Below are 57,671 nucleotides of genomic sequence, written 5' to 3'. Positions count from 1 at the left end.
ACACTCTCTTTATTCCCTCTAGCCATAGAGAAATACTGCGTTTCGTTCGCTAGATCGCTGAACCTTTTTGGCATGGCACTCAGCATAATCGCCGTATCCAACATTGTGTCATAGTAACTGAAATCATTCGAACTGATATACTTTATACCCGCCTCTTTTTGATAATTCCAGTGTCTTTTTTTTAGTTCCTTTGCGACATTTTCAACTTCATTGAATGAACATTTCTGTGCCCAAAAACTCTCAAGTATTCTTTTTAATTCTCTTTGTTCTCCAATTCTTGGAAAACCTGTAATATAGCTTTTTTTTGACATTACTCTATCCTTTGGTTATGTGTTATTGTGTATTGATATTAGATGTATTGGAAATTAAAAAGTAATGTAAGGAGGATGTACTCCGGTCCTTCTAAATGCGAACCAGGTCGTATAGTAGGGACATCGCGGAATATAATGATTGATCTTTAAAATGATTCTGGTTCTTAACTTATAAAAGCAGTTACAATGGCAAGACTTTGCATTTGTAATAAGGAATAAGTTTAAGAGCTCGGTTGGAGGATCATTTTCATCCGCTTCCGTTGCTTCTTTTGGAGTCATATTGACTAAAAGATGGTCGATCTTGATGGTTTGACTTTCAATTTTACGCTGAACAGTATGTGCCAAGATGGATGCTAGTGTAAAATAGCGTTTCCCAAACCCTTTAGGTGACTTCACTTTTGCCCTCAATTTTTTAAATATTTATGAAATCATATCGTAAATACTATATACAAATGATAAAGTAATGCCTCTACACAAATCAAGTAAAAAATATCAATAAAGATCATTATCAAACTTACTCTCAAAGAAAATAGTCAATAACCTTATAATCTAACATATTTTATAACGTTTTTCGCTATAGCGGCGTTTGCGAGCCATGAAATCATACCCTTCGATAGAAAACCTTATAAAATGTTCTATATAGGAGGTTTTATAATGAAAACTATAAAAGAAAGCATAAGCTCAAAAGAGTTTAAAAAACTAATGATTTACACTAGAGGTAGAGAGGATCTAAGACGAAATACAAAAAAGAATTTGCTTAGAACATTTGTCTTTTTGTATTACACAGGTGCCAGATTAAATGAGCTTCAAACACTTAAAATTAAAGATGTAAAAAAATTACTCGAAAAAGGTGAATTGTTTCTGTTTACACAAAAGACAAATTCCCAAAGGAAACTATACTTATCTCCTCGCTTCAAACATGATTTGATAAATCTTGAATTTGAAGACGATGGAGAATGCAACTTAATACAACGTGCAGGTCATCCAAAAAGTTCAATGCATCCTTTAAGCTATATTACTATAGTTAATAAGTTCATAAAAGACACTTTGGGACCAAACTATACATCTCATAGCTTTAGGCAAGGATTATTGACTGAAATGGCATCTAAGGGCATTAATGTTCAGATCATGGCAAAGTTTGTTGGACACAGCTCTTTTAAGACAACACTAAACTATGTCAAACCAACAGATGAGATGGTTATGTCTTCACTTGTTAGATAGTAAGATTATAATTTTTAGATACTCTAATCCTCATCATAAGGTTTAAACTCTCCATATTCTATTGGATATGGAGATGGGTATTTGTCAACGATTTTTTTAACGTCATCGACATATTCATCATCTTTTAGCCAACCACCTACGATGAATACTTTTCTTTTTAAATGTCTCATAATCATTACATCAGCAAATCTTCCATTGTCATGTAGCTCAGGATAAACCAACTTTAAATACTCTTGGTGTTCTCTCTGATATTGTCCAGCTTTAGTTTTAAACCAGCGTTTTTCACTTATAGCATCTTGAATATCTTCAATCTCCATTTGAAACTCATATTTAAGTGATCGAGGTGCTTGCTTTTTTAAGTCTTTTAGCAATTGCTTCTTATTTGTAAGAATTTCAATAGAATCCTCTTCTGAATATCCTTTGAATTTTATGAGATCTTTAAAAAGAACAATTAATTTATCAACCTCTTTAGTAATTAGTGAAGGTTTAGTCTCTCCAGTATCATGCTGTACTTCATAAATAAAGTCATTGTTTATGATTATTGCATCACCTAAATCATTTGAAGCAATCGGTATCCATTTTTGTTCATCCCAACCAGTCCAAGTTTTAGCATTATATAGCTCTTTCCCTTCTTTTAATGTTGAAAAAAAAGTCCAATTAACAACGGGGATGGTTTTTCTTTTAAAGCTGCTAAAGATGTTTAACAATTTTATTCTCCATTAATCTATTACTTTTAATTTAACTTGAGCACCATCGGGAAGATCTTTAATCTGTTTTCCAACATCTCCAGAATATCTAATAATCTCCACAAGAGGAGCAGTTTTTATATTATCAATTCCATATTCACCACCGAGTGCCCCAGGAATAACCAAATAATATTTTTTACCTTCTTCTAACGGTCCCAACTTGTCTTGTGCTACATCTACCAATGCCCTCATATACCAATCTTCTAAAAACTCTTGATCTTTAGATAAAGTATCAAGTTCTTCTTGGTTCTGTGCCACAATCTCACAATAAACATCTTCTGGGCATAAGCGCCAAAATTTACCATCAGTATCTTTAATCATCAGGTTGCCAAAGTCATTCTCTCCAATGACCTCTACAGGGTTGATGCCTATCCAGCCCCAAGATTCTTTAATTTCTTCTACAATGTTCATGTTTTGATTGCGTCCAACTATTTATTTTCTCTTACGATATTTAGAGAGAGTATAGCAAAAATATACTCTCTCCAAAACCTTATAAAATATGTTAGATTATAAGGTTTTCCATTTTTCAGCAACCCACATTCTAATTGTTCGTTTATTTGAAAAATACAAGCTATTGTTTATATAATGTTTGTTAAATAAATAGTTATCTATCTAATTGGGGGAAGTATTGGATATATTTGTAGTATCTTTTTTTGTAGTTATTTCGTTTTTTATCGCTAAATTTTTTTCAAAAGAAAAAAACTCTTTGTCAATCAAAGATCAGAGAAATACTAAAGTCATAACAAATAAACATGGAAATGTTTTTTATCAAATTAATGAAGAAAATATTTATAGTGGCAAAGTAAAATCAATCATAATTGCTCTAGAAAGCCCCACTGAAGCTAACTTTACAATTAGAAAAAAGACTTGGATTGAATCAGTTCTTGTCAAACTACACATCTTGAATATTTTTAAAACCAAAAATAGCAAGCTTGACGAAAACATCATTTGTATGTCCGATGAAGAACTACTTCAGGAAAGGCTGTTAAACCCTGCACTCCAAAACGCTCTTCTATCTCTGTTTGAACAAAAATTTCAATATGCAGTTAAAAACATTGAAATTTCAAACGAAGAAAAAATGTTTTTTATCAAATTCAATCTAAAATTAAAATTCAAAAGAAAAGCACTTGATATGGGCTATTTTCTTGATATCTTCAATCAGAATATTTACAGAATCATTGAGCTTTTAGATCTGAAGCCTATTACCAATAAAACAGAAATCAAGTTATATGAAAAACTCATATCAATAAAATTTCTTCTATTCTTCATTGCTTTGATGAGTTTTTTTCTTACTATTACAGAAAGTCATAAAATTTACCCCTCTGTAATAGACTCATCAAAATATATATTATATTCAAGTATCGCAAGTTTAGTTTTTGCATCTTGTATTTTTTATAGGATATTTAAGATAACTAAAAATAGCTCTAAACGACTACAAATTTCTTTAAGATATTTTATTTTCTCAATAATATCTAGTATTCTTCTACTTGGATTGATAATCAAATACAGTAATACAATTTTAGATAAGAGCCAACCGAATATGGTTGTTTATAAGGTGTCAGGAAAATTTGTAAGAGCCCGGTACAGGTGTTATTTTGACGTGGCTAATGAAAATGCTAAAATCGATGTCAGAGTCCCTCGTATTTTATACAATCAAAAACAAAAAGGTGATTATGTGAAACTACATATAAAGAATGGGTTTTTGGGAATATCTTGGGTAAGTAATGTTGAGTAATATAGACAATAATCAAAAATCCGTAGACGGCTTTTTGATTCCCTATTTCAAACTTTAATTCTATATATAATTGAAAACCTTATAAAATATATAACTTTATAAGGTTTTCTATAGGAGGTTACATATCGTTGATTAATTGATTGCCATGACATGACAGATGAGATATTGTTCCTGAAACAACAACAGGTTGGAGTTCTTTGAAAAGTTCACCGTCTTTATTTTCAAATACTGAAGTAATTATTCCATCTTTTTTCATTTCAATAAATATTTCGTAATCAATAATTTGATTTTTTGGAATATTAAATATAGCTACTGCTGATCGTGGATTTGCATCTTGAAAAATTGATATAGATTTATAATATGTATCTGACTTTATATGTATTGGAATACTTGAATAAAATCTACAAATCTGTTCTTTAATGATTTTTGTTTTTATATTTGACACACCATAAAGTTCTTTAATGGCAGAGTCAACAGTAGAAGCTTTCCAAACGGCATTGTTATCCAATTTTGTTTCTATTTTAGAAGTATGTATTTTTGACATCTTTCTACTTTTATGAATTGTAAAATTTTGCTGTTCTTGTTTGCCTGTATTATGAGTAAGAACTACATCAAAAGTGTCTTTTTTTGTTAAATTTTTAAACTTAAATTTAATAGTTGGCTTTCTCCTAACAAACGGACTAGCTAAAAAGTCAAATACATTTGTGCCACCAACAGATGCAGTAATGTTGGAAATAAAATCTTCTTCTATCATTGGACTATTTAATCTCATTTTTACGCTGACCACATCATTTTTTTGCTTGCTTTTTATTGTATCAATTGTATTTTCAGCAGATAAAATAAAAGGAATTAACAATAAAACCAATACACTTAAATATCTATTCATTCATTTCCTTATTTTGTAATGTAATCAAACAAGAAAGTTAAACCCAATAGAGGTAGTCCAATCATAAAACTTATATTTCGAACTTTTGTCGCATAGTATTTAAACCAGTTATCCCTAATAAACATTTGTTCATCAGATGTACGAGTTGCCTCAGATTTCAAAGAAATAATTCGATATTTTTCTTTATTCTCTTTATTAATATGGCACCCAGTTCCAATAATTTGTGAAGCTAATAATAAAAGACCCAGTCCTATAAACAAAACCCCTATTTGTCCCAGATACATAATCTACCCCATCTTTTTTTCATTTTATAGCAAAAAGTATAACTAAGGTTATCTACCTTTAAACTTTTTTATGAAAACCTTATAAACTATATAACTTTATAAGGTTTTCTTTCTATGAGTTGATAATGTTATTCGTCTTCTTTGGCAAATTTTTCATAAAAAAATGCCACAATGGCTTCTCTGCATCTGATATACTCAGGATCATGTTGAAGTTCAACTCTGTTTCTTGGACGCTCCAGATTTACTTCGAGTATCTCTCCGATAGTCGCTGCAGGGCCATTGGTCATCATGACAACTCTATCACTGAGCAGTACGGCTTCATCTATGTCATGTGTCATGATGATCATGGTTGTATTCACAGTTTGCTGTATATGCATTAAAAGTTCTTGCAGCGTTGTTCTTGTTAACGAGTCAATCGCTGCAAAAGGTTCATCCATCAGTAAAACATCGGGTTCGATAGAAAGCGCTCTTGCGATATCTGCACGCTGGTTCATACCTTCGGAGATATCACAGGGAAGTTTATCTTTAGCCGCATCCAAGTTTACCATGGAGACAAAATTTTCTACACGTTCACGTAAGGTGAGGGCATCAAGTTTAGGCATTATTTTTCTAATGGCCATCTCTATATTTTCATATACGCTTAACCATGGAAGTAAAGAGCCATGCTGAAATACGACTGCTCTGTCCGGTCCCGGTTCACTCACTGCATTTCCATTTAGAATAATCTCACCTTGAGACTGTTTCTCAAGTCCCAAGATGATATTCAGTAATGTTGATTTACCGCATCCTTTGTGTCCAATGATAGAAATGATTTCATTTTTTTTAATGTCTAAATTGACATCGGTCAATGCAATATACGCTTCTTTCCCAGACGTAGGAAATCTTTTTTCAATATTTTTTAAACTTAGAAATTCACTCATGATGCTCTACCTTTTTTTGTGTAATCAAAGAAATCAGATACTTTTCTCATCATGAGATCTAAAATAAACCCGATGATACTAACAAGGAACATACCAATAATGACATGACTATAAGCAAGGTCATCGTATGCATTCCAGATCCATGTTCCTATACCAATCCCACCGGCCAACATTTCAGCACCAATGATCACTAACCATGAAAGTCCCAGTGAGAGTCTCATACCGGAAAAGATGTATGGTACAGCAACAGGAAGTATGATCTGTACGACTTTTTCAAGTGCATTAAATCTTAAGACCCTGGCCACATTCATATAATTTTCACTTACACTGCGTACACCCAAGACCGTATAGATCATGACCGGCCATAGTGAGGTAAGGAAAATGGTTGAGATCACTGTCATATTACTATCTTTGAAGATAAAAAGTAACAGGGGTAACCATGCCAATGGGGATACAGGCTTTAATAGATGAATAATAGGATCAAAGGCATATTGAAGATTTTTGCTCATACCTATGTGTAAGCCCAATGGGATCCCTATGATCAGTGAAAGTGCAAATCCACCAAAAACCTTTTTAAGCGATGCTAAGAGATGCCAAAAGATCCCTTTATCCTCTTCACTATCTATATAAAAAGGGTTAGCAAATATACCATCGATTTCATCTCCTTCAGCATCTTCCCCACCAAAAGCTGCTAGATAGGTATTGGCAGGAGTTGGGAATCCGTCCACCACACTTGCGATGCCACTCCATATACCCCAGATCGTGCTCAATACCAATAGTGGTAATATGATCTTTTTTATAAGCTCATATTTCATCTTTTCTCCTTTAATGTGCACGTTTAAAAAAACTATAGTTTTTTGACATAGTTATACTTTCATATGGGTCCACCCCTATGACATATGGAGATCTTTAAGAGTTAATACCTTTGTATTTACAGGTACCTGAAGTGAGATAAGGAGATTACATTGTATTCAAAAAAGGAGGATTTAATTCACTTCAGGCACTTGTAAATACAGAACATTATGCTTTGTATTTACATTTTTTTAGTGACAAATGTAGGATTTTTAAATTCAGCCGGTCCATGAGTACAAATATACTCTGGCTGTTTGGTTTTAACTATCCCTCTATTTGTTTTAGATAACTCTTTTTAAATTCCTTTTAACTATGTGTGATTCAAGTATAACAGCAATGGAGTAGTTTATATATCTACTGTTGATTAAATTTTAATCAACAGTCTAGAAATGATCCTGAGTATTTCTGTAGATAGTAAGACGTAGTATGAGTTTGCTATAATAAACAGATGAATACATCCATATACACTATCTCATTTCTCAATCTTTTGTGGGTGATGATCCCCGTTGCTATAGTGATCGTGATCTATATACGTTGGACTCAGGATAAGGTTACGCTTTTTTATGCACTTTTCAGGATGTTGATACAGTTGATACTGATAGGATATGTGTTGACCTATATCTTTAATGTGGATTCTCCGTATCTCGTACTATTGATACTTTCGGTTATGCTTATTGCTGCAAGTATCATCTCTATGCGGCCTCTTGAAAAACGGCAAAACAAATTCTATCTTTACGCTTTTCTTTCTATATGTATTGGTAGTATTTTTACACTGTTGATGGTTGTGTTTGGTGTACTGAGTCTTGATTCTTGGTATGAACCCAGATATATTATTCCGCTTGCTGGGATGATCTTTGCAAATGCGATGAATGCTGTAAGTATTGCTGCTGAAAGAGTTGAAAGCGAGATCAATAGGGGAAATGCTTATATCAATGCCCGGGTCATATCTTTTAAGGCAGCACTGATTCCTAGGATCAATATGCTTTTTGCCGTGGGTCTTGTATCTTTGCCTGGCATGATGACAGGTCAGATACTATCAGGGGTCGATCCTTTGATAGCTGTACGGTATCAGATCATGGTCATGCTGATGATCTTAGGTTCTGCGGGTATATCTGTAGTGATCTATTTGATGCTTTTGAAAAAAAGATACTCTTAAATAAAGAGGATTAAATATTTAATCCTTGATAGTCTTCCAATAGATAACAGAGGCAATCTTGTACAATAATTTTTTTATCCAGAGTGATCATCGCCGGCATGAGCGATTTTTTAAGAGAGATAGAACCGTTATTGTTGGATATCAATTCATCTGTTAGATCCGTCCCATCTTCTGCTGTAGCGATAAGGGGTCTCTCCAGGGTGGTATGTGCAAAAACCTCTGAGATGTTAAGCTGGGTGAAGTTGTGACGGTCAAAGTTGGCTACCAGCGTGAGATCAAAACTTCCCTCTTCATCTTCAAAGCCAAATTTGACACCTTCGGCTATTTTAAGCACGGCACTGTTCTGTACCAATTGTAGATCATGAGAAGGAAGGGCTTTATCGGGGAAATGGTCCATATGCATCAGATCATCAATCAGGGCCACGGCTTTGTCTATCCCAAGCTGATTGCCGGGAGTAGAACACTCGAGGGTAATAGCAGGACAGATATCATCAAAGGCCATCGTTGAGACCCCTTTGGGTGTATGGAATACCATCGCAATATGGTTAAAAAAGCTGCTTAAGTACTTGTTCTTCTCATTGACAACGGAGATACAGCCATAAGGCGGGTTTTTCCCTGTATTATTGTGCAGATCAATGGCTGCGAAGAGTTCATCCTCTGTGATCTTCTGCATCACTTGGGCAATAAGTTTTGCTGTAGGTGCATCTGGTTCAGTCGTTCCCGGCCAGCCGCGGTTAAAGTCCAGTTCATGATCAAGTCTACGAACTCCTTGTGATGCTGCTTCTATATTTCCCACAAAAAGCCAGATCGATCTTGGTAGAGTATATCCCTGTGGATCTTTGTACTTTTTGAGGATCTCCTGCATGATCATCAAGCCACTGAACTCATTTCCATGAAGCAGTATAGATATAAACAGGGCAGGGGCTTTATGACCTTTTAGATTTACTAGTGTAGGTCTGTCGAATACTTGTTTAATATCCCGGTAGGAAATATCTAAAAATGCATCGGGTAGTTTGTTCACTATGTTCAGCTTGTTCATCTATAGACCCCACTTATGTACGGGAATATTTTGCTCAGAGTTTTTCATATAATCCTCCATAAGTTTTGGTATGCTGTTATATTTTTTAAAGTGTTCAAGTTGCCATACAGCTCCATTTTGTCCACAGGAGGTTCTCTGTTTGATGATATCCAGATATCCGTCGGCTTTATCTATGCCTAAAACATCAAGCCCCATTTTAGTCATCTTCAATCCATCGTTTAAGATCCACTCTTTCAAAGAAATTTTCTGTGCATTTACAGGTTCATGAAATTTCGTTTGTAATCCTTTCTTTGCTACAGAGTAAAAATCATCTTTTACTGTTTCAAAAGGTATTTTTGTAAGGTTGATCTTTGACTTTACCAAGCCATGGATGAGACCTATAAAGAACCATAGGTTTACTTCTGTATCTATCAGTGTCGGTCCAGAGGGAAGTACACGAAGTTCAAGTCTGAGAGTATGTCTACCATCCTTGTCCTTGCCTAATATAGGACGGATCCATCTCCAGATCGTCCCATTATGGAGATTGAAATGGTGGAGGTCACTTGCAGGTTGGTTTTTTACATCGGCAAAAATAATTTTAAACATTTTGTTCTGTTCAAACAGCTCTTGCCAAGAATCTATATACCCATGTGCAAAATGTACTCTCCTCTCTTCACCATGCTCTCTTCTCTCTTTGTCTCTTGTATCGACAGATTGTTCAAAGATGGTGATACGAGATTCATGCCAGGCCCTTTTCCCCAGCACCAAAGGAGAGTTTGCCCCGAACCCTACCAGTACAACAGAGGCAAGCAGTGCAGCATGATAATATGCGACTGCTTTATCAAAAGGGATCTGTAGATGGATCTGTAGAGATGTTCCGAGTGCTTCAAACATCACATCATCTTTTTGCAAAGAGACTTCATCCTCTCCATGAAACAGGATCTTGACACTTTCATGTCTTAACTCTTTAATACGTTGGGATACCAGGGTATATCTATGCATATCAGATTGGTACAACTCTTTGTTGAAGTGTTCAAGCCTCAGACTTGGAAGCACTCCAAAAAGCCCGATCTTCGCATCAAATTTTTTGGCAGCGTTTTGAGCCTGTTCCCAAAGTGCAACAAGGTCATTGTTTAACGCTTCAGGCGCCCCGGAACCAAGCTCAAAAACATGACCATTGATCTCCATATCATATTTTGCAAGTTCATTGGTAAAAAGAGGGGAGTCTATCGTTTCAAGTATGTTTTTATTGATAGGGTTGGGCTGGTTGTCATTGGTAAGTAGACACACTTCAAGTTCATACCCTATACGGTACGCATTGGAAAAAACTTCGCAACCTTTATCAAAAAGAGTTTTTACATATGCAAACTCAGCATCCAATGCTTTTTGAAAGGCTATAAAATCTTTTTCAGTAAACTCTCTGTGGCTTATCTCACTACCCATTGGATACCTTGTTGTGGATTAACTTCTATAAGTATAACAGAAACAACCCGAATGAAGTAGGGGAGGATGAAAAATATTTTTCTTTCTCATACTTCTTACAGCACTTGAAAATGAAAACATACATAAGTAGGAAGCAGCGTTTCATACTGAATAATGACAAATAAGTGATGAGATCCATATGTTAGATATTGATTAATATTAACAATATTATTCTTGTAGTAACTTATTTTATGTTCTAGTATATTAAAAAATATATTATGACTTAAATAATGCTATACCCCCTATAAATAGGAATTTGAAAGAGTTATTTAAAAGTTACTACATTTTCTTGACATATGTAGTAACTTTTGTGTACAATAGAATTATAAGGTTTAGAGTTTTACACTTTAGAAAACTCTCTAAGAAAAAAGTTTCATGGAGATCGGAGGAAAAGATGCCAATCAGAACTATCACTGACAAGCACTATAAAGGTGTCAGTGAACTCTATCGTAAATCTGATGGGCAAGTCACAGGTTACTATGTGACCTATAGAGATGCTGATGGCAAACCGATCAAAAAAAGAGTAGATGCTCAGACCAGAGATGAAGCTCTACTTAAACTGATGGAAATTAAACATCAAGTCGACTTAGACAAAAAAGGAAAGAACATGGGTGCAACTCTTTCTCAACCAGATAAAAAAATATTGGCCGATGAAAACAAAAAGAGACAAGTTTCTGCTATATCATCAGGGAAAACGATGCAGGATCACCAAAAAATGATCTCCAGATACAATGATGTTGCTATCGTTTCACTGATCGACATCGTTGCCTTTGATGATATCAATATCCTCTATGGATATGAAACAGGTACACGCATTGTGAGTGAAATGCAAACGATGATCAAAGGTACCCTTCAAGAGATGGAGTCTAAAGAGATATTTAGAACACAGGGTGTTGGGGTATTATCCTACGATATCTATCATGTCTATGCAGATAAACTCTGTTTGTTCATCAAAAATGATCTAAATCATCGTCTGCTTGAATATGTGGTAAAACAGCTTTCCCAAAGTATTGCAAATCATAGGTTCGTTATATCTGACGATAGCCATATTCATCTCAATGCGACGTTTGGTGCAACAAAGGCAGATAGTTCTGTTAGTTTGCTCTATGCGGAAAAAGCACTGCAGGAAGCAAAAAGATCACAAAAGAACTATGTTTTTTATGACAGTTATGCGATTGATAAGAATGAACATATCGTCAATAAGGTCTATGAGACACTGCTTAACAATATTAAACAAGAGACCGTCACACCATATTTTCAGGGGATATTTGATGCGGATGACAACCATGTCCCGAACAAGTTTGAAAGCCTTATGCGACTGATGGACAGTGAAGGGCATGTATTATCCCCAGCGGCATTTATGGAAAAATCAAAAGAGTACCGTTTATATACACAGTTGATGTCTCAAATGATCGAAAAAGTATTTGATGTCATGGATAAACATGATGTTGCCATGACATTGAACCTCTCTTATCTAGATATCAATAACTCTGAACTTTGTCATACTTTGATGCAACAGATCAAACAAAAGAAAGTCGGTAGCCGTTTAACAGTTGAGATCGTAGAGAGTGAACAGATAGAGGATATTGAACAGGTCAATGAATTTATCTTTTCCCTTAAAAAAAAGGGTGTGCTTATCGCGATAGATGATTTTGGCAGTGGCTTCTCGAATTTTGACAATATCGCTAACCTTGATATCGATTTTGTAAAGCTCGATGGTTCATTGGTATCAAAAATAGATGATGAAAAATACAGGATCATTCTAGAGAATATGGTCAAGATCTGCCATGATCTCGGGATCAAAACCATTGCTGAATATATTAGTGATGAAACTATTATGAGACTGGCAAAAAGTATCGGTGTAGATTATCTGCAAGGGTATCATTTGCATAAACCGGAGCATTGGGAGAGTGTTAGCGCAACATTTGGGCCGAAAGGGGGCAACATTGCATAACAATAACGATAAATTGGTACAAATCACTGAAAAAACAAAGCTTAGGGCGTTAAAGCATGACATCATCCTACCTTCTACATATCTTGAGATATTTATGGAAGAGATGAAAAAAATAGATGATCAACAGCAAGAAAAAAGTATTCACAGTGTTGCAGCAGATGAGGATGAGATCATAAACACTATGCAGTCACTGAAACAAATGGAGCAACATTGGTTTGATTCAGGTAGAGACTATATGAAGGAGCTGAATGTTCTGCGGTCTGCTATGGACACTCTGCGTACACAACTCTTTTCAGATGACATTTCGAAGAGTAAAAACCGATTATGGATCTTTAAAGATAAGCTTAATAATAATGAAACATTTAATGATCGCGGATTTTTGATCAGTATCAAGATAACCGATTATGACAGGATCATTAGTGAGTATGATACGAATATAGGGAATAGACTCTTAAAACAGGTCAGTGACTATATGATTGGTTATCTGGACCAGAAGCATTGCCATTATGAGATCGTGCGTTATTCGGAGGATAACTTTCTGATCTTTTTACATGGGTTGAATGAAAATGAAGCAGAAGAACATCTACACAATATGCAAAATGAGATGTCAAATTACAGCTTCAAACACCGTAACAGGGTATTTAACCTGACATTTAACGCTGCACTTATGCACTATATAGAAAATGAATCTTTTGCATCGGTACTGGGTCAGTTAGATGACAAACTTTTTGAAAATAGTTTGTAACCATCTTTGATGGTTACAATATACCTAGAAACATACAAGTAAATAAAAATCACTCCTAACCATTTTCAATTTTTTATTCTTTAAATTAGTCTAATGTATTACTTGAATCACTCTTATTTATAGTTTGTATTGATTAATAATTATACAATATTTTGTATATATAGGATTCATAATAGTAATATAATAATATATATTCAAACAATAAAATAAAGGAAAAGCAATGGTACTCTCAGAAAAAACAGTTGAGATATGTAAAAAAACAGCACCGTTACTAGTAGAATATGGAGAAGATATTACTACGAGAATGTATGAGATCTTGTTTATGAATTATCCTGAGACAAGAGCTCTTTTTCCTGAAGCACTTGAAGCGCAGTACAAAAAACTTGCAGGGGCTATCGTTGCATACGCAGCCAATATAGATAAGCTTCATGTACTAAGTCATACGGTTGATGACATTGCAAAAAGGCATGTAACAAGCAATGTGAAGTCTGAACATTATCCTATGGTGGGTGCTTCTTTGCTACAAGCCATTAAAGATGTGCTGGGTGATGTAGCAAGTAAAGATGTCATTGATGCCTGGAAAGAGGCGTATTTCTTTTTGGGAGATATACTGATAGGAAGAGAAAAAGAGCTCTATGCTTCCAGATAGACTGTCTTTGTCTGTTACGTACTTCAATTGAGCTAATTTTCAATGTATAATGAGTTTTGGCATTTTTAAAGACCATACACATGCAGGTATATTTGACGATGATATCGATAGAACTAGGGATCCTCATCGTCATTGAAGAATGCATCCTCTTCAGCTTGCTCTTTTGCTGCTTGTATCGCATCAAGTTCCGCCTGACTCATCATCATCATTTTCATCTTTTGGACAAACACAGTTCTGTCGGGTAGTTTGGTAAAATAGGCATAGATACCGTATCCCATGACCAGTACCGTGGAGATAAGGATAATCTTTTGAGCTACTGAAAAGGTTTGGATAGGCTCTTTTATCTTCATTTCACATACACCGCCTGGACAGTACTTCGGATCTTTTCCTTTGACCCATTCGAAGATCTTACAGCCCAGGCAGATAGAGAAGGCCGCCTCGAAGAAGAGCAGTGCCATACAGATCAAACACACCAGTGCTTTAAGCGGGTTAGGCTGGAAATCAATGACCAGATAGTAGAACATTGGCCATGCCAGTATAAATCCCAGTACCCATGCAAAACGTTTTTGTGCAGCTCCGACATACTCAGGTCTCTGGTTTTGTACAAAAAAACGTCCGAGCATCAAACTGGGCGCATATCGTGGCTGAATGATACGCATCGTAAAGTCGATAGCAAAAAATGTTACAAAATATTTAGAAAAGACTGCCGTATGCAGCATGATCCCGTTCATTAGTCCAAGAAATGCACCGACAAACAGTATAGCTGCTGCCGCACGTGCTTCTCTTTCATTCAGCATACCTATCTCATATCCTGGTACCTTTTCGCCATAGGCAAAAAACTCTTTTAGATTTATCATATTTTTCTCTCTTTCTTTACGTTTTACATGAGTAGTCATAAAAAATTTATATTAGACCGAGTAAGGCTATCAGTAATACAGGCGGGGTGATCACAAGTCCCACTTTCATATATTCTCCCCAGCCTATTTTTACACCTTTTTGTGCAAGAACATGAAGCCAAAGGAGGGTGGCCAGTGAGCCGATAGGGGTCATTTTAGGACCGAGGTTTGAGCCAAGTATATTGGCATAGACCAACGCTTCATTTCCTGTATATCCTACCTGATTGATGGCGATGTCCATCACCATGATGGTCGGCATATTGTTCATCACAGAGCTGAGACCCGCAGCAAGAAAACCTGTACCTATGACCGCCATGGCTTCACCCTGTGTCTGGAGTGCACTGATCCATGAGGCTACGGTGTCGGTAAGTCCTGCATTTTTAAGTCCGTAGACCACAACATAGAGTCCTATGGAGAACCAAACCACCTGCCAAGGCGCAGCTTTGATGGTCATGAGGGGTTTGGTCGCTTTATAATGGTTTGCTATGGCTAAAAATATCAGTGCTCCGCCAAGTGCAAACACAGAGACGGGAAGGTCATAAAAGTCACCGATAAAGTAACCCGTCATCAACAATCCCAAAAACCACCAGCTCAATTTAAACATGGTCTGGTTTTTAATGACTGAAGAGGCCTCTGGAAGTGTAGATACATCAACTTTTAATGGAATCTCCTTACGGAAATAGATCCACAAGACGACAATGGAAGCGAAGATTGACAGAAGATTAGGCAGGAACATATTTTTTGCATATTCGATAAAACCGATGTCAAAGTATCCGACAGTTACGATGTTGGTAAGGTTTGAGATCACCAGAGGGTTGGATGCACTGTCACCGATAAATCCTCCAGCCATCAAAAATGCAAAGATAGCCAACGGATTCATTTTTAAGTACTTCATCTTGGCCAGTAGAATAGGGGTTAAGATGAGTGCTGCTCCATCATTGGCGAAGAATGCGGCAACAAGTGCACCAAGAATTAAGATATAGACAAACATCCTGTTCCCACTGCCTTTGCTTAATTGTGCCATTTTAATCGCTGCCCATTCAAAAAAGCCTATCTGGTCCAGTATCATGGAGAGAATGATGATACCTATAAATGCCAATGTGGCATCCCATACAATGTCTATCACGGTAAAAACATCCGTATAACTCACTACACCTAGAAGCAGGGCGGCTACTGCACCGATGACAGCTGTTGTACCTATTTGAAGACCACGAGGCTGCCAGATCACAAAAACCAAGGTTATTAAAAAGACTGAAATTGCCAAAAACATATAAACTTCCTATAAATTAATTTGGTAACTATATCGAAAGTTAAATAAATATATCAAGATATCTTGATTTAGTAATTAAAATCTGCTACAATTTTATGAATATACTAGGAGTGATGATGGAAGTTTTTTTAAAAAGTGTTGCTGCACTTAATGATGAAACAAGAGTGTTGATCCTGCGTTTTCTTGATAAATACGGGGAGACATGTGTATGTGACATGCAGATATCATTTGACATGATACAGTCCCGCCTTTCACGCCACCTTAAGATTCTAAAAGATGCAGGATTTTTACGAGTAGAGCGTAAAGGAACCTGGGCATATTACTCCATTCGAAAACCTTTGGACCGCTTTCGCAGTGAAGCATTGGAAGAGATCCGTTATTTGGATATGAATCTTCCTGAATTAAAGAACATATCACAAACACAAGGATGTAAAGTATGAAAAAAAATGTATTGATCTTATGTACGGGAAACAGTTGTCGTTCTATTATGGGAGAGGCACTGATCAATGCTAAACTCGGTGATTGTGTCTTTGCTCAAAGTTCTGGTGTCAAAGCAAGTGGAAAAGTCAATCCCAATGCTCAGGCACTGTTGGAGTCAAAAGGGTTCTGGAGGGATGAATATCACTCAAAAGTGATCGAAACAGTGCTGAATACACCTTTTGATCTGGTTGTGACTGTATGTGACCATGCAAATGAGACATGTCCTATGTTCCCAAAAGCAGTGAAGACGATACATGTAGGATTTGAAGATCCAAGCGGCAAGGCGGTAGAAGAATATGAAAAAACACTCAATCTTATTGAAAAAGAACTCCTTCCTATCATCAAAAATGAGCTTTGCTAAATGTGGTATGAACTCACCAAAGAGTTTATCTACGGTATTGTAGGGCTTGAAGGAAAGTTGGCGGATGCCTTACACTTTTTTATCTATGATACTGTCAAGATATGGTTTTTACTGCTTACGATCATTTTTGCCGTTTCCTTTTTGAGAACATGGGTCAATACAGAATACGTTCGTGCACATCTTCAGGGTAAATCTGCTCTTTATGGGCATGTAGGTGCTTCACTGTTCGGGATCATCACACCATTTTGCTCCTGCTCTGCGATCCCTCTTTTTTTAGGTTTTATTCAAGCAAGGATCCCGGTAGGGGTTACCTTTAGTTATCTTATCTCTGCTCCTATGAACAATGAGATTGCCATAGCAATGCTTTTTGGGCTTTTTGGATGGAAGGTTACAGCTATATATATCGGTTTTGGGCTGATGGTTGCCATCATCGGCGGTTACTTTATCGGAAAAATGGGTGCTGAAAAAGAGATACTGTTGGATGTGAAACCAATTGATTCTGAACTGGAAGCCGGGCTTGTCTCGCTGACAGTCAAAGAGAGAGCAAAGGAAGCATGGGGCTATACCTTGGATATTTTCAAGAAAATTTATCTGTATGTATTACTTGGTGTAGGTGTAGGAGCGTGGATACATGGGTATATCCCGACTGATTTTATTGCTCGTTATACAGGGGAAGGTAATCCGTTTGCCGTGATCATCGCCGTGATGATGGGTATACCTATGTATTCTAATGCGGCAGGTGTTATGCCTTTAGTAGAAGTACTCACCGGCAAAGGGATGCTTTTGGGCACGGCACTCAGCTTTATGATGGCTGTCACAGCATTGAGTTTACCCGAAGCACTGATACTAAAAAAGATCATTTCTATAAGACTTATTGGATTATTTTTCGCCATAGTCGGAAGTGGGATCATCATCATCGGGTATCTTTTTAATACTATTTTATAAAGGAGAAATAATGTTTAAAGTCAATCATACCAACCAATGTATAAAAGCTTTTCTTGGTGGCTTGAATGCTAAAGAGTTAGAACCAATAATGAAGGAGTGTTTGTTATGAAGATCGAAGTATTAGGAACCGGATGTGCCAAGTGTGTTGCCTTGGAAAAGGTTGTAAAAGAAGCTGTTGCGAAAAGCGGAAAGTTCGCCCAAATAGAAAAAGTCGATGATATCATGAAGATCATGGAGTATCAGGTAGTGAGTACACCTGGACTTGTGATAGATGGTAAAGTTGTAAGTACAGGAAAACTATTGAGTGTAGATGAAGTTGTTGCACTGATAAACGGATAATGATGCAAGAGAGTATACTTGCCTTACTAGAATCAAATTCTCTTCTGGCATTTCTCGGTGCTTTCGGTGCAGGGAGTATTACAGCTATCGCTCCCTGTTCTTTGGTGTCTGTACCACTTTTAGTAGGAAGTTCTGTAGCTCTGAATAAAGATTTGGAAGGTAGAAAAAAAGCATTCTATACCTATGCCTTTGCAACTTTGTTTGCTTTAGGTGTCATGATCAGTTTTTCAATTTTGGGATTTATTGTTGCCAAATTTGGAGGTTTTTTTTCAGTTGCACCAGTTTGGGCATATTTAGCTGCCTCATTTTTGAGTATATCAATCGGTTTGTATGCCTGGGGAGTTTTTGGTCAAATTGATAAATCTTCACTTATGATGCATCTGATCAAGTTTCGCCTCTTTGGAGGGTTCCTGATAGGAGTTATCTTTGGTCTAGTGAGTACACCATGTGCATCAGCACCTCTTGTTTCGATCATTACCATTGCGGCAAACAGTGGATATATGTATGCTTATGCCCTTATTCTGACATTTGCTTTAGGACATTCAATGCTTCTTTTGATTGCAGGCATTTCAGTTGGTTTTGCACAAAGTATATCATCAAGTGTAGTAGTTGCAAAAGTGTCGAATTCCATCAATAAAGGCTTTGCGTTGATGCTTATAGGTATAGGTTTCTATTTTGCATGGCAAGCCGTTTTACAGTTTTAGGAGATAAAATGAAATTAATCATAACAGTTTTTTTAGTGTTTTGTGTATCAATGGCTTTTGGTAAAGAGCATATGCTTAAAGAGAGTTCATACAAGAAGATACAGCAAAGTATCGGTAAGGGGAAACCTTACTTCTTAGAAGTAGGTTCAGATACTTGTCATAGCTGCAAGATCATGGGCAGTATGCTGTATAAAATAGTACAGGAAAACCCTGTGTACAATATCCATTTCATCAATGTAAAAAAAGAGCGTGAAGCCGCTTCAATCCTTAATATAATGATGATTCCAACTCAAATTATTTATGATAAAGAAGGTAAAGAGGTTTACAGACATATCGGTTTGTTAAGTGAGGATGAACTGGTTCAATTATTTATTAGGTATCAGTTTTAAATCTAAAAATTTTACACCTTTTCAAATTCGTCATGTAAGTTAAATTTTAGAGTCTTTTTGAGTCACTGACCTTGGATACAAGATATAATGATATACAAATGTTTTCAGGTTTTATTTATGGGAATAAAGTTATACATGTATAAATATTTTAAGGAAATCTATGGAATACATCACTGAATTTATCACTGCACTGATAGAGCTTAGCAATGCGATGGCTCCCTACATACTTTTTGGTCTGATATTTGCAGGTATTTTGCATGAGTTTGTGCCCGATACCCTTGTAACCAAACATTTAGGGAAAGGCAATATATTCTCTGTGATCAAAGCCACGCTTTTTGGTATTCCCCTGCCTGTATGTTCATGTGGGGTGATCCCTTTGGCGACTAGTATTAAAAAGAGTGGTGCAAGCAAAGGATCGACACTTTCATTTTTGATATCCACACCTATAACAGGAGTAGATTCTATTATGGCAACCTATGGGATATTTGGATGGATATTTACGATTTACCGTGTCATTACTTCTATGATCATAGCAATGGTGTCAGGTATTCTGGCCAATCTTTTTGATAAAGAGGTGGCAGCCGTAAAACCTGCATTTTCTGCTGTGAAAGCACCTAATACCTTCTCTCCTGTATTTTCTATGGCAAAAAAAGAAGAGGAAAGCTGTTGCTCTGAGTCAGCTTCATGTTGCGCGACAGAAACAAAAAGTTTTTGGCTCACGGGTGCCTTACGGTATGCTTTTATTACCCTTTTAGGTGACATTGCCAAGCCGCTTATGTGGGGTCTGCTTTTGGGTGCACTGATCAGCGTAGCGATCCCTCAAAGCATCAGCGATATCCTTATAGAGTATTCATGGCTCTCTTATATCATTGTGATAGCGATTGCGGTGCCGATGTATGTCTGTGCTACGGCATCCTTGCCTATCGCTGCCGGGTTGATGCTCTCAGGTGTGAGTGCAGGAGCAGCTTTTGTCTTCCTCTCTGCAGGTCCTGCAACCAATACCGTGACCATAGGGGTAGTAAAAAAAATGCTTGGAACACGCTCGCTTACGATCTATTTGGGAAGTATCATTGTGGGGAGCATTGTGTTTGGCTTAGGATTGGACTATATCTTTTCTACATCTGAGATCAATCCTGCTTCTTTAGTGCATATAGAGGAAGAATCAGGAATAGTCGCGATAGGGAGTTCTATAATACTGTGGGGGCTTGTGGGGTATCTTCTTCTCATACGAAAAGCTAGATAGATTAAAGATAAAATAGATACAATAGTAAATATTATATTTTATTATACACAATAATCCTTTCGTTTCAAAAGGTTGACAATATTGAAAAATAACTTTATAGTGTTTGCTTTTGTTATATTTTCTATAGTAATCGGTTGTACCATTTCTATTTCTCAGCCATTACGTATCTCTACAAATTTATGGATCGGCTATTCTCCATTTTTTTATATGCAACAAAAAGGGTGGCTGAAAGATCACAACATAGAAATCGTTAATGTGGTTTCACTCTCTGAAAATATGCAAATGTATGAATCAGGTTTTGTCAATGCATTTACCGGAACACAATATGAATTTGAACAAATGCAGAAAAAAACGCCAGATTTAGAGCCTATAATACTACTTGATCGTTCTATTGGCGGAGATGTTATCATGGGAAACCGTGATATAGAAACATTGCAAAAGGCTCAAAAAATAAATGTCTATTTAGAGATAGATAGTGTCAATAAAGTATTGCTTGATAATTTTACAGAGTTATATGGTATTAACCTATCAGTGTTACACTTGATCAATAAAGATTCAGATAATAGTTCCATGCTTGAAATGAAAGATGAACCTACACTTATCATTACCTATACACCTTATGACATTCTGTTGAAAAAAAATGGATATAAAGTAGTGGATACGACAAAAAATCTCTCTTTTTTTGTGATGGATGCACTCTATACCGATCTGAAAACAAGAGAAAAATATGCAGAAGAACTGGCCGTATTGAACAAATTGATCTCTAAAGCATTGAATCATTTAAAAGAAGACCCGGAAGAGTATTTTTCCACGGTTCAGATCTACTTTAATTATAAAGATAAAAATGCGTTTTTGCAGGCACTTACTTCTATACAGTGGATCTATGATGACCGTTCATTACCTCTTATGAAGCAGCTGGAATTACATCACATTCCAGCCCACAATATATTGGAACCGGTAGATGAGTTTTAAAAAATTAAATTTGACATTCATAGTATTGTTTGTTGGATTTTTTGTTATAACGATACTTTTACATTATACCCAGACCGTAAAACATATCCATACTATTATGATCGATAATTTACGAGAATCAGTGTCGGATATGAAGTTTGATATTAAAGCGATACTAAATAATCAAGATACGATTAACCTAAAAGCGTATCTTGATCGACAAAAAGCAGGATCACGTATGATCAAAGAGATTTATGTAGTTAAAGAGGACGGCACACTTTTACGTACATCAGATTATTTATATGAAAAGAATTATTTCAAAGAGGAAAATACTATCTCTTTACGTCAACTGAATACAGATAATATATCGAATATAGATCTGTTACGTTCAGATATTAAAGTGATCGATCATGATAATATAGTTCATTATAGTATGTATGTAAAGATGGACAAAAAATATATAACTAATAGTGTTCAACAGCGTATTGGAGTACAGATTATCTATCCATTACTCTTTTTTATCGGGGTAGTAATATTTTATTTACTCTATATTAAAAATCTTATCATGAAGCCGATCATGATCGTCGACGATTTTTTACGTGGAATTGTCCAGAGAATTCCAAAATTTTACATACGGGAGTTTAATCATCTCTCCCAAAATTTACAGAATAATCTAAAAGAGTTAAAAGAACTTGCCTATTTTGATACTTTAACAGGTGTATATAATCGAAAGGCAATTGAAGAGATCTTGAAAAAAAAGATCATTGAAGCAAAAAAAAATAAACATCCTTTTGCTGTAGTAATGATCGATCTTGACCACTTTAAAAAGGTCAATGACAATTATGGTCATGATATAGGTGATCTACTGTTAAAAGAGATAGCTAAAGTATTACAATCTGAGATACGCACACTAGATCATATTGGACGATTGGGTGGTGATGAGTTTCTAATCATTATTGATACAATCAATAATGTTGATATTTTTCTGAAACTTCAGAAACTAATTGCAAAATTTAAAGAACCATTCCATATAGAAGGAAATGATATTATTATCGGTATGAGCATTGGTGGTGTGATGTATCCTGAAGATGGTAATGATGTGATAACTTTGCTTAAAAATGTAGATATAGCAATGTATCAGGCGAAACACGAAGGACGTAATAGGGTCGTTTTCTTCTCAATAGAGCTTGGAAAGAAAATTCAATTAGAGATAGAACTTGAAAAAGAGATTAGATATGCTTTTGAACATAATGAATTTAGTTTAAAATATCAGCCTATTATTGACATTAGCAGTGGGAAAGTAGTAGCTGTGGAAGCATTGATACGCTGGGAACATCCAGTCAAAGGGACAATTTATCCAACTGAATTTATTCCTTTTGTTGAAAAAGGATGTTGCGTGAAAGAAATAGGGGTATGGGTATTTGATAGAGCATGTAAACAGCAAAAAGAATGGTCGAAGAATGGGATCGATGTTAATATGTCTATTAATCTTTCTGTCAAGCATATGCATGCAACCAATTTTTATGATGTGATGAATGCCATTATAAAAAAATATGATGTAGATATAAAAAAAATAAGTTTAGAGATCACAGAATATACATTAATGCAGTATAGAGAAACCACTATGGCAATGTTGAATAAAATGCAGCATGATGGTATGACTTTCCGTTTGGATGATTTTGGAACAGGGTATTCCTCATTAACGTATTTGAAAGATACACCCATTTCTTCGATAAAGATAGACAAAAGTTTTATTGATGGAATTACACCAGATAAAAAACCCGTTCATTTATTGAATGCGATCATAAATCTTTCACATGCCATAGATGTGACGACTATCGCAGAAGGAGTAGAAGAAGCATATCAGGTAGAGTATCTTAAAGAAATAGGATGTGATATGATACAAGGATATTATTATTCAAAAGCTTTGGATGGTAAAGCATTTGAATCCTATTATCAGTCTAGAGAGTCTGATAAAGAGAAAAGTATTGAATGATATATAGTCAAGGGGGGGGGATAAAACTTTAAAGCCCCAAAACTGTACCCATAGAAACACTTCCATGGACACCGCTTTCACTGTCTGCATATACTTCTGTAGTAGCGATACTGTCAGATGACGCGACGGCTCCTCCCACACCTACACCTATACGAGGTGAGCATGCAGTGAAACATAGAAGCAGTAAAAAAGCCAGAGTGATCATTTTTAGCATCTTATTTTTCTTTATGAAAAAGTAAAAAAGTACCCAGAGAAACAGCAGATACGATAATAATAGAAGCACCTGAGGTCAGATTATAGGTATAGGAGAACCATAAGCCCACAAGTGTAAAAAGTGTTGCAATGGCTCCTGAGAGGAACATCATAGAAAACAGAGAGCTTGAGAGCTTTTCTGCGATATATACGGGAATGGTAAGCATTGCTATGACCAGGATCAGTCCTACCACTTTAATGGCTATGACAACCGTAAGTGCTGAGAGTATCAATATGAGTGTGTAGAAAAATCTGACATTGACATCACGTAGACCTGCATATTCGCTGTCATAGGAGACGGCTAAAATATCTCTATACCAGAAGGTGATAACCATAAGTATAAGTACAAGTAAAGCACTCATAAAGTAGAGATCTTCAGAACTTACTGCCAGTATAGAACCAAAAAGATAACTCATAAGATCTACATTATATCCGGGGGTAAGGTCAACAAATATCACACCGATCGCCATACCCACTGCCCAGATAAGCCCGATAAAGGTATCCATACGATGACGTTTTTTGAGTGTCAGTCCTGCTATAAGCAGGGCAGCGCCTACGGCAAAGAGGGAAGCACCCAGAAAAATAGGCAATCCGAAATAGACAGCAAGACCGATACCTCCATAAGAGGTATGTGCAATGCCTCCTGCCAAAAAGACCATACGATTGACCACAATGAGCGATCCGATGATACCCGCAGCAAAACTAACCAGTAACCCTGCTAAAAGTGCATGCTGCATAAATTCAAACTGGAGCGCTTCTATCATTTTTTTGTTCTCCATTTTGGTGTAGGTTCCGGTTCACAACTGTCGCAGTTCTCACGGCCTAACATTTGCAGCAGCTCTACTTCACAGAAATGGTCCTCATAACCATGAGTATGGAAGGTCTTTGTTTTGTCTGAAATGTCGTGATAGGAGAGACTTTTATTAACATGGGCTGCTTTGTTCGCATATTCCAATATGACAGAGATATCGTGGCTGACTACCAGTATGGTAATACTTTCATTGAGTTTTTTGATCAACTCATAGATCTCTTTTTGTCCTGAGATATCTATGCTTGATGTTGGTTCATCCAGTATGAGTATTTGAGGATGTGCACAGAGAGCACGGGCTATCATCACTCTTTGACGCTGTCCGCCGGAGAGTGCTCCTATCTTGGTTTGGGCAAAGTTCTCCATACCTACTTGAGTCAAGGCACCCATAGCACAGAGTATTTCCTCTTTACCGTAACCAAAGAGAGGTTTTTTGCCTCCCACATGTCCCATCATGACCACTTCAATGACCTTGATAGGAAAGTCAGTGTTCACATTTGTGTTTTGTGGAACATAGCCAATTTGTGTAAGACTCTTTGATGGTGCTTTACCTAAGACAGAGATAGAACCTTTTTGGGGTTTAAGGAGACCTAAAATGAGTTTGAGTAGGGTAGATTTACCTCCGCCATTTGGGCCAATGATGGCTAAGAAATCTTTCTCTTCTACATTTAGGTTAATGTTTTCCAAGATCATCTGCTTGTCATAAGCAAATGAAACATTTTTGATATCAATGACTGACATCTTAGTGCTTACCTGCGATCGCTTTGGCGATATTTATGAGGTTTTCAGACCAGTTGGGTGCCAGGGGTGATACTTTCACTACAGGTATTTGTAACTCTTTGGCAATGATCTTGGCAACAGTATCTGAAAACTCCGGTTGGGTAAAAATGGCTTTGACTTTCTCTTCTTTTGCCTCTTCGAGTAGATGTATCAGTTCTTTGGGCTTGGGCTCTTTACCTTCCACTTCTACAGCTATTTGTTTTAGATTATAGGCTTTAGCAAAGTAGCCCCAGGAGGGGTGAAATACCATGAACTTCTCGCCCTCTTTTAAAGGTGAAAGTATGTCGGTGATCTCTTGATCAGTCTCATCAATAGAAGTTAAAAACCTATCAAGGTTTTTTTTGTAGTAGTCACTGTTCTCAGGATCTTCTTTCTTTAAAGCGTTATAAATGTTTTGTGCGATGATCTTGACATTGGCAGGGGCTGTCCAGATGTGAGGATCTTCACCTTCATGTTTATGTGCACTGTGATGATCATGTGTCTCTTCTTCATGTTCTGCTTCTATCTCTATTTTACTGATATTGTCTGCAAGACCAATGATCTGCATATTAGGGTTCAGGTTTTTAAATTTAGATAGCCAAACATCTTCGAATTCCACATCAATGGCAAAATAAAGATGTGCTTTTGCGATCTCTACCATCTGTGAAGGCTTTGGCTCATAGGTGTGTGGTGAATTACCAGGCTCTACCATAAGGGATACATTCACCTTATCGCCTCCTATCGCTTTGACAAATGTCTGTTCAGGTAAAATGCTTACCACAGCATTGATATTAGAAAATATATATGTAGTTGATAGTAAAAATATTAGCGTGATCTTTTTCATGCAGATATTATAGCGAAAGTGTAATGATATCTTAGTGTATTGCGTAGTGAAAAATTTATATAAATTTGTTATAATTGAAAATAATACAGTTTTATTATCGTAATGCGAAAGGTATAGTATGCTTACATTTGAAAGAAGAAACAAAAATGACCTGTCATTTCATGAAGATGAAATTAAATTAGCACAAAAAATGATGGATAGATTAAGAAGTACACTGGAATTTCTTTATTATCTTATGGATCGTAAAGAGGGGTTGTCCTTTACAATGATCCTATTTTCATCTGATGATCTGAAACTGGAGAACCTCCTTGATAAGTGGAAGCGTCAAACTGATATTTTGTATGAGATCGATAAAACCAATAATATCTATGTACTTCTTTGCCAGTCCACAGACATGGAGGGTGGAGAACAATTTGCAGAGATCCTCATGTCCAATGTACGTATGCACGGTGGAAAATCCAGCTACTGTGTCCAAACAGAGGTTAAAACAACATCCTACACGATCCAGGAAATTATTTTTACCATGGTGGAAAAATACATTGACATCAGAGAGGAGAAAGCATTCAATAAAGTATTCTTTACCAAACTTGGAGAGATCGAATACTTATAGTCTGGGTTGAGAGTATAGATTGCGGGCAAGAGAGATCATCTACCTTATCTAATACAATACGCCTAAGCCAATATCTTCAGAGAGCCTGATCTCACTTTCATTAAAAACAATGGATGTCTTTACGGGATGAGAAGCCAATAAACTCACAGCATCCAGATCAAGCATCGTAATGATATCTGCCTTGGCAGAAGCGACATGAACTCCGGCAGCTACAGAGATGGGACCTTCAAGCATACATCCGATCATACATTTGACACCGAATGTTTTAGAGAGATCTGCCAATGCCAAAGCTTGCGTGATACCTGCTGTCTTCGCCAATTTGATATTGACATAGTCTATCGCCTCTAGCTTTAGTAGTCTTTTTGCATCTTTAACAGAAAATATGGACTCATCTGCAAGTAGGGGGGTCTGGACTCTCTCTTTGATGTAACGAAGTCCCTCTATATCATCTGCTGCAACTGGCTGTTCTATGAACTCAGCGATAATGTCCTGTTTTTCCAAAGCATATAAGAGATCTACACTCTCTTCTGCTGTCCAGCCCTGGTTTGCATCAAGTCTTAGTGTGATATTCTTATCCAGTGCCTCATGTATAGCAATGACGCGTTCCACATCTTTTTTGGGATCATCTCCTATTTTTATCTTCAGTGTATCATAGCCCAGATTCACCGCATTAAGACTGTCTGACACCATTTTGTCAATGTCTCCCATGCTGATGGTAATATCCGTTTTGAAATTTCTTTTTGTACCACCAAGCATTTGATAAAGAGGCTGCTTGAGAGATTTGGCTTTCAAGTCGTAAAGTGCTATCTCAAGGGCAGATTTGGCCGTAGTGTTTTTCAGAATGGATGTGTGTATATTATTTAATATAACATCAAACTCTTCTATATCAAGACCTATGATAAATGGCTTGATATACTCGACAGCAGCGATCATAGAGCCCATGGTCTCGCCTGTAATGACAGGTGTGGGAGCACCTTCACCAACCCCCACGGTACCATCATCACATTCAATGATGACCACTATATCTTCAAGTGACTCTACACGGCGTAACGAGGTGATAAAGGGCTTCTTAAGCGGAGCTTTGAGTGTGCGTATATGTATATTTTTTATCTTCATTCTCTTCTATCCTGCAATTATCTTTAATATCTTGCCTACCATGAGTCCTCCAAATGTTCCTATGATATATCCCATCATTGCCATTAGCACACCTATGGGTATGAGTGCTTTAGAGTAGGCAGATGCTAAAATGGGAGCAGATGCCACACCGCCTATATTGGCTAAAGAAGCCACACCCAAAGAGAAAAGATCAAGTTTGAAGAGTTTGGCAAAGAGTATCATGATACTACCATGTATCACGATGATGACAAAACCTGCAATGATATAAAGAGGTGCTTCGGTGAGTTCGGAGAAATTGGCCCGTGAAGCGATGAGTGCCACGATAAGATAGAGCATCATATTTGCCATTTCTGAACCGCCTGACAGCTTCGCTAAAGGTGTGATAGCAAAAAGTATGCCTGACAATGTGGCTATGATGACCACCCACGTCGTTGCCGTAAGAAATGAAGTAGTCGGGAGGAATGATGCTCCAATCTGTGCACCTACAGATACGAACAGGGCACTACTCAATAAAATAAAAAGGGCAAAAAATGTCACGGGTTTTTTATGCGCATTATTATGGGCCAGTTTTTCTCCTACTTCATCTATCACGGAAGTATCGGCTTTACTCCATAGGTTAAACGTTTTGGCAAAGGGTACCAGTGCAAGCAGTATCATCACCCAAATGGCATAGTCAATGGAATCGATGAGCAGCGTGTATCCCATAGCAGAGTCAGGGAGATCCAAGGCACCTTGTATCGCGACCATATTTCCTGTGCCTCCCATCCACGAGCCTGAAAGTGCCGCAAATGCTTTCCATGCATCAGGTTCAAAGTAGGTATGGAACAGAGCAAAAGTACCTATGAATCCGATGGCGATACTTACAGAGGCTAAAAAGAAAGTGAATAACATCTTGTTACCCAGTTTAAAGATCTCTCTCATATCTGCAGATAGTAACATTAAAAAGATCATCGCCGGGAGCAGGTAGGACTTCAGAAACGTATAGGTTAGGGTGACTGACTCAGATTTATGCCATACTTCAAAGGTAGAAAAAAGCATGACGACAAAATAGAGTATGACGATAGAGGGGAGATAAGTAAAGAGCTTATGTCGGCTCTTCTTCTCAGTATATACGATGGCAGAGCCTATCATTACTAGTAAAGCAACATAAGTGAATCCATCTTCGATCATCTACAACCCTCAATATAAACTATCAATCATTTGATCTGTATTATAGCGAATGCCTTGGAGATAATAGCTATGGGTGGTGCTTTACTTGTGGAATGGGTATTAAAAAACGATTAACCTACCTTTTTTATACTTTTATGATCACTATATTCTATGTAAGGAGCACTACATGTTCAGTAAAAAAATTTCATTGTTTCTTCTGCCTTTTATGACCATGGTTTCGCTACAGGCAAATGATCCTTTTTTCGATGATCCATTTGGAGATGATATCTTTAAAGAGATGTATCAGATGCAAAAAGAGATGGATAAGGTTTTTGAACGTATGCAAGAACGTATGAATCAACGTACTAAACTCTGGAATTACCCTACCAAACAAACATTCATCCCCGGTAATCGTACGAGAACAGCCACTTTATTGGAAGACAAAGGTACCCATTATGAGTACCATACGCAAATACCCGAAAATCAAAACAATCAGATAGATATTTCCATTAATGACGGTATTTTACATTTAAAAGCAACGGTAGATACGGTCAAGAAGAGTAATGAGCCGAATATGAAAATGCAACAGCATTACGTGAGCATGATACAACGCAGTGAAACATTACCCCAAGATGCAGATCCCAGAAGTTTAAAAAGCGAATATAAAAATGGCTTGCTTGTTTTAACACTTCAGAAGAAAAAGAGTCTTGCACAGCCTGCAGGAAATGGAAAAGAGGTGAAAAAGCCTAATGAGAGATCAGAAACAGAAAAAATCAAAGAGAAAATTGAAAACAATGGAACAAAGATCAAAGTACCACATACAAGTTCACAGGTTTAATGGATCATAAGAGATCCAGGCCAGAGGCTTGTATCTCTCGATAATTCTGTTTGATACTTATAAAAGTTTGCTTTCAAAACTTCTCTTTATGTTATAATCAATCCATAAAAGGATTGAGATTTTCAAAACGTATTCAGAGAGGAGTCACCCATCGACGTTACACCTTTACAGTTTATCAGTACTTATTTTCTGGTTATACTTGCCGGTATTTTTGTTTTCTCTGCACTCAGTCATATTCTCTATCAAAAACGCTCTCCTACCAGTATGATCTCATGGATGTTGTCTATTTTCTTTTTACCTTACATTGTTGTACCGCTCTATTTTCTTATCGGTATACGAAAGCGTGAAGGGAAACATAAAAAAGAATATGTGAAGTTTGATCATGCCTGTGAACATCCCCTTCATGAATCAGATGATGCACATCATGCTTTTCAAAATCTTTTGCAGAAAAACGGGATGCCTCCTGCAACAACAGGAAATAGCTTTGAACTGATTACGAATAATACAGATGCGTATGATCGACTACTCAAAGAGATCGGTCAGGCAAAACAGAGTATCGATATCTGTACCTATATTTTTCAGTTTGATACAATGACCCAGACAGTGTTGGACGCATTGACAGAAAAGGCCAAAGAGGGAATAAAGGTACGATTGCTTATGGACCTGGTGGGCTCTCTAGGGGCTAGCTTCAATCAAAAAGGGTTTAAAGCATTAAAAAAAGCGGGCGGGGAGGTGGCATTTTTTACCCCAATCCTGAAAAGACCTTTTCAAAACTATATTAATCTTCGCAACCATCGCAAAATTTATCTCTTTGATCAGACAACACTGCTCAGCGGCGGTATGAACCTGAGTAATGAATATATGGGAGAAGCGGATGGCACTAAACGCTGGGAAGACCTGCTTTACTGTTTGAAGGGACCTTCTGTTTACCATTTTTATCATATTTTTCAAAATGACTGGATCTATGCGACCAAAGAAGAGAAGAACATAGAGCTTAAGATAGAAGAGTCATGCGAGGGAGAGAGTAGGGTACAAGTGGTTCCCTCAGGTCCGGATATTCCAACCGATGCACTTTATGAGGCACTTTTGAATGCTATCTATAATGCGAAAAAACGTATCTGGATCGTCACCCCTTATTTTGTACCAGATGAAAATATGATACAGGCATTAGTCATAGCCCATCATAAAGGGGTTGATATCAAGTTGATCACCCCTAAAAATTCTGATCATCTCCTGGCGGATATGGGAAGAAGTGCATATATGCGTGAACTCGATGAGATAGGTGCGGACGTGGTTTTGTATGAAGGTGAAATGCTGCATGCAAAGGCCATACTTTTTGATAATGTCGGTGGTATGGTAGGATCGGTCAATTTTGACAATCGCAGTCTTTTTTTGAATTATGAGGTGGTCACATTTGTCTACTCTCCACAATTTATAGAGAGTATTGAAAGTTGGATGAATGGATTGATAAACCATTCAAGTAGAGGAATGGAAAAGCCATCTAAACTGCGTGAAGCTTTTGAAAATGTGATGAAAGTGTTTGCACCACTACTGTAATATTTTTATTTTTTTCGTCCTGGTTGCTTCTTCTTTGTTTGAGCGCTCTTTTTTTGCGCACTTTTCTTCTGCATCTTTTGTTTATGAAAGTCAAATTTTCCTTTTCTCTCGATCAGTGACTTTTTCTTTGGCTGCTTTTGTCTTGGCTGTTTGTCTGTCAGTTCAAAACCTGGATAGATCTCTCTCTTGATATTCAGGCGTAAATTTCTTTCCATTTTAGAGAAAACATCATAATCTCTCGTGGTTAAAATAGAAATGACCGATCCCTTATGGTTCGCTCTACCGGTTCTTCCTACACGGTGTGTAAAGTCATCCGTCCCTTCAGGCATGTCATAATTAATGACCATAGAGAGTTCTTTGATATCTATACCCCTAGCCGCAATGTCTGTGGCTACCAAAACCTGTGTTTTCCCGCTTTTCAAAAGAGCCAGGGATTTTGCTCTGGCACCTCTTGTAAGATCACCGTGTATAATGGAGGTACGTATATTTTGACTTCTTAGGTATTCATAGATCTTATTGGCAGACTCTTTTGTACTGGCAAATAACAAGACTTGATCTAAGTGCATATCCTGGATGAGTTTTGCTGTTAGTTCTGCTTTTCTGGCTTTATCAACTTTATAGGCTCTGTGTGCAATGAAATCAACAACATCCCTTCGTTGGCTTACTTCTACTATAGCCGGGTCACGTAAAAACTCTTTCGCAAGTTTTTTAATATTCTGTGAAATAGTTGCAGAGAACATCATAGTCTGTTTGGGTTGCACACAATGCTTGAGTATGCCTTGTATTTCACTTAGAAACCCAAGTTCAAGCATCGTATCTGCTTCATCTAAGATCACAGTATTGATGTAATCGAGGTTGATCTTTTTATCTTCTATGAAGTTTTGTAATCTTCCTGGTGTAGCAACAATAATGTCAGCTCCCTGGGAGAGCCTTTCAAGTTGTGCACTCTTGTGTATCCCACCTTGAATCTTTACATTCTTAATATCCAGATATCTGCTAAAATCGTTGATTGTACGAGAGACCTGGTCTACAAGCTCGATCGTAGGAACAATGATCAGCGCTCTCACAACTTTTTGGTCATGTTTTACGATTTTCTGCAGTTTATTGAGCAGGGGCAATACATAGGCGGCTGTTTTTCCCGTACCGGACTTTGATGCACCAAGTATGTCTGCGCCTTTAAGTGCCGGGGGTATGACCTTGTTCTGTATGATCGTTGTTTGCTCATACTTTGCATGAGCTATGGCTTTTAAAATATCGGGATGTAAATTGAGTTTTTCAAATGATTTGATGATATTTCCTTTCAAATCTATAGAGTAGTGATATAAAAATTAAATAGTTTTGTTGCCATTATAGCAAAAATGAGAACCACATCATAACCATATGTGTTCTATATAGGATATCATTGGAATATCAGTCACCTTTAAAGTGGGCATGCAAAAGCCAACCTATTGCGATACCAATAGCAAGCAGGAAAAAAATAAGCAAGGCACGCGACATTTGGAGAGACCAGAATAAAAATGTAATTTCTACTACAGCAATATTTTGAACAATAAACAAAACAACCAGCACTATCAGTGCAATGATAGAAATGATTTTAATATTCATGAAATCTCCTCTTGGGTTGATAAACTATTTTTTATAGGTTTTCTTGACCCGGAAAATATATACAGTATACCACAATTTAAAAAAGTGTGTAGAAAAGTAGAGAGTGTCACGGTGTTAAGAACGAGTCAAACTTTAGCATTGTAGTTTAGATATCAGATGAATGATATTACATATTTAACGTAAAAGTGCATAAAAATCCCTCGGAGCGTCTATTTCAAATGTTATAGGATTTTGCTTTAGAGGATGGATAATAGTCAGTTTTTGTGCATGAAGTCCCATTCTTTCACCTTTGGTTCCATAACGTTCATCACCGATGATACTGTGTCCAAGCCAGGCCATATGTGCCCGTATCTGGTGCTGTCTTCCTGTCTCTATCCTGACCTCCAGTAAAGAGCGATCAGAGGTACTTTGTTTCACTTCATAGTGGGTAATGGCAGGTTTTGCATCGGGATGTTTACCTACATGCATACGGTAGACTTTTTCATCTGCTCTTAAGGGCTGGTCTATGGTCCCTTTTTTCTCTTTTGGACAACCTTCAACGATAGCCAGATAGATTTTTTCAGAGTTACTCCATTTGTCCATCACAGCTTCTCTCATCTCTTTGGATGTTGCAAAGAGAAGTATGCCCGAGGTATCACGATCCAATCGATGTACAGGCCAGAGCTTCACTTCTTTTTTCCCACGGGAGAGTTGATTTCTCAATATGGCAAGGGCATGCTGCTTGTTTTCTGTCGTGTTCCCCACAGATAAAAGCCCGGCAGGCTTATTAATAGCAATGATATCTTTATCTTGATAGATGATCTCAACCTTTTGTAGTGTCTGTACCGGTGTCGAAGCTTTTTTAACGACCCCCACTTCTACCACATCATTGAGATGTAAAGAAAAATCATGTTTGGTAATAATCTCACCATTGACTGCAATATTGGAACCTTGTAAGCGCTGTTTGATAGTTTTTTTGGACCAACCTTTAAGGTGGTTAAAAAGAAAATCCAAGAGTTTGGATCTCTCTTTGACTATGAATTTTTCTGCCATTGTGAGTGCCTTTCTATTTTTTTCTTATCTAGTCTTTCTGTAAGGCACAATTAAATGCTTTTTCAGTCATAGTAGATCATGATATTACAGTAATTTTTCCATTTGATAATCATCCATGACAAAACCTTCACCGATATCTTTGACTACACTACCGGAAATAACAAAACCAACTTTTTCATACATAGCAATGCTTTCTCTATTATACTTATTGACTGTGAGTGAAATTTTGTTAAGATCTTTTTTTTGAGCTAAAGCTTCCAGATAGGCTATCATTTTTCGTCCATACCCTTTACCACGTTCAGCCTCTGTTACATAGAATTTACTTAGGAACAGTGTATCGTGGAGAGGTTCCACACTCATGTATCCCAGAGGTACATTGTCATCCAGAATTAAAAAGTATAAAAAGCCATTTTTTATCTGTTCCGTCATTGCTTCAACGGATTGAAACTTCTTTAACATATACGCCACCTGATACTCTCCTATGATCGGTGTGTAATGTTCATACCATATCTGATAAGCAAGATTTTCAATACTCATGAGCTGCTCTTTTTTTGATACTTTGTTTATCTTCATACGTCTCTCATCACTGTGAACCTGTTTCAAATTCAATTATAGTATCGTTTAGCGTCGTTTTCGGCCGCGATAGCCACCATAGCTTGAAGATCCTGAACCTCTTCTGTTTTGATTATGGCACTCATCACAAATAGAAAATCTGTAAGAAAAATCAAGTACCTTCCCACACCTGCGACACTGTTTGGTGAAGTGTCCTTGTCTAAGAGAATTCTCGATGAAGTTGTTCAGTCGTACTCTGGCTGCTACAGCTTTGTCAGTATCCTGAAAAATATCCGGGAATTTGAAAGAGAGCCACAGATAGAGTGAGATCTCTCTTACTCTGTCCTCTGCATTAAGCAGCATGTCATTGGTCTGTGCAAAAGCAGGAAGGTCTCGTGGCGGTATATAAAGTACTTTCCCTCCCGCTTCGATCTGACGGATATAACGGTGGAATACGGATTCTATATAGGGTGATGAGATACTTGCCGGTGCACAAGAGAGATAATAACGTGTTTTCAGATCCAGACTGTATTCACTGACAATAGCAGCTATCTCCAGCATAGAATCAATGTTAGCAGCAACAAAAGGACCTTCAAACTCCATATTTTCGGAAAAAAATGCAAGAATATCTAAAATATTGTCTGTTTCGAGTATTTCACCGATGAGCATGACATGTTCTAAGCTGGCCATGACAGAGACAGGTAATTTAAGGTCTGGAAGCGGCATATGAAAAGCTGAAGTGATGGTATCCAGTGCAGTCTCATCCAAAGCACCTACATATCCTTTTTCTTCAAAACCGTAACGTCCTGCCCGTCCTGATATCTGGAGGACTTCTGTAGGAAGAAGTTCACGTCTGCGTAAGCCATCAAACTTGTTGTCTTTTGAAAAAAGTAGTGTCTTGATAGGGAGGTTAAGTCCCATAGCTATGGCATCTGTGGCGACGAGTATCTGGCTTTCACCTTCTCTAAAACGTCTGGCTTCTTCCCGTCTGACCTCAGGAGAAAGGTTACCATATACGACAGAGACAGAATATTTTTCGCTGAGTTGCTGTTTGAGTGAAAGAACATCACGTCTGGAAAAAGCTACGACCGCGGTTTGGGGTTCTATATGCTTCATGGAAGTAGGGTTGGGCAGCATGGTGAGTTCATTTTTCCGCTCAAAATGGACAATTTCCAACTCTTCATCCAGATACTCACAGAGTTCTTTGACCGCGTGAAGTGCATCACTTGATCCTGTAAGTATGACTTTTCTGGCTGGTACTCCTATGAGTGCATTGGCCCAAGCCCATCCTCTGTCGCGGTCTGCGATCATCTGGATCTCATCTATGACACAGACATCCACATCGACAGAACCATTCATCATCTCTATCGTGGAAGAGATATGTGTAGACTCTTCGTCTAAGATCTCCTCTTCACCAGTGATGAGTGAAACCGCTATATCCTCTTTTTTGAGGTTCTCATACCCCTCAAGAGCAAGAAGCCTCAGCGGTGCAAGATAGTAACCTGTAGTCGCAGTTTTCAGTTCTTGCATGGCTGCATAGGTTTTCCCTGAGTTTGTTGGCCCAACATGAAAGATGATCTTTCTTTTAAGTTCACGTGCAAGAGGGAAAAGGTTTTTAAAGTCACGGATGGTTTTGGCAAGCAGCTCTTCACGTTTTTGCTTCTCAAGCAGAGGCCTGATGTATTCTCCAAAGTGAAAAAGTATGCGTCTTTTACTTTTTTCTTTGAATTTCAGCACATTCGAGGAACGTACCTGCGGTTCTACAAAACGTACGATGAACTCATGCAGTTTCTCCTCTTCTATATCCAGTTTATCGCTCTCTTCTCTCATATCCTGCATGACATCATCTATGGCTACCCTGAAGTGCGCAAGCAGGTCATCATTGACCCTGTTGATATCCTCTTTTACAGGAAGTTCTTTGCCTCTCCAGACGAGATTATAGATAAATGGTTTTTCATAGGAAACAGAGGTATTGTAAAAGAGGGTGGTACCAAACAGATCATCGTTTTTCTCTTTCTCTATAATAATATGATCCGTACTTTCAAATACTTCATACTTATCACTGATCTTTTTTAATATCTTTTCAATAGTTTCAAATCCTATAGGTGCATGATAAAGCAGGGCCTCTGGAGGCATGCTTTTGAGTGCAGTAGTGATCTCCTTTTCTGCCAGATAGGGATGTTTATTATCTTGAACATGCTCAAGAAAAGTTTCTATCTCCGCATTTTTTTGGTTGATGGTCACTTCTTTTAGGGCTTCAAGTTTAGTGATGATCTCTTCATCGTTCAAATTCCAGAGTTCATCCATATTCAGGCTTGAAGTTGTACAGAGAAGCAGTTTATTGAAGTCAAAACTTTTCAAGGCAAACGTAAAGCTGTGGTAGAACTCCATTTCATTCAGGGAATTGAACACGACTTCCAAGGAGTTTTCAAGTGTATGAAGTCGACTTCTCATCCGTAAGTAGGTAAGTTTATTGCGTACCTTTTCTTCAGTGATCTTGCTACTTTTAACGTCGATGAATGCTTCAAGGATCAGGTTCTCTTCATGTTTGGTGTAAGTAGTATCACCTAAAATTTGAAGGATCTTCTCTACTTTGTCTGAGGGACGTTTATGACTTCCGGAATAAGGTACCGCTTTGTAGCGCTGGGTAAGGTAAGAGACTATCTTTTCTCTAGATACTGCATCACCTTCGCTCCAAACACGTCTGAGTGCACGTATCATCTCTTCTTTGGTATGGGAGGGAAGCCGGAGTTCAAGAAGCATAATAAGCTCTATGAGTTTATCTTCATCCAGTGTAGTTACACCTTCTTCAAAAGGGAGTCCATTAAAATAGTTTCGTATTTTATTGTTGAGTTTTATAAAGTATTTTTTCTTTTTCTTTGCCATAGTCTTCTATCATTCTTTATTTTGACTAAGTATAACATGAAAAAGTAACCCTTGTGTCTAATCAATGGTTAAAATATCAACCAATTCCACTCCATCACACTCTTTTTTGATACGTTTATGTTTTCGGGCATCCTCTTCAGCTAGTACCAACAAGTCTGCAAAATCATTTTTACTTACGGTCATTTCATAGATGACTTTGTTTGTTCTTAAGTAAACCTCTGTATCCTCTTTACAAGAGAGAGCAAGATTTCTCAGCCCTTTGGCAAACTCACCCTTAATGGCTTTTTGAATTTTTTCATTCGCCAGTATATCAACAAGACTCACTGTTTCATTTACATCATTTTGACACATGACCGTATACATCACTTTTATCATACCTTCCACCTTATGCTCCTTTTTATAGATAGTGTCCAATGATAATATATTTTTTTTAATTGTAGAAAAAACATGTCATATTGTCATGTTTTTGAACTCAATTAAGACCTTCATGCTTAATTCATACTTCTTTTTTATAATGAAGCAATAAAGAATAATGGAATGCTTAGAAAGGATGTAATCATGAGTAGTAAGCCAGATTCAACTTCAGTACTAACTGAAGAACAAAAAGATATGCTTTTTTTCATCTATCAAGAAGAAAAAGTGGCCAGAGATGTTTATATTACATTGGGTAAGATTTATAATAGTGAAAACACTTTTAGATTAATGCAAATTACAGAACAGAGACATTTGGATTGTGCAAAAAAACTTTGTGATATTTATGGTGTTGATACTTCATCTGTAGATGAGAGTGTGATTGGTGTATTTGAATCACCAGTTTTAACTATGCTTTATGATACTTATATAGAAAAAGGGAAAAGTTCACTTCGTGATGCATTGGAGATGTCTGAATTTATTGGAGCTTCGGATGTTGATATGCTCGAACATGCCTCAATAGGTATGCCAAGTGATGTGGTATCTGTATATGAAAAACTTAAAAAAGGTAATATAAACCACTTAAATACCTTCCATACATCCATTTCTAGAGCTGCATAAAGGTGTTATGATCTCCTGCTTTAGTTGGCGTTTTAAGGTTTAAAATTTACATTCATCACGATTTAAAATACAAGTGTAATCATCTGCTTCATTTTCGATCTGGATAGTGGCATGTGAAATGTCAAAATGATGATGAAGATGTTCTTGTATCTTTTCCAAGAAACAATTGTCAATCAACTCATGGGTCGTTACAAGATGTACGGTCAGGGCAGTTTCTGTAGTACTGAGTGCCCAAATATGCAGGTCATGTATCTCGGTTACATTTTTTAGACCAGTGAGATAGTTTTTGATATGCTGAACATCTATCCCCTGTGGTACTGCATCGATGGAGAGATCTATGGAATCTTTCAGCAAACTCCATGTCCCGATCAAGATAAATAACACAATGAAAAGACTGATAACAGGGTCGAGCCAAAGCCAGCCTGTTATCATAATAGCGATACCAGCGACTACAACACCTAAAGAGATAGCTGCATCAGCTGCCATATGTAAGTATGCTGCCCGGATGTTAAGATCATGTTTCTGACCTTTTACAAAAAGTAATGCTGTTGCGGTATTGATGACCACACCAATAGCAGCAACAACAATAATAATCATCCCATTCACAGGTTCTGGAGAAGAGAGTCGTTCTATGGATTCCCACGCGATACCACCTAGTACTACAAGAAGTAATACAGCCGAAACCAAAGAAGCCATGATGGTGACCTTTCGTAAGCCATAGGTTCTTTTGTGAGTAGGATGTTTTGTTGACAGATAGCTTGCACCCCATGCAAGCATAAGGCTCAGAACATCACTGAAGTTATGCCCGGCATCTGCGATAAGTGCAAGGGAGTCAGCAAGCAGCCCATAACCGACTTCAATGATCACAAAAATGACATTGAGCGCAATGCCTATGGCAAAAGAGCGGTTATAATTGTTTATTAGATGGTGATGATGAGAATGGTTGCCTGACATTTTATCTACTATTTGAAATATTTTAGCATTGATTCACGGCCAAATTTTTGAGCAATCATTCCAGCTGTTCCACCTCTTTTATTGGCGATAGTAACGTCAGCACCTTTTTCTATAAGAAAGGCACATATTTCTGGCATATCATCCATAACAGCTTCCATAAGCGGGGTCCATCCTACACCATCTACTTTATCAATATCAGCACCTTGTTCCCAAAGATATTCAACCATGTCTCTTCTGTCTCTTCTTATGGCAATATGAAGCGGGGTCCATCCGTATATATTTTGAATATCAGGATCCATGCCATTTTCAAATTCTCTTTTAAATGCTTCTAGATCATTATTATAGACAATTTCTTCAAGTCTTAAAAAATCTTCATCTTCCATAGTCGTCTCCTCATTATTTGATAGTATTATATTGTAGCAAATAAACTGAGAATTGCAGATGGATAATAAAATGTGAAATATACTGAAATATAAAATTATCATTACTATAAAATTACGCTATAATGTCAAACAATTTAAGCGTACATCGGTCAACGACTTCTATTTACCCTGAATATAGGGAAAAATGCCCTTGGGGTACTACAACAAAATTAAACAACTAACTTTGCCTAAGACCGACCTCTCACTTCAGATGGTAGGCTCGTTCATAAGGTATACATAAATGTCATTTACAAATTTGGGGTTATCTGAACCTCTTTTAAAAGCGATCAAAGAGCAGGGGTATGATACTCCTACACCTATACAACAAAAAGCCATTCCTGTCGTCATAGAAGGAAAAGATGTCTTGGCAGCAGCACAAACAGGCACAGGAAAAACTGCAGGATTTACACTACCACTACTTGAGAAACTCTCCAGAACACAACCAAACATGCAGAAAAAACAGATACGTGCTTTGGTACTAACACCTACACGTGAACTTGCAGCACAAGTAGCTGAGAGTATCAAGACGTATGGTAAACATCTGCCTTATACCTCTACAGTTATCTTTGGTGGGGTTGGCATTAATCCTCAATTGGCAGCTATACGTAAGGGTGTAGATATTGTTATCGCTACACCGGGTAGATTGCTCGATATTGCAGGACAAAAGGGCATCGATTTTTCTGCTCTTGAGTGTCTCATCCTCGATGAGGCGGATCGTATGCTTGATATGGGATTCATCCATGATATTAAAAAACTGATGAAACTGATGCCTCAAAAGAGACAGACGCTACTTTTTTCTGCCACCTTCTCTCCAGAGATCAAAACCTTGGCAGAAGGACTGCTCAACGACCCTGTACTGGTAGAAGTAGCACGTCAGAATGAAACGGCAGACCAGATAAAGCAGGTGATACACTTCGTAGATAAAAGAAGAAAGAGAGAACTGCTTTCACAGCTCATTAAGGTAAAAAAGTGGAAACAGGTTCTGGTCTTTACACGTACAAAACACGGTGCCAATAAGCTGACCAAAGAGCTTGAAGAGTCCGGTATATCCGCGGCGGCGATTCATGGAAACAAAAGTCAGGGCGCAAGAACCAAAGCTCTGGCTGCTTTCAAGGCAAATGAGATCCGTGTACTTGTGGCCACCGATATCGCAGCAAGGGGGATAGACATAGACCAGCTTCCGCATGTGGTGAACTATGAACTGCCGAATGTACCCGAAGATTATGTACACCGGATAGGTAGGACCGGACGTGCAGGGCAGAGTGGTGAAGCTGTTTCACTGGTTTGTATAGATGAGCATGAACTGCTTAAAAATATCGAAAAATTCATCAAGTTTGAGATACCAAAAGTAGACATTCCTGCATTCAGGCCGGATCCAAATATCAAGGCTGAACCTATCCAAAATGGAAGAGGTGGCGGAAAGGGCCGTGGTAAGAGTGGTGGAAATTCACGCAATAAACCTCGCAGCAGTGGTAGTCGAGATGGTACAGTAAGTAATAACAGAAATAAAAACCGCAATAGAAATAAATCACAAGGATTAAATAAATGAAAAAAATATTCAAATTGACAGATGAGAAAAAACATGAAGACCGTGTACTTGAAGCAGTCAAACATGAGATACGCAAGTATGTAAAACGTGAAAAGAAAAAGAAACTTGATGATGCACAGAACACCTACTGGGACTTTGATTGTAAAATAGGTACAACTTCTGATACTGCAAAAGTCGTAGCGTATGATGCACTGATCAAAGAACTTGATACAGTAAAAGCAAATGGTGCCACAGAGTGCTATCTTGAGATACTTGCCAAAGTGGTTCAAAAACCAACAAAAGAAACTGATTTAGAAGAAGATTCAGCCGAATAATACTATATAATATAAAGTTAGATATAATTTCGTAAAAAAGGATCACTAATATGAAAAAAATCACTATAATAGCACTCTTGATGAGCTTAGGTATGATCATGTCAGGATGCTCAAAAACGTGGAATGGTATTAAGCAAGATACAGGGGAAGCCTGGGATGCGTCTAAAAAGGCAGTGCACAAGGCAACTGCCTAGTATAGACCTATTTGAAGTATAGGTACTAGGTATTTCTACGCAGTACCACTAATTTTATGGGACTATAGATACGGTATCCGTTGAGATAGTCTCATATCTATTTGTTGTTCTGGCATCAAGTGCTTTCATCAGAGCGACTTCAGGCAATTGAGTATTTTTGTACAGATCTTGAGCAAAACCATAAGAGAGTGTCTGATAATGTAATTTGGCAGTGATCGTATAATTATCTGCCGGTAGTGCTATCTCATATTCTACAGTATCACTTCCTCCTATAAAGTTATTGTCCGTTTCCGCATTACCATGTGGATTGATAGTTTCAGGTAAATTTACATCATTTTTATCAAGTCCCCTTGGCAAGATACGGTTGTCTTTAAAATAATGCAGTGCATGTAACAGTATATAAGTCATATTATCGTCTGTATCCTCTAAAATCGTTTCATAGATCTGCACCTGTGAAGGATCAGTGATCTTATCATAGTGGGGTTCATAGGTATTGGTTGCTGTGTCGTATACCACACCAGTAATCTGACCTTCACTGTTAATAGCACCTGATTCAAACACAATCTGATCGGCACTGTTTTTTACTGTCACATGAAGCCAGGCACGGCGTGATGGAAAACCTGTCGGGAACTTGTGCCCACTGTGGTTTGTGATCTGAACATCAAAATTGAGCAGACCATTCTCAAAGTTCCATTGTGTGATATTGACATCAGCTGCGGCCTTAAGAAACTCTCTGGTATCAGTAATACTCTCATTAAATCTTGCTTCATCTGCCAAAACCCCTAGTTTAACACGGTTTTTCTTGAGGATTTCAAGCATATAGGTGTTGGCACCAAGGAACTTGTGTTGAAAGAATGGGGCTCTTTGTTCTAAATTATTGCCTCTTGTAGAAATGACCACACTACCTTCAGCTTTTGGCATGTGGCAGTCTTGACAGCTTTGTGTTCCATTGAAGTCACTGTACTCCCATTCGGTATAAGCAGCTTGTTCTGGGAAAGTCTCATCAGTGATCGTTCCATCTGTAGCAATGACGGGAGTCTCGAGGCTATGGCAGCTGGCACAGAGCTTGGATTCATTCATATGGGGACTATATTCTGGTGTAAATTGGACACTATTCTGCATAGGTCCAGTTCTAGGATTCATAAATGGGCCATAGATCTTACGATCAGTACCTGTATTATTTGTATCTATAACAAAGCCACCGGTAAAGCCTTCAGTCGTACCCAGTTCAGGTGTGTTTTCTATTTGATGACAGAGTGTACAGCTGACCCCCTGCATCGCAGCATCGTAATACTCGTTATCATGATTCAAGAACCCATCGCCTAAAAGTGAAACCGTATCACTATTATATGTAGCTTCTACATTGGCCATAGGGGTGTGGCATCGGCTACATTTTCCTTCGATAATTTCTTTATACTCAGGATGTTCTTTGACCTCGGTGGCCACTTTTGCCTTCCATAGCGGATCGGTCGCTGCATTGGCCATCATTGTACCTTGCCATGCTTTGACGATAGAGACATCTGTACCATTGGCATCAGTTATACCGTTATGACACTGTGCACAATTCTGTGAACCGCTAAAGTGTGTTGTGGTAAAAGAATCATTATGTAGAACAACATCAGGGAAAGTGGTATTATCATCAGGCAGAGATGAAGGGCTGTCACTACTGGATCCACCACCACAGCCTATAAGCATTAGACCGCTTAAAACTATAAGAAAATATGCTGCCTTTTTACCAAACATGATGACACTCCTTTTAAATGAAATGTGATTGAAAGAAATGGCTCAAGTCAATGACATCAGTCTCTTTCAAATTTTTTAAAAACATATAAATAGACAAATGTTTCATAGCATTTCTATCATTATAACAAATGAGTGTTAAGTGGGTATAAAAGTTCAAATAAGGAAAAAATTTGGATGTAGTAGTTGTTTAGAATAAAAATGAAGGAAAAGAAGTTAAATATTTTTTCCCTTCATTTTGTGATCACTCCTCTTTGAGCAGGGGGGCATCACCGATGGTCTCAGGGTGGAACTTCTCTTCATACTCTGTACTGACCGTGAACATTAATTTAAGATCAGCTGCGCTGCTTGCATACTGGTATGCCTGTTCCTCAGTGATTTTCTCTGCCAATGTGAGATCAAAAAGTGCACGATTAAAGGAAATGGAATCAAAACTGGTACGTTCTTTTTCAAGAGCATCCGGGATTTCATGATCACGTTTATTTCGAATCAGTTCTTGGATTTGAGGACTTTTAAACATCAGCTCTACGGCAGGGATCATATTTCCTGAAATACCTTGTATTAGACGTTGAGAAACAACGGCTTCTAAGGTTGCGGCAAGTGTTTCACGTACACGATTTTGCTCTTCATTAGGGAAAATAGCGATAATACGGTCAACGGTTTCTCTGGCATCTAATGTATGAACCGTAGTAAAGACAAGGTGTCCTGTATTAACAGCTTGTAAAATACTTTCAGCTGTTGCCATATCACGCATTTCACCAACTACAATAATATCCGGGTCCTCACGCATTGCTGCACGTAAAGCAGCAGAAAAACTATTTGTATGTAATCCTAGTTCACGTTGTTCTACGATTGATTTTGAATCATTATGTACATACTCTATAGGGTCCTCAATGGTGATGATATGACGTGGATATATTTTATTGATCTCTTCTATAACACTTGAAAGGGTTGTGGATTTACCGCTTCCTGTCGTACCTGTGACCAGAACAAGACCACGTCTGAGATGAGTGAGCTTGTGTAAGGCTGTCGGGAGGTTCAGCTCTTCTATAGTTTTAATATAGGAAGGTATAAGACGGAAGGCTAGTGCAAAACCACTAAGGTTCATAGAAATGTTGATACGGAAACGGTAGTTTTCATCAAGTGCATAGGCACCATCAAATTCTTTAGTTTCCATAAATTTTTCATAAGCATCACCCGTTAACATCTTAACAATGGATTCAATGGTCTTTGCATCCAATTTCTCATTAGATAAAAGAACGATGTCACTTTTTATACGTGCATGAATTTGGCTATTTGATTTAATATGCAGGTCAGCGCCATTGGCTTCAATTAGCATATTTAGCCAAGAATCCAATCTCTCTTTTATATTTTGTGTTAAAGACATAGTTTCCCTCCATTTTTTATATCTATTTATATTATACTACTGCTTATTTGCTTATATTATAGAGAAAGATGAAAAAAAGATAAATTAGAGTATAGATGGTAAAATATGCTATTTACTAAAAAAAGAAGGTCAGAGTGATGAAAATAATGAAATATATACTATTTGCACTACTTTTACTCGGATTATGGATCACAGAACCTTTATGGTGGAAATCCAATAGTAATCCAAGTACATTGCCAGTTGATGTTCAGATTCTTAATGAGGAGGAGAAACCAAAAACTAAAGTTGTTTCTTTAGAAGCAAAAAATGAAATGGAGTTAGAAATAAAATTTGGTCCAAAACCTTATGGCAAATACAGTACAGGTGTTCCTTCTGAAGTCTATGAATATTGGAATAAAACACTTCAGTATCCGGATTCTTTGGAAGAAGAAAGATGCGGTCCGATCAGAGCAGGTGAGAAAGGTTGGACTACTGTCTGCCGATATAGGACAAAAAATAGTGCTGGAACTTTAGAATTAATGCAGGATACTTTCATTATTAAAAATGGTAAAGCTTCTAAATAAATAGAGATACTTTAGCCCATAGGGTAGAGTATCTCTTCATGTACTTTGTCACACGCGCTTAAAATTTCATCACTGAGTGTAAGGTTCATCGCTGCAAGTGAGGCATCAAGCTGCTCTGAATGGGTTGCCCCTATGATGGTGGAAGCTACAAAATCAAACTGTTTTGACCATGCTGTAGCGAGTGTGACCGGGTGCAGTCCCGCATCAGCTGCTATTTTTAAGTATTTCTGGGTGGATGCCAATGTCTTGACGTTCATGAAACGTTGTGCCATCAGTCGTTGTCTTTGGTTAGGGGACTTGAGGTATGTTGCAAATCTTCCTTTTGCATCTTCAGGTTTGAGTCCCTGGTTGTATTTTCCTGAGAGTACGCCTCCTGCCAGCGGTGAGTAGGGGAGTAGTGAAACCTGTTCTTTTTCACAAAGTGTGGAAAGCTCATCCAAAAATCTACGGTTTAACATAGAAAAATTGTTCTGTATAGACTCAAATCGTGCCAATTCTTTATATTGGGAAGTCATCAGTGCTTTACTGGTGCCGTATGCAGTGTCATTGGAAGTCCCTATATAACGTACTTTTCCTGCTTTTACCAGTCTGTCAAAAGCTTCTAATGACTCTTCTATAGGAACGATGTTATCTGGCCAATGCATCTGGTAAAGGTCTATATAGTCTGTTTTTAACCGTTTCAAGCTTCCTTCTATGGCACGTTCGATGTGAAATCTGTCTATAGCGGTCATTCCATGACGGATAGGAGGAATAAACCAGCCGCTTGCAGCCCCTGCAACTTTGGTAGCCAGGATGATGGAATCACGTTCTTTTGTTTTCATCCATTCTCCTACCCACTCTTCTGTGATTCCTGCAAGTTTTGCATCAGGTGGAACAGGGTAGAGTTCAGCGGTGTCATAGAAGTTGACACCATGGTCATAGGCCTTATCCATAATGGCAAATGCCTCTTTCTTGTCACACTGAGTCCCAAAGGTCATCGTTCCCATACAGATGGGAGAAACACGAAGTCCGGTTTTTCCTATATATCTATACTCCATAGTGATCCTTATAAAATTGGGTTTTTATAGCATATCTTAATTTTTATAAAGTTTGGCTCTATTGCTATGAGAGCTTAGAGTCATTGTTTTTTTGTATTTGTGATCATGTTCAAAAATTAGAACAATATAGATATGAATTTACTAAATTATTTTTATTTATACTATAATATTAATTGATTATTAACCATTTAATCATAAACTATAGATATCTTCACATAATAGAAGGAGGAAGAGGTGTATATACATATAAATAAGAAAAATGTAATGAGGTTGGGGTTACTTACTCTAGGGTTGGTAGTTTCTGCTATGTTTCCATCTTGTAGCTGTGGAGGCGGTGGAGATGGCGGTGGTGGAGGAGATACGGGTATATGTAATGTGCCTATAGAAGCCTCTTTAAATACGCAAGATCGTATTGGTGGTGCAGTGACCAATGTAGAACTCTTCATGGCTGTTGATGACGTCACCGAGTGGACGCTATATAACATTGCGAATGAACTACGCGCAACTCGGGTTGATACACCTGAAAGTACGGTAGGCTTGGAAGTAGAAGCTTCTATACGTGATATAGAGATAGTGACCTATAATGATAAGCGCTATGCACTATTGGCGATGGGAGAAGAGGGGATTACCGCTGTTGACATCTCAAACCCTCAAAGTATGGTGATCGTCCCCAATGTAGAGAGCGTAAAGGTGAATTACTATCATGAAGGTATCAATTGGACAGAAGGTGGTGGTGATGTTGTGCTAGATAACAATATTTCCGGCACTCGAGGGACTGTCAGTTCACTTGCAGTCTATAACGAGGGCAATGCTACCAGCCCATCAATGAAACTATTGATAGGTAATGAAAAGTATGGTCTGCATAAGACAGCACTTGAAAATCTTTTCGATGCAGCCAATGGTAGGGAAGCAGATGGTACATTGAAGATTGAGATTGAGGATGAAGTATATACGTTACAGTATGCAGGTGAAAATCCATGGGGTGGCCCAAAAAGCTTGACATTGTTCGGTGAAGGTAACAACACTAGGCTCTTTGTTGCACAGGGGTTCTTGGGTATGGGGATATATAATCCTAAAACGTTGGATAAAGTAGGGTATTACAACCACTATACTGATACGAGTGTGACGGAGGACTGGTTCATAGATTTGAATGTATCAACCGACGGTACTTCCATTGATAGTTGTACTGGAATGCCAGATTATAATCAGGCAAGTTACGAGATCCAAACGGTTTGGCACAATAAGGTCGATGCTCCAACACCGTGGGCAGATTTTGATAGGTATGGTAAATTTTACTATGATGCTCGTAAAGTCGATGTTGCAACATTCTCTGGTGCTGGAAATCCTGATAGAACAATCGCCTATATCGCTTATGGTCTTGGTGGTATGGTAGCAGTGGATGTAAGTGGTTATGATACATGGACAATAAATAGTAATGATTGTACTACAATACATGATGCTCAGTATCTAGGTTATGTACCAGGGATACCAGCACATGGACCGGATGCACAGACGGGTGAACAATCACAGAGCCTCTTCCCATATTTCGGTGCAGGAATGCTTAAAGAGTCAGGTATTGTGGATGTTAAGGTAGATGCCGGAACAAAGAATGTTTACTTCACAGACCATTTTGCCGGACTGATGGCAGTAGGTAATGCGGATTATCCTGCAACATGGCATGGACCAAATGGAGCTGGTACATATAACAATGATACCGATGGGATACCAGGCAATCACTGGCCTGATTATGAGTTCGTTACTTCTTATGATATGACTCCAGTTCCTGCAGGTGAAGAAACGATACCTCAGTTTATCTTCGAACCAGCGATCTTACTTGCAACGGGTGAGCTCAGCGGTCACGGGAATGCTTTTGCTCTTTCTAATACTTTTGCTCCAACTCAAAGTGGCGCGGTCGATGTGGTCCTAGCTGCCGGAGGCGGTGGTCTCAGCTTTATTGACGTGGGCATGTTGGGCGCAAGTACATCTTATACAAGTCATTATACGATTGAAGCACATATAGCGACTACTGATGAGATCGGTGCAGCAGCAGACGGCTCGGCAACACAGGAGATCAATATCGGTCATGCTGAGGGTGTAGCTGCTTATAAAAATTTACTCTATCTTGGCGATGGACCGCATGGTATGTCAGTTTGGAAGATAGCTGATGAATTATGTTATCCGACAAATGATGTTCATTTGGTAGCCAATACGCTTCAGAGTGAATATCCAGTGGGTGATATTAGCCCTGCACCACATGCACATGATGTGGTCTTGGATCATGCGACCAATTCAGCCCTGGTGATGTCACAAAGCCGTGGTGTACGTCGTATTGAGAATGTAACAGTGGGTACGGTTGGTGAACCAACATTGCTATACCCGAAAGATACGGATATTTACGAGCATAATAAGGATGAGGGTAATGTCGCTGATTTCCTCAGTATGCAAGACCATGCATACAGTGCAGCATTAGATGGGTCATTGGCATTTACAGCTGATGGAAGCAACGGCTTGACGGTGTATGATTTAAGCAAGGATCCGACTGATTTAACCAATAGTAATGGTTATGTCGTTGCCAATATCGGGGGAGATACCAATTCTCAACCGGATCTTGGGCGTGTGTCTGGTGTGGCACTCTGGGATGATAAAAGCACAGGTACAGCATATGCCTTTGTTGCTGCGGGAAGTAGAGGTATCGCTGTGGTAGATGTTACCGATGTACAGAACAACAACATGTCGGTGATCAAAATTTTCGAACCGATCAAGATGGAAGATGAGACAGCTGGTAAAGCCGACGGTAAAAGTGTTGCTGTCAAGATTGTGGGAGACCATGTCTTCTTTACGTATGACAGTTTCGGAGTAGTATGCTACAGTATCGCTGACCTGATCGAACCGCTACCTGCAGAAGTGGACCCCCAGGAAATCTGGAAAAAGAATGAATTTGATTATCGTCCAGAAGCCACGGCACGCTTTAAGCTTCAAGATCCTTCATTCTTCGGTAGTGCTGATCTAACAGGATGGGGCGGCGGTGCTGCAGGTATGGATGTCGTTAGTGTCAACGGGAAGAATTTTTTCTATATAGCTTATGGAGATGCGGGAGTCATCAAGATAGATTGGACAAATCCTGCTGCACCGGTATTGAAGGAACATGCAAATACTGTTGGCTTTGCAAGTGATGTGGTTGTGATAAACGGCCGTGTCTATGTAGCGGACAGCGGTGGTGGTCTTACACTATTGAAATAAATTCTCCAACACTTCCCATTTGTGGGAAGAACAGGGTACCTTCATAAAAGAAGGTACCCTAGTTACATCTCTACCTCTTAAAAACATTTCATCTCATCATTTTATTATTAGAACAAGATAAGTATAATCCAAGTATCAGTAAAACTAATCATGATAAACTATGCCTAAAAAGGATTTTCTTTATGCAGGATAAATATGTAGGAGATGTCGGGGACTTTGGAAAGTTCCATCTTTTTCGTTATCTGTTCCATCATCAAGAGAGTCCGATGCATGGAAAGGAACTTGCACAGATATGGTTCATGCATGAAGGTGAGGGGGAAAAGAACAATGACGGTAGACATATAGACTATTTTGATCGTATGACAGGGTGTGATGAATACCTGGAAGGTTCTCTACGAAACCTTATTATGAGAGATAAACGTGAAGTGAAAGAATTGGAGTCTTTAGCATTACTCCCCAATGCAAAGTATTTTTATGAAAAAGTTCCCAAGTCTTTACAAGAGCGTACTATCTGGCTAAACACAGCCCTGACATTTTCAAGTAAAGTACCAGTAGTAGCTGTCGAACCAGACAATGGTATGGCTCTTAAGTGCAATAGGGAAGAACAACGTTTTGAGTTTCTTACCTTGGAAGCGCATCATGGACAAAAATCTTCTTCTCAGAAGTATATTTTTGCAGAGGAAGTCAGTTCTTTTTATCGATTGTCTTCTGTTGAAGTTTGTATCGTTTACCAGCATTTAAGTCGTTGCTTTGCACATAATGGGCAGATAGAGTCTCTCTTATATGATTTACAAAAAAAGTATTTTCACGTTATAGCTATCAAACACAAGCCTTATTCCCCTCGTGCCTTTTTCTTTATATGCAAATCAGAGGATATTAAAAAGAGTATAGAGCGAAGACTTGATAAGTTTACTATTGAATTTTCCGAATTTTGGGAACTCTTTAGATAGAAAAATTGAGTATTTCAGCCTGCTCTGATGTCTGTGGGCAATCTATATCATTCTCTGAAAATGCTGCACAACATGTCCGGTTTCTTCCTTCTTTTTTGGCTTTGTAAAGTGCCATATCAGAACGAGAAAACATATCACTAAATGAAGTGTCTGTTGCATTATTTTGGGCGATTCCAATAGAAGTTCGTACAGACACGTTATGACCTTCATAGTGAACAGTGACATTTTCAACTGCTTTACGAATTTTTTCAGCCAAAGTATAAGCATCTTTTTTATCTATTTGAGATAGAAGTATCGCAAATTCTTCACCACCTATACGGGAAAATATGTCACTTTTTCTTAATAGGTTTTTGACAGTTTGAACAAAACATATCAATAATTGATCGCCTGTCTGATGACCGTATGTATCATTGACCTTTTTAAAGTGGTCCAAGTCTAGTAACAGAAGTGTCAAACTCAAATGATCCTGCTGTGCTGTTTTAAAATAGTGTTCGGAAATTTGATTGAACATACGTCTATTCATAATACCTGTCAGGTAATCTGTAGAAGCCAATACACTTAAACTGCTGTTTTGCTGTTTTAAACTGGTTTCATAATTGATGATTTTATTGGTATATATAAAGGATAAAAAGCTTCCTATGATCAGCCCCAAAATAGCTGAATGAATAGCTACATCTGATAGATGCAGATCGATAGTGAAATTGGCGATCAGTATAATTGCTATAGAAGATAGTGTATAGAGTAGTCCACTTATTTTTCCATTGATCATATAGGCAACAAAAATCAACAGATAGAACCATATGATCCTAAACTCATCTTGTGGTACAAAAATAAGTGCTGATGTAAATGTGATCAATGAGATCACAAGTAGAGCGTGTGATGCAGCTGTATCATTTTGTTTGGAGAGTCTGAGAAAGAATATAAGCATCAGTGTCAGTAAACTATACATATAATTTACTTTGGTATGAATAGGGCCTATGTCATTCATACCTAAGTCACTCAGTAAAGCAAAAAGAAGAGAAAAAAAAGCGACAATGATCAAAATAGAATTCAGCATTTTAAATTTAAACTGTAGAAGGTTTTCCTCACCTGTAAACTTAAAGCCACTTTGTAAAAAATTGTTCATATTCATGCTTTTGCCTCTTCCCTTATCAAATAATAGCATATTTCCATAAGAATTATCTACTACAGTATGTGTCAAAAGAAGAAGAGATAGATGAGGTATATACGTGAGTATAGTTATATTGAAATAAAAATAAAATCCATTAACCTTATTAGACTATGATATGTGAAAGGATTTTTAATGCATAAACAAAACTTTATCACTTTGACACTGATCATTTCAGGATTGGCCTTGAATCCAGTGATGGCAAATGCAGTATTCACTACGGTTACCTATAATCAAAATATAAACGATTCTGTTTCATCGGGTATTTCATCATTATTATATAGTAGGGGATTGGAGAAAGAGGCAGCAGATGAAATCACTGAAAACCTTGTCAGTGAAGAAGAGGAAGATCTACTGAAAGGACTCATAGAAGATCTTGAGAGTGAAAAGATTGTAAGTAGAAAAGAAGTTTTGGAGTATTTGAGTACAAAGGCTTTACACAAAGAAAATGTGGATTTTCATTCCTATGATCATCTGGTAGGTATGGTTTCAAAGATCAAACAACGATCGTTAGAAAATAAAACATTAAAACAACTTCAAAAGATGGCGCAAAACAATAAATACATATTTGTGTAGAGATACACAAATATTATATGTTATGGAGTAATAATATACTTTGATTAACATAATATAAATTCTATCAAAAAAGTAAATCTCTTCTCTCTCATGAATTAGAGCAAAGGTTAAATGGTTTTTGAAAAAGTCATTTTTATAAAAATCGGTAGATGCGGATCTATGTATAAAATTTCTTATATCAGAACTTTTATATTGAGTTGTATGAAAAATGAAAAAAATGGTTATACACAGATTTTAATGTATTCAAAATTTAACCGATCTTGTAATGTGTATCTGATCAGATTTTTTTAACCAAGAGATAAAATATAATTTCTTATTTGTTGGAAATTTAACACACCTCATTTTTTAATCAGTCCAAACATAATACAAAATGAAATGATAAAAACCTTTATAAATAAAGAATAATAAAATAATCACACAAATGTATTAAAAAGTTATCTTCTCAAGATGATCTAGCGTAATTCACAAGAGTATTTTGATATTTATTAGTATAAGTAAGGTGAAATACTCCTTCCCGTTTCCAAAAGAAAACATATATCTGCTTCATGTCATTCAAAGTACCGTATATAGGGGCGATGATGGATTATATATGAACAAGTGTTCATTGGAAGAATCAGTTTAGGATAAATAAAAGAACATTTGTTCATTTATAATTTATGTAATAAAATTAAATATGAACATTTGTTCTTTTATATTAAAAATCTCTACTTGACAAATGAACACTTGTTCACTATAATGTCACTAAAGGAGCCACAATGAACGAGCAGAGCGTTAGTTCTTCCCCTACTAAAGGAAGTAAAACCAAAGATAAAATACTCAAAATATCCCTGAAACTCTTTTCTACTAAAGGATATAAGGCAACAACGGTTAGAGATATCGCTGGTGCTATGGATATGAAACAAAGTGCACTTTATAACCACTTTAAGAACAAGGATGAGATCCTTGAAACACTGGTAAGTGAGCTTACCTCTTCTGCAATAGTGACTATATTTAGCGATAAAGAGGCCTCAGAGCTTTATAAACAAGGAAAGTCTTTGTTAATGTCCATTGCCACTACTTTTAAGCTTATAGGCTTTGACGGGCAAAATGAGGCACTTTTAAAGCTATTGATGCAGGAGATCTATAGAAATGAGCGTATCAGGGAGATCTATAACGAGTATTTCTACCAGGAGAACGTTAAAAAGCTCTCAAGCATCTTCTTTATGATGATGCAGGATGAGATGATCAAGTCCTCGGACCCTCTTTTACTGGCAAATGAGTTCATTTCTCCCCTATTTTTTTATCAGATGCAGGTTTCTTTGCTAAAATTAGATAAAAAATCGACCTCTTCAGTCGTCTCAATGTTCGAGAAACATGTAGATTTCTTCTGGGATAATATAAAACTGGAAAAACAAGAGACCCTATTTTAGGGAAATACTAAATAATATTAAGGATTAGAATGGAAACAAAAGTGGATCATTTCGCTGAAAAATCAAAAACGTGGGATATGAACAGCAAACGCGTACAGAATGCACAAGGCATAGCCGAACTAATAGTAAATAATATTAAACTGGATAAATCTATGGAACTTATGGATTTTGGTGCAGGAACGGGGCTTTTAAGTTACTTTGTCGCCCCCTATGTAGAGAAAATCGTGGCTGTAGACAACTCCCCTTCTATGCTTCGAGAATTTCAAAGTAAATGCGGTCAATTCTCATGTAATACTGAAGTAATAGAGAAGGATCTGAGTACTGATACACTTGAACGAAAGTTTGATGGAATCATTTCATCCATGACGATCCACCATTTGGAAGATATTCCTGCCCTCTTCTCAAAATTCTATAAGATGCTGGATGAGCATGGCTTTATTGCTATTGCTGATCTGGATAGTGAAGATGGCACTTTCCATAGTGACAATGAAGGTGTCTTTCATTACGGTTTTGATCGACATTTGCTTGCAGAGTACGCTCAAAAAGCAGGATTCAAGGATGTGACCTTCAGTTTAGCCAATAAAATATCTAAACCACATGCCGAATTCACTGTTTTTTTAATGACAGCAAAGAAATAATATTAGAGAATATTAAAATGAAATATCTTTGGTTAGGTATCTTTATACCTGTTTTAATATGGTCTGCAGCTTTACCTAAAGATCCATTTACATGGTTTTTAGAAGTGTTACCGGTTTTCATAGGTTTGGTCATTTTACTTTTAACCTATAAAAAGTTTCCGTTAACTTCCCTACTCTATACACTTATATTAATTCATATGATAATTTTGATGGTGGGAGGACACTATACTTATGCTGAAGTCCCTCTGTTTGACTGGATCAAAGAGGTTTTTGACCAAAATCGGAACAATTATGACAAGGTAGGTCATTTTGCACAGGGATTCATCCCTGCCATACTCGCCAGAGAGATACTGATACGTAAACATATCGTACTAGGCAGTAAAATATGGCTAAATACCATCATTGTAAGCCTTGTTTTGGCATTTTCAGCCTTGTATGAACTTATAGAATGGTGGGTGGCTCTTGCTATTGGTGAAGATGCTGAAGCCTTCCTGGGAACACAGGGATATATGTGGGATACACAGTCAGATATGGGATATGCACTATTTGGAGCGATCATGGCGCTTATAATACTTTCTAGGGTCCATGACAAACAGTTAGACTTATTATCGCGGAGTCAAACTGCTTGAGCGTTAGGCGCAGTCCTGCCCCACGGAACTGTGGCAGTGCTACTTCTTCTCATATGGGCGATAGGCTAGAACGACCCGCCATTCACGGTTGTGGAGTCTCACACTCTGCCAGATAGCATTTTTGATGGCCTTTTTGTTGGACTCGGGTGAAAGATAGATATAGCTCCCTTCCCCTGCTGGATCAGAGACAATCTTCTTGCTGAGTTTTAGCAGGTTTCCGTAGCCTGCATAGATAGGATCGCTGAAAAGCATCCTACCGATCTCTCCCTTATCCTGATCGTAGAGTATCATACTGTCTGGCTGCATAATCCAGAGTTCATAATCATCGGGGATCGTGGTTTTCTTAAGCAGAGAATCGACCAGCAGTTCAGGGCGGATCAAGAGGTTGATAGAGCCTGAGAATCTCTTCTTATTGTCGTAGATTGGACGGGATACAACCACTGCCGTAAAATGTTCGACGGCTGTAAATCCGCTGCTGAGCAGTGGTTCAGGTTTTTTCAGCATGGCCTTGATATGCTTCTGGGAACTTATGTCCGTATTCTCGAAGTTCTTGTATTCACGTGGCTCTACCAGTCGCATTATTCCCTTCGCATCGATAAAAGAGGCTTCGACAATATCGGAGCTCTCATCAAGAAGGGTGTTGAGAAGTCTTCTGATCTCACTTTCTTTTTTGACATCCACCCTACTTTTCTCGATCAATGTTGCCAGTGATTCGTCAATATGGTTCAAACGGTTTTGCAGATCGGGTACAAAGCGATCGAGCGAAAGTTTAAGTTGTGGTGGAGTCACTGCTTTTGCCCCCTCAATCTTGGCAAGGAACATCCACCATTCCATATTTTGCAGTTTCTGGTAATATCCGTGACGGAGGTTGTCCAGCTCATACTGCACGGGTCCGCTTTCCGTTTTTATTGCTTCTGAAATGGCATCATGCAGTGATTCACTCCCCTGTGTGAGAGCATTCATAAAGATAAAATCACTGTCGTTGTCAAGCATCATCATCCCCTCTGAGTTCAGGACAAACCAGGTGTAGTCATAGGGTAAATCAAATTCGCGGTTGAGTTTATCATGCAGCTCATCCAGGAAGATCGAGGCACCAAGTGCACCTGTCACTTTACCATCTGTCGCTATGGGAGCAGCCATCAGAGCTGATTTCTTCCCGGAAGAACGGCTGTAGATAGGATAACCCATCACTGTGTTGTCGGCAAAGAGCGACTTAAAATAACCCCGGTTGCTCAGATTTAGATTGGTGTAGTCAAGTGTTACAGTGTAGTAGTTGCCATCGGGCAGAACATAGAAATAGACCCCCGGCGTAACTTCTTTTAGCTGTTTCAGGTAGTCTTTGATCCCTTCCCAATCGCCGTTTTTAGCCTCAGGAGTAGAGGCGATCAGTTCAAGAGACGATAGTGTATTCATTAACACAGTATCCAGATAGTTCGATGCCGCGTTGAGTGTGGTTTTTGGAACTGCTGTCTGCTGGATTGGAACAGCTTCTGCTGCCAAAGATGCGTTTGCCAAGATGCAAATAAACAGTGTTGAAATGATCTTTTTCATTTTTTCTCCTTCAATCTCTCTCATAACAAAACATTTATGGCCTGTCACTTATTCTCTAGAAACATCATTGAACGATTTAATGTATAACTAACTTATTCTAGCATATTTTTTACTTCAAAATTCAGGTATAAATTTTGAGGTCATTCGATAGCTAAAATTTTTTAGAAACTTACTTTAGAACTATTGTAGTACCTGTACTTTTATCTCACTTAGATGATGTACAGCTGAGAACTAGTGCCTTGAGATGAATATAGAGGAAAATTTGATTCAAGATTACTTTTTCACAAATGCTTCATGCATTTTTTGTATAATTAAATGATAATAACTCACATAAATAAAGGATCTTACATGAAAAAAGCATTTTTGACCGTTGGTACATTAGCATTTTTAGCTTCCCCTTCACTATTTGCAGTAGATGCTATAAAAACACAAACAACGCTTCAAACACAACAAATGTTACAAAATGGTGCAGGTATGGGTGGTAAAAAACAATATAAACATCTATACAAACATCAATATGAGTATCAGGGTACTAACAGTAAACAGCAAGGTGCAGGAACGGGTCAGGGTAAAGGGAATATGACAGGTGGTATGGGTCAAGGCAAAGGCCAAGGTAATATGTCAGGTATGGGCCAAGGCAATAGAGGTGGAAAAGGTATGCAAGGGAATGGTGGTAAAAAAGGTGGAAATGGTATGAGAGGCGGTAAAGGCGGTGGTGGAGGAAAACGGTAATAATATCAGTCTGATACACCTTTCTACATTTATCACACAGCGGCT

At 37.7% G+C, this 57,671-nt stretch carries 61 protein-coding genes (1 of these 61 running past the window's edge); 30 read left to right on the top strand and 31 right to left on the bottom strand.

From position 1 onward, the window contains the following. Positions 1–311 carry the beginning of a 5-methyltetrahydropteroyltriglutamate--homocysteine S-methyltransferase gene (metE, locus tag PF327_RS04860; RefSeq protein WP_008242550.1) on the bottom strand. 1,969 nt of this gene lie to the left of the window's left edge, so only the first 311 of its 2,280 coding nucleotides appear in the window; it begins with the start codon at positions 309–311; the stop codon falls past the left edge of the window. A 54-nt stretch (positions 312–365) separates the two neighbouring features. Next, positions 366–707: a hypothetical protein gene (locus PF327_RS04855; RefSeq protein WP_289401543.1), complete on the bottom strand. Its 342-nt coding sequence runs from the start codon at positions 705–707 to the stop codon at positions 366–368. 258 nt (positions 708–965) lie between these two features. Between PF327_RS04855 and PF327_RS04850 the strand changes: the two genes are divergently transcribed. After that, positions 966–1,532, top strand: coding sequence for a tyrosine-type recombinase/integrase (locus PF327_RS04850; RefSeq protein ID WP_289401542.1), 567 nt, complete (start codon positions 966–968; stop codon positions 1,530–1,532). 23 nt (positions 1,533–1,555) lie between these two features. Here the strand turns inward: PF327_RS04850 and PF327_RS04845 are convergent, their stop codons facing one another. Next, the gene (locus PF327_RS04845; RefSeq protein WP_289401541.1) at positions 1,556–2,239 is read right to left on the bottom strand and encodes a hypothetical protein; all 684 of its coding nucleotides are present in this window, start codon (positions 2,237–2,239) and stop codon (positions 1,556–1,558) included. A gap of 12 nt (positions 2,240–2,251) precedes the next feature. Beyond that, the gene (locus PF327_RS04840) at positions 2,252–2,689 is read right to left on the bottom strand and encodes a T6SS immunity protein Tdi1 domain-containing protein (RefSeq protein WP_289401540.1); all 438 of its coding nucleotides are present in this window, start codon (positions 2,687–2,689) and stop codon (positions 2,252–2,254) included. Between the two features lie 217 nt (positions 2,690–2,906). Between PF327_RS04840 and PF327_RS04835 the strand changes: the two genes are divergently transcribed. After that, positions 2,907–4,013: a hypothetical protein gene (locus PF327_RS04835; protein WP_289401539.1), complete on the top strand. Its 1,107-nt coding sequence runs from the start codon at positions 2,907–2,909 to the stop codon at positions 4,011–4,013. A 118-nt stretch (positions 4,014–4,131) separates the two neighbouring features. Here PF327_RS04835 and PF327_RS04830 read toward each other — a convergent pair whose 3' ends face one another. The 4 genes from PF327_RS04830 to ntrB form a co-directional block, all read right to left on the bottom strand. Beyond that, positions 4,132–4,899, bottom strand: coding sequence for a thiosulfate oxidation carrier complex protein SoxZ (locus PF327_RS04830; protein ID WP_289401538.1), 768 nt, complete (start codon positions 4,897–4,899; stop codon positions 4,132–4,134). A gap of 8 nt (positions 4,900–4,907) precedes the next feature. After that, the gene (locus PF327_RS04825; protein WP_289401537.1) at positions 4,908–5,183 is read right to left on the bottom strand and encodes a hypothetical protein; all 276 of its coding nucleotides are present in this window, start codon (positions 5,181–5,183) and stop codon (positions 4,908–4,910) included. Between the two features lie 128 nt (positions 5,184–5,311). After that, on the bottom strand, positions 5,312–6,103 hold the full coding sequence (locus tag PF327_RS04820; RefSeq protein ID WP_289401536.1) for an ABC transporter ATP-binding protein: 792 nt from the start codon (positions 6,101–6,103) through the stop codon (positions 5,312–5,314). After that, entirely contained in the window at positions 6,100–6,918 is an 819-nt protein-coding gene (ntrB, locus tag PF327_RS04815) for a nitrate ABC transporter permease (RefSeq protein ID WP_008242575.1), read from the bottom strand. The genes PF327_RS04820 and ntrB overlap by 4 nt, the downstream gene beginning before the upstream one ends. A gap of 485 nt (positions 6,919–7,403) precedes the next feature. On the opposite strand from ntrB, the gene PF327_RS04810 reads away from it, so the two are divergent. Next, entirely contained in the window at positions 7,404–8,111 is a 708-nt protein-coding gene (locus tag PF327_RS04810; protein WP_008242577.1) for an ABC transporter permease, read from the top strand. A gap of 10 nt (positions 8,112–8,121) precedes the next feature. On the opposite strand, the gene PF327_RS04805 is transcribed toward PF327_RS04810, so the two are convergent. Then, a complete protein-coding gene (locus tag PF327_RS04805; RefSeq protein WP_289401534.1) occupies positions 8,122–9,150 on the bottom strand; it encodes a M14 family metallopeptidase in 1,029 nt (342 codons plus the stop codon). Further along, positions 9,151–10,572: a glutamate-cysteine ligase family protein gene (locus tag PF327_RS04800; RefSeq protein ID WP_008242581.1), complete on the bottom strand. Its 1,422-nt coding sequence runs from the start codon at positions 10,570–10,572 to the stop codon at positions 9,151–9,153. It lies immediately after the preceding gene. A 433-nt stretch (positions 10,573–11,005) separates the two neighbouring features. On the opposite strand from PF327_RS04800, the gene PF327_RS04795 reads away from it, so the two are divergent. From PF327_RS04795 to PF327_RS04785, 3 genes are all read left to right on the top strand, one after another. Further along, positions 11,006–12,565 carry an EAL domain-containing protein gene (locus PF327_RS04795; RefSeq protein ID WP_289401533.1) on the top strand — a complete coding sequence of 520 codons (1,560 nt, stop codon included), beginning with the start codon at positions 11,006–11,008 and terminating at the stop codon, positions 12,563–12,565. Next, positions 12,558–13,310 carry a diguanylate cyclase domain-containing protein gene (locus PF327_RS04790; RefSeq protein WP_008242587.1) on the top strand — a complete coding sequence of 251 codons (753 nt, stop codon included), beginning with the start codon at positions 12,558–12,560 and terminating at the stop codon, positions 13,308–13,310. The genes PF327_RS04795 and PF327_RS04790 overlap by 8 nt, the downstream gene beginning before the upstream one ends. Positions 13,311–13,530: 220 nt before the next feature. Further along, a complete protein-coding gene (locus tag PF327_RS04785; protein WP_289401532.1) occupies positions 13,531–13,959 on the top strand; it encodes a globin domain-containing protein in 429 nt (142 codons plus the stop codon). A gap of 113 nt (positions 13,960–14,072) precedes the next feature. On the opposite strand, the gene PF327_RS04780 is transcribed toward PF327_RS04785, so the two are convergent. Then, on the bottom strand, positions 14,073–14,816 hold the full coding sequence (locus tag PF327_RS04780) for a DUF4395 domain-containing protein (RefSeq protein WP_289401531.1): 744 nt from the start codon (positions 14,814–14,816) through the stop codon (positions 14,073–14,075). A 46-nt stretch (positions 14,817–14,862) separates the two neighbouring features. Beyond that, the gene (locus tag PF327_RS04775) at positions 14,863–16,125 is read right to left on the bottom strand and encodes an arsenic transporter (protein ID WP_008242591.1); all 1,263 of its coding nucleotides are present in this window, start codon (positions 16,123–16,125) and stop codon (positions 14,863–14,865) included. A 116-nt stretch (positions 16,126–16,241) separates the two neighbouring features. Here PF327_RS04775 and PF327_RS04770 point away from each other — a divergent pair, with 116 nt between their 5' ends. The 9 genes from PF327_RS04770 to PF327_RS04730 all read left to right on the top strand — a co-directional run bounded on the left by PF327_RS04770 (position 16,242) and on the right by PF327_RS04730 (position 23,533). After that, positions 16,242–16,565 (top strand): ArsR/SmtB family transcription factor, encoded by a 324-nt coding sequence (locus PF327_RS04770; RefSeq protein WP_008242592.1) that lies wholly within the window; start codon positions 16,242–16,244, stop codon positions 16,563–16,565. Next, complete coding sequence (locus PF327_RS04765; RefSeq protein WP_008242593.1) at positions 16,562–16,966, top strand: arsenate reductase ArsC; 405 nt, start codon at positions 16,562–16,564, stop codon at positions 16,964–16,966. The genes PF327_RS04770 and PF327_RS04765 overlap by 4 nt, the downstream gene beginning before the upstream one ends. Next, on the top strand, positions 16,967–17,911 hold the full coding sequence (locus PF327_RS04760; RefSeq protein WP_289401530.1) for a permease: 945 nt from the start codon (positions 16,967–16,969) through the stop codon (positions 17,909–17,911). Between the two features lie 105 nt (positions 17,912–18,016). Then, positions 18,017–18,250 carry a thioredoxin family protein gene (locus tag PF327_RS04755; protein WP_008242595.1) on the top strand — a complete coding sequence of 78 codons (234 nt, stop codon included), beginning with the start codon at positions 18,017–18,019 and terminating at the stop codon, positions 18,248–18,250. 2 nt (positions 18,251–18,252) lie between these two features. Continuing rightward, entirely contained in the window at positions 18,253–18,954 is a 702-nt protein-coding gene (locus tag PF327_RS04750; RefSeq protein WP_008242598.1) for a cytochrome c biogenesis CcdA family protein, read from the top strand. An 8-nt stretch (positions 18,955–18,962) separates the two neighbouring features. Further along, entirely contained in the window at positions 18,963–19,343 is a 381-nt protein-coding gene (locus tag PF327_RS04745) for a thioredoxin family protein (RefSeq protein ID WP_289401529.1), read from the top strand. A gap of 160 nt (positions 19,344–19,503) precedes the next feature. Beyond that, positions 19,504–20,586 carry an SO_0444 family Cu/Zn efflux transporter gene (locus PF327_RS04740; RefSeq protein WP_008242602.1) on the top strand — a complete coding sequence of 361 codons (1,083 nt, stop codon included), beginning with the start codon at positions 19,504–19,506 and terminating at the stop codon, positions 20,584–20,586. Between the two features lie 81 nt (positions 20,587–20,667). Further along, positions 20,668–21,558, top strand: a complete 891-nt coding sequence (locus PF327_RS04735) for a type 2 periplasmic-binding domain-containing protein (protein WP_008242603.1) — start codon at positions 20,668–20,670, stop codon at positions 21,556–21,558. Continuing rightward, complete coding sequence (locus PF327_RS04730) at positions 21,548–23,533, top strand: putative bifunctional diguanylate cyclase/phosphodiesterase (protein WP_289401528.1); 1,986 nt, start codon at positions 21,548–21,550, stop codon at positions 23,531–23,533. Before PF327_RS04735 ends, PF327_RS04730 begins: the two co-directional genes overlap by 11 nt. A 28-nt stretch (positions 23,534–23,561) precedes the next feature. On the opposite strand, the gene PF327_RS04725 is transcribed toward PF327_RS04730, so the two are convergent. Genes PF327_RS04725 through PF327_RS04710 form a run of 4 tightly spaced genes read right to left on the bottom strand, consistent with a single transcriptional unit; the run spans position 23,562 to position 26,196 of the window. Next, positions 23,562–23,747, bottom strand: coding sequence for a hypothetical protein (locus tag PF327_RS04725; RefSeq protein ID WP_289401527.1), 186 nt, complete (start codon positions 23,745–23,747; stop codon positions 23,562–23,564). A 1-nt stretch (position 23,748) separates the two neighbouring features. Next, entirely contained in the window at positions 23,749–24,549 is an 801-nt protein-coding gene (locus PF327_RS04720) for a metal ABC transporter permease (RefSeq protein WP_289401526.1), read from the bottom strand. Next, on the bottom strand, positions 24,546–25,334 hold the full coding sequence (locus tag PF327_RS04715; RefSeq protein ID WP_289401525.1) for a metal ABC transporter ATP-binding protein: 789 nt from the start codon (positions 25,332–25,334) through the stop codon (positions 24,546–24,548). Before PF327_RS04715 ends, PF327_RS04720 begins: the two co-directional genes overlap by 4 nt. Before the next feature lies 1 nt (position 25,335). Continuing rightward, a complete protein-coding gene (locus tag PF327_RS04710) occupies positions 25,336–26,196 on the bottom strand; it encodes a metal ABC transporter solute-binding protein, Zn/Mn family (RefSeq protein WP_289401524.1) in 861 nt (286 codons plus the stop codon). A gap of 118 nt (positions 26,197–26,314) precedes the next feature. Here PF327_RS04710 and PF327_RS04705 point away from each other — a divergent pair, with 118 nt between their 5' ends. After that, complete coding sequence (locus PF327_RS04705; RefSeq protein WP_289401523.1) at positions 26,315–26,806, top strand: hypothetical protein; 492 nt, start codon at positions 26,315–26,317, stop codon at positions 26,804–26,806. Positions 26,807–26,854: 48 nt separating this feature from the next. Here PF327_RS04705 and PF327_RS04700 read toward each other — a convergent pair whose 3' ends face one another. Then, positions 26,855–27,922: a dipeptide epimerase gene (locus PF327_RS04700; protein WP_289401522.1), complete on the bottom strand. Its 1,068-nt coding sequence runs from the start codon at positions 27,920–27,922 to the stop codon at positions 26,855–26,857. Positions 27,923–27,928: 6 nt separating this feature from the next. After that, complete coding sequence (locus PF327_RS04695) at positions 27,929–29,092, bottom strand: DUF819 family protein (RefSeq protein ID WP_289401521.1); 1,164 nt, start codon at positions 29,090–29,092, stop codon at positions 27,929–27,931. A gap of 166 nt (positions 29,093–29,258) precedes the next feature. Here PF327_RS04695 and PF327_RS04690 point away from each other — a divergent pair, with 166 nt between their 5' ends. Next, a complete protein-coding gene (locus tag PF327_RS04690) occupies positions 29,259–29,909 on the top strand; it encodes an Hsp20/alpha crystallin family protein (protein ID WP_289401520.1) in 651 nt (216 codons plus the stop codon). Between the two features lie 150 nt (positions 29,910–30,059). Next, on the top strand, positions 30,060–31,466 hold the full coding sequence (gene cls / locus PF327_RS04685) for a cardiolipin synthase (RefSeq protein WP_353049148.1): 1,407 nt from the start codon (positions 30,060–30,062) through the stop codon (positions 31,464–31,466). Between the two features lie 5 nt (positions 31,467–31,471). On the opposite strand, the gene PF327_RS04680 is transcribed toward cls, so the two are convergent. The 6 genes from PF327_RS04680 to PF327_RS04655 all read right to left on the bottom strand — a co-directional run bounded on the left by PF327_RS04680 (position 31,472) and on the right by PF327_RS04655 (position 37,916). Continuing rightward, a complete protein-coding gene (locus tag PF327_RS04680; RefSeq protein ID WP_289401519.1) occupies positions 31,472–32,770 on the bottom strand; it encodes a DEAD/DEAH box helicase in 1,299 nt (432 codons plus the stop codon). Positions 32,771–32,876: 106 nt separating this feature from the next. Continuing rightward, positions 32,877–33,071, bottom strand: coding sequence for a lipopolysaccharide assembly protein LapA domain-containing protein (locus tag PF327_RS04675; protein ID WP_008242627.1), 195 nt, complete (start codon positions 33,069–33,071; stop codon positions 32,877–32,879). Between the two features lie 174 nt (positions 33,072–33,245). Beyond that, positions 33,246–34,103: an RluA family pseudouridine synthase gene (locus PF327_RS04670; RefSeq protein ID WP_289401518.1), complete on the bottom strand. Its 858-nt coding sequence runs from the start codon at positions 34,101–34,103 to the stop codon at positions 33,246–33,248. An 84-nt stretch (positions 34,104–34,187) separates the two neighbouring features. Beyond that, complete coding sequence (locus tag PF327_RS04665) at positions 34,188–34,676, bottom strand: GNAT family N-acetyltransferase (protein WP_008242630.1); 489 nt, start codon at positions 34,674–34,676, stop codon at positions 34,188–34,190. 48 nt (positions 34,677–34,724) lie between these two features. After that, positions 34,725–37,541 carry a helicase-related protein gene (locus PF327_RS04660; protein WP_289401517.1) on the bottom strand — a complete coding sequence of 939 codons (2,817 nt, stop codon included), beginning with the start codon at positions 37,539–37,541 and terminating at the stop codon, positions 34,725–34,727. 57 nt (positions 37,542–37,598) lie between these two features. Beyond that, the gene (locus tag PF327_RS04655; RefSeq protein ID WP_289401641.1) at positions 37,599–37,916 is read right to left on the bottom strand and encodes a hypothetical protein; all 318 of its coding nucleotides are present in this window, start codon (positions 37,914–37,916) and stop codon (positions 37,599–37,601) included. Between the two features lie 183 nt (positions 37,917–38,099). On the opposite strand from PF327_RS04655, the gene PF327_RS04650 reads away from it, so the two are divergent. Next, positions 38,100–38,573: a DUF2202 domain-containing protein gene (locus tag PF327_RS04650; protein ID WP_289401516.1), complete on the top strand. Its 474-nt coding sequence runs from the start codon at positions 38,100–38,102 to the stop codon at positions 38,571–38,573. A gap of 39 nt (positions 38,574–38,612) precedes the next feature. Here PF327_RS04650 and PF327_RS04645 read toward each other — a convergent pair whose 3' ends face one another. Further along, positions 38,613–39,527, bottom strand: coding sequence for a cation diffusion facilitator family transporter (locus PF327_RS04645; protein WP_289401515.1), 915 nt, complete (start codon positions 39,525–39,527; stop codon positions 38,613–38,615). A gap of 8 nt (positions 39,528–39,535) precedes the next feature. Continuing rightward, entirely contained in the window at positions 39,536–39,910 is a 375-nt protein-coding gene (locus PF327_RS04640; RefSeq protein ID WP_289401514.1) for an ankyrin repeat domain-containing protein, read from the bottom strand. A 280-nt stretch (positions 39,911–40,190) separates the two neighbouring features. Between PF327_RS04640 and PF327_RS04635 the strand changes: the two genes are divergently transcribed. From PF327_RS04635 to PF327_RS04625, 3 genes are read left to right on the top strand one after another with little or no spacing between them, the layout of a single operon-like run. Further along, a complete protein-coding gene (locus PF327_RS04635; protein ID WP_289401513.1) occupies positions 40,191–41,498 on the top strand; it encodes a DEAD/DEAH box helicase in 1,308 nt (435 codons plus the stop codon). Further along, positions 41,495–41,812 carry a DUF6172 family protein gene (locus PF327_RS04630; RefSeq protein WP_289401512.1) on the top strand — a complete coding sequence of 106 codons (318 nt, stop codon included), beginning with the start codon at positions 41,495–41,497 and terminating at the stop codon, positions 41,810–41,812. The genes PF327_RS04635 and PF327_RS04630 overlap by 4 nt, the downstream gene beginning before the upstream one ends. A gap of 50 nt (positions 41,813–41,862) precedes the next feature. Next, positions 41,863–42,006: an entericidin EcnAB gene (locus PF327_RS04625; protein WP_289401511.1), complete on the top strand. Its 144-nt coding sequence runs from the start codon at positions 41,863–41,865 to the stop codon at positions 42,004–42,006. A gap of 54 nt (positions 42,007–42,060) precedes the next feature. On the opposite strand, the gene PF327_RS04620 is transcribed toward PF327_RS04625, so the two are convergent. Further along, entirely contained in the window at positions 42,061–43,749 is a 1,689-nt protein-coding gene (locus PF327_RS04620) for a multiheme c-type cytochrome (protein WP_289401510.1), read from the bottom strand. Between the two features lie 241 nt (positions 43,750–43,990). Beyond that, positions 43,991–45,133, bottom strand: a complete 1,143-nt coding sequence (locus PF327_RS04615) for a type IV pilus twitching motility protein PilT (RefSeq protein ID WP_289401509.1) — start codon at positions 45,131–45,133, stop codon at positions 43,991–43,993. A 137-nt stretch (positions 45,134–45,270) separates the two neighbouring features. On the opposite strand from PF327_RS04615, the gene PF327_RS04610 reads away from it, so the two are divergent. After that, positions 45,271–45,696, top strand: coding sequence for a hypothetical protein (locus PF327_RS04610; RefSeq protein WP_289401508.1), 426 nt, complete (start codon positions 45,271–45,273; stop codon positions 45,694–45,696). 11 nt (positions 45,697–45,707) lie between these two features. Here the strand turns inward: PF327_RS04610 and PF327_RS04605 are convergent, their stop codons facing one another. Further along, positions 45,708–46,733: an aldo/keto reductase gene (locus tag PF327_RS04605; RefSeq protein ID WP_289401507.1), complete on the bottom strand. Its 1,026-nt coding sequence runs from the start codon at positions 46,731–46,733 to the stop codon at positions 45,708–45,710. Positions 46,734–46,967: 234 nt separating this feature from the next. Between PF327_RS04605 and PF327_RS04600 the strand changes: the two genes are divergently transcribed. Together PF327_RS04600 and PF327_RS04595 are read left to right on the top strand one after the other, a co-directional pair. Then, the gene (locus PF327_RS04600) at positions 46,968–49,973 is read left to right on the top strand and encodes an LVIVD repeat-containing protein (protein ID WP_289401506.1); all 3,006 of its coding nucleotides are present in this window, start codon (positions 46,968–46,970) and stop codon (positions 49,971–49,973) included. 182 nt (positions 49,974–50,155) lie between these two features. Further along, positions 50,156–50,923 carry a hypothetical protein gene (locus PF327_RS04595; RefSeq protein ID WP_289401505.1) on the top strand — a complete coding sequence of 256 codons (768 nt, stop codon included), beginning with the start codon at positions 50,156–50,158 and terminating at the stop codon, positions 50,921–50,923. Here PF327_RS04595 and PF327_RS04590 read toward each other — a convergent pair. Further along, a complete protein-coding gene (locus PF327_RS04590; RefSeq protein ID WP_289401504.1) occupies positions 50,916–52,055 on the bottom strand; it encodes a GGDEF domain-containing protein in 1,140 nt (379 codons plus the stop codon). The two genes, PF327_RS04595 and PF327_RS04590, sit on opposite strands and share 8 nt — an antisense overlap. Positions 52,056–52,226: 171 nt before the next feature. On the opposite strand from PF327_RS04590, the gene PF327_RS04585 reads away from it, so the two are divergent. The 4 genes from PF327_RS04585 to PF327_RS04570 all read left to right on the top strand — a co-directional run bounded on the left by PF327_RS04585 (position 52,227) and on the right by PF327_RS04570 (position 55,343). Further along, on the top strand, positions 52,227–52,667 hold the full coding sequence (locus PF327_RS04585; RefSeq protein WP_289401503.1) for a hypothetical protein: 441 nt from the start codon (positions 52,227–52,229) through the stop codon (positions 52,665–52,667). A 755-nt stretch (positions 52,668–53,422) separates the two neighbouring features. Then, positions 53,423–54,076: a TetR/AcrR family transcriptional regulator gene (locus PF327_RS04580; protein ID WP_289401502.1), complete on the top strand. Its 654-nt coding sequence runs from the start codon at positions 53,423–53,425 to the stop codon at positions 54,074–54,076. Between the two features lie 29 nt (positions 54,077–54,105). Beyond that, positions 54,106–54,714, top strand: a complete 609-nt coding sequence (locus PF327_RS04575; RefSeq protein ID WP_008242671.1) for a class I SAM-dependent DNA methyltransferase — start codon at positions 54,106–54,108, stop codon at positions 54,712–54,714. Positions 54,715–54,731: 17 nt separating this feature from the next. Continuing rightward, positions 54,732–55,343, top strand: a complete 612-nt coding sequence (locus tag PF327_RS04570) for a DUF2238 domain-containing protein (RefSeq protein ID WP_008242674.1) — start codon at positions 54,732–54,734, stop codon at positions 55,341–55,343. Between the two features lie 39 nt (positions 55,344–55,382). On the opposite strand, the gene PF327_RS04565 is transcribed toward PF327_RS04570, so the two are convergent. Further along, positions 55,383–56,918, bottom strand: coding sequence for a cache domain-containing protein (locus PF327_RS04565; RefSeq protein ID WP_081501824.1), 1,536 nt, complete (start codon positions 56,916–56,918; stop codon positions 55,383–55,385). A 324-nt stretch (positions 56,919–57,242) separates the two neighbouring features. Here PF327_RS04565 and PF327_RS04560 point away from each other — a divergent pair, with 324 nt between their 5' ends. Then, the gene (locus PF327_RS04560; RefSeq protein WP_289401499.1) at positions 57,243–57,626 is read left to right on the top strand and encodes a hypothetical protein; all 384 of its coding nucleotides are present in this window, start codon (positions 57,243–57,245) and stop codon (positions 57,624–57,626) included. Positions 57,627–57,671: the final 45 nt, after the last annotated feature.

The organism is Sulfurovum xiamenensis (genome assembly GCF_030347995.1).
Lineage (GTDB): Bacteria > Campylobacterota > Campylobacteria > Campylobacterales > Sulfurovaceae > Sulfurovum > Sulfurovum xiamenensis.
This window is presented reverse-complemented; position numbering and strand designations above follow the sequence as displayed.

Coding starts and splice junctions, on each gene's coding strand:
- PF327_RS04850 (WP_289401542.1), top strand. CDS start 966: ATGAAAACTATAAAAGAAAGCATAAGCTCAAAAGAGTTTAAAAAACTA.
- PF327_RS04840 (WP_289401540.1), bottom strand. CDS start 2,689: ATGAACATTGTAGAAGAAATTAAAGAATCTTGGGGCTGGATAGGCATC.
- PF327_RS04830 (WP_289401538.1), bottom strand. CDS start 4,899: ATGAATAGATATTTAAGTGTATTGGTTTTATTGTTAATTCCTTTTATT.
- PF327_RS04825 (WP_289401537.1), bottom strand. CDS start 5,183: ATGTATCTGGGACAAATAGGGGTTTTGTTTATAGGACTGGGTCTTTTA.
- PF327_RS04820 (WP_289401536.1), bottom strand. CDS start 6,103: ATGAGTGAATTTCTAAGTTTAAAAAATATTGAAAAAAGATTTCCTACG.
- ntrB (WP_008242575.1), bottom strand. CDS start 6,918: ATGAAATATGAGCTTATAAAAAAGATCATATTACCACTATTGGTATTG.
- PF327_RS04810 (WP_008242577.1), top strand. CDS start 7,404: ATGAATACATCCATATACACTATCTCATTTCTCAATCTTTTGTGGGTG.
- PF327_RS04805 (WP_289401534.1), bottom strand. CDS start 9,150: ATGAACAAGCTGAACATAGTGAACAAACTACCCGATGCATTTTTAGAT.
- PF327_RS04800 (WP_008242581.1), bottom strand. CDS start 10,572: ATGGGTAGTGAGATAAGCCACAGAGAGTTTACTGAAAAAGATTTTATA.
- PF327_RS04795 (WP_289401533.1), top strand. CDS start 11,006: ATGCCAATCAGAACTATCACTGACAAGCACTATAAAGGTGTCAGTGAA.
- PF327_RS04785 (WP_289401532.1), top strand. CDS start 13,531: ATGGTACTCTCAGAAAAAACAGTTGAGATATGTAAAAAAACAGCACCG.
- PF327_RS04780 (WP_289401531.1), bottom strand. CDS start 14,816: ATGATAAATCTAAAAGAGTTTTTTGCCTATGGCGAAAAGGTACCAGGA.
- PF327_RS04775 (WP_008242591.1), bottom strand. CDS start 16,125: ATGTTTTTGGCAATTTCAGTCTTTTTAATAACCTTGGTTTTTGTGATC.
- PF327_RS04770 (WP_008242592.1), top strand. CDS start 16,242: ATGGAAGTTTTTTTAAAAAGTGTTGCTGCACTTAATGATGAAACAAGA.
- PF327_RS04765 (WP_008242593.1), top strand. CDS start 16,562: ATGAAAAAAAATGTATTGATCTTATGTACGGGAAACAGTTGTCGTTCT.
- PF327_RS04760 (WP_289401530.1), top strand. CDS start 16,967: ATGTGGTATGAACTCACCAAAGAGTTTATCTACGGTATTGTAGGGCTT.
- PF327_RS04755 (WP_008242595.1), top strand. CDS start 18,017: ATGAAGATCGAAGTATTAGGAACCGGATGTGCCAAGTGTGTTGCCTTG.
- PF327_RS04750 (WP_008242598.1), top strand. CDS start 18,253: ATGCAAGAGAGTATACTTGCCTTACTAGAATCAAATTCTCTTCTGGCA.
- PF327_RS04745 (WP_289401529.1), top strand. CDS start 18,963: ATGAAATTAATCATAACAGTTTTTTTAGTGTTTTGTGTATCAATGGCT.
- PF327_RS04740 (WP_008242602.1), top strand. CDS start 19,504: ATGGAATACATCACTGAATTTATCACTGCACTGATAGAGCTTAGCAAT.
- PF327_RS04730 (WP_289401528.1), top strand. CDS start 21,548: ATGAGTTTTAAAAAATTAAATTTGACATTCATAGTATTGTTTGTTGGA.
- PF327_RS04725 (WP_289401527.1), bottom strand. CDS start 23,747: ATGCTAAAAATGATCACTCTGGCTTTTTTACTGCTTCTATGTTTCACT.
- PF327_RS04720 (WP_289401526.1), bottom strand. CDS start 24,549: ATGATAGAAGCGCTCCAGTTTGAATTTATGCAGCATGCACTTTTAGCA.
- PF327_RS04715 (WP_289401525.1), bottom strand. CDS start 25,334: ATGTCAGTCATTGATATCAAAAATGTTTCATTTGCTTATGACAAGCAG.
- PF327_RS04710 (WP_289401524.1), bottom strand. CDS start 26,196: ATGAAAAAGATCACGCTAATATTTTTACTATCAACTACATATATATTT.
- PF327_RS04705 (WP_289401523.1), top strand. CDS start 26,315: ATGCTTACATTTGAAAGAAGAAACAAAAATGACCTGTCATTTCATGAA.
- PF327_RS04700 (WP_289401522.1), bottom strand. CDS start 27,922: ATGAAGATAAAAAATATACATATACGCACACTCAAAGCTCCGCTTAAG.
- PF327_RS04695 (WP_289401521.1), bottom strand. CDS start 29,092: ATGATCGAAGATGGATTCACTTATGTTGCTTTACTAGTAATGATAGGC.
- PF327_RS04690 (WP_289401520.1), top strand. CDS start 29,259: ATGTTCAGTAAAAAAATTTCATTGTTTCTTCTGCCTTTTATGACCATG.
- PF327_RS04675 (WP_008242627.1), bottom strand. CDS start 33,071: ATGAATATTAAAATCATTTCTATCATTGCACTGATAGTGCTGGTTGTT.
- PF327_RS04670 (WP_289401518.1), bottom strand. CDS start 34,103: ATGGCAGAAAAATTCATAGTCAAAGAGAGATCCAAACTCTTGGATTTT.
- PF327_RS04665 (WP_008242630.1), bottom strand. CDS start 34,676: ATGAAGATAAACAAAGTATCAAAAAAAGAGCAGCTCATGAGTATTGAA.
- PF327_RS04660 (WP_289401517.1), bottom strand. CDS start 37,541: ATGGCAAAGAAAAAGAAAAAATACTTTATAAAACTCAACAATAAAATA.
- PF327_RS04655 (WP_289401641.1), bottom strand. CDS start 37,916: ATGATAAAAGTGATGTATACGGTCATGTGTCAAAATGATGTAAATGAA.
- PF327_RS04650 (WP_289401516.1), top strand. CDS start 38,100: ATGAGTAGTAAGCCAGATTCAACTTCAGTACTAACTGAAGAACAAAAA.
- PF327_RS04645 (WP_289401515.1), bottom strand. CDS start 39,527: ATGTCAGGCAACCATTCTCATCATCACCATCTAATAAACAATTATAAC.
- PF327_RS04640 (WP_289401514.1), bottom strand. CDS start 39,910: ATGGAAGATGAAGATTTTTTAAGACTTGAAGAAATTGTCTATAATAAT.
- PF327_RS04635 (WP_289401513.1), top strand. CDS start 40,191: ATGTCATTTACAAATTTGGGGTTATCTGAACCTCTTTTAAAAGCGATC.
- PF327_RS04630 (WP_289401512.1), top strand. CDS start 41,495: ATGAAAAAAATATTCAAATTGACAGATGAGAAAAAACATGAAGACCGT.
- PF327_RS04625 (WP_289401511.1), top strand. CDS start 41,863: ATGAAAAAAATCACTATAATAGCACTCTTGATGAGCTTAGGTATGATC.
- PF327_RS04620 (WP_289401510.1), bottom strand. CDS start 43,749: ATGTTTGGTAAAAAGGCAGCATATTTTCTTATAGTTTTAAGCGGTCTA.
- PF327_RS04615 (WP_289401509.1), bottom strand. CDS start 45,133: ATGTCTTTAACACAAAATATAAAAGAGAGATTGGATTCTTGGCTAAAT.
- PF327_RS04610 (WP_289401508.1), top strand. CDS start 45,271: ATGAAAATAATGAAATATATACTATTTGCACTACTTTTACTCGGATTA.
- PF327_RS04605 (WP_289401507.1), bottom strand. CDS start 46,733: ATGGAGTATAGATATATAGGAAAAACCGGACTTCGTGTTTCTCCCATC.
- PF327_RS04595 (WP_289401505.1), top strand. CDS start 50,156: ATGCAGGATAAATATGTAGGAGATGTCGGGGACTTTGGAAAGTTCCAT.
- PF327_RS04590 (WP_289401504.1), bottom strand. CDS start 52,055: ATGAATATGAACAATTTTTTACAAAGTGGCTTTAAGTTTACAGGTGAG.
- PF327_RS04585 (WP_289401503.1), top strand. CDS start 52,227: ATGCATAAACAAAACTTTATCACTTTGACACTGATCATTTCAGGATTG.
- PF327_RS04580 (WP_289401502.1), top strand. CDS start 53,423: ATGAACGAGCAGAGCGTTAGTTCTTCCCCTACTAAAGGAAGTAAAACC.
- PF327_RS04575 (WP_008242671.1), top strand. CDS start 54,106: ATGGAAACAAAAGTGGATCATTTCGCTGAAAAATCAAAAACGTGGGAT.
- PF327_RS04570 (WP_008242674.1), top strand. CDS start 54,732: ATGAAATATCTTTGGTTAGGTATCTTTATACCTGTTTTAATATGGTCT.
- PF327_RS04565 (WP_081501824.1), bottom strand. CDS start 56,918: ATGAGAGAGATTGAAGGAGAAAAAATGAAAAAGATCATTTCAACACTG.
- PF327_RS04560 (WP_289401499.1), top strand. CDS start 57,243: ATGAAAAAAGCATTTTTGACCGTTGGTACATTAGCATTTTTAGCTTCC.